The organism is Micromonospora sp. WMMD964, assembly GCF_029581455.1.
Lineage (GTDB): Bacteria > Actinomycetota > Actinomycetes > Mycobacteriales > Micromonosporaceae > Micromonospora.
Genome location: NZ_CP120860.1, coordinates 3,767,336 through 3,825,006, shown reverse-complemented (window position 1 = coordinate 3,825,006; position 57,671 = coordinate 3,767,336). Strand labels below are relative to the sequence as shown.

The following is a 57,671-nucleotide window of genomic DNA, read 5'->3' as shown; positions in this document are numbered from 1 at the left end:
GAACGTACCGAGCGGCGTTGAAGCCCCGACCCTGGTCGGTCACTTCACAGGTGAGCCGGCCGTCCAGCAGCAGACGCATCGAACCGCTGCCGCCCCCATGCCGAATCACGTTGATCAACAATTCGTTGACCGCCGTCACCCAGTCCTCGATCTCGTCCTGGTCGAGGCCGCACCGACGACTGACTGCCTCGATCTCGATGCGGACCCGAGCGAGGTCGGTGAGGTCGAACGACGTCGAGAAGAGGGGCCTCCCGGCGGTCGGCGCATGCTGGTCGCGAGGCGGGATCGCCACTGCTTCCCCTCTCTGTGCGGACGTGAAGGCCGGTGACCGTGCCGGTGGCGGGTCAGAGTCTGCTCCCCGAGAAGGGTTCACCGCACGACGGAGGCATCAATGTGACATGGGAAGGTACCCCACGTCGCGCGCGACACCGCCATCCCGGTGCGGGCGCGGCGTCGGCGGGGTGTCTGCGTCTAGGCTGCCTGAGTGACCGGTGCCGAGATGATGACGAATGAGGAGCGGCTTCGTCGTATCGAGGCGATCACCGACGCGGCGTTGTCGGGGCTGGACATCGCCGAGTTGCTCGACGAGCTTCTCGAACGGGTCCGGGACCTGCTCACCGTCGATACCGCCACCATCCTGCTGCTGGAAGGCCACACCGGCGAGCTCGTCGCGACGGCGGCGAAGGGTTTGGAGGAGGAGGTGCGCCGGGGTTTCCGCGTCCGGGTCGGGCGCGGTTTCGCCGGCCGCGTGGCGGCGACACGTGCACCGGTCACGATCTACGACGTCACCCCCGACGACGTGGTCAATCCCATCCTGCTCGCCAAGGGTGTACGCGCCCTGCTGGGCGTGCCCATGCTCTCCAACGGAAACCTCGTCGGCGTGTTGCACGTCGGCTCGTTGACCCTGCGGCGGTTCGGCCCCGACGACGTACGGCTGTTGCAGCTCGTCGCCGACCGCGCCAGCTCCGCGGGTCAGGCCCGAGCACGGGTCCTCGACCGGCAGGCGGCGCTGGCCCTGCAACGGAGCCTCCTGCCCGCCCGGCTGCCCGACATCCCTGGTCTGGACCTGGCCGCCCGGTACGTACCCGGCCACGACCTGGGCATCGGCGGCGACTGGTACGACGTGTTCACACTGCCCTCGGGCTGGCTGGGCGCCGTCATCGGCGACGTCTCCGGCCACGGGTTGCCATCCGCCGTCGTCATGGGACGCATCCGCAGCGCGCTCCGCGCCTACGCACTCGACGCCGACGATCCCGCCGAGGCGCTGACCTCACTCGACCGCAAGATCCACCATTTCGAGGCCGGCACCCTGACCACCGCCGTCTACGCCCTCATCGCACCGGACCGCACGACGGTCCACCTCTCCTGCGCGGGGCATCTGCCCCCGCTGCTGGCTGCCCCCGACCAGCCCGCCCGAGCCGTCGACCTGACGGTGGACCGGCCACTCGGTGTGGGCCGCCCGGTGACCAATCGCCACACCACGGTTCTCGACCTGCCGCCCGGCGCGGTGCTCGTCTTCTACACCGACGGACTCATCGAACGCCGCAGCGAGCTGATCGACACCGGCATCGAACGCCTCGCCAGCGCCGTACGGCCCGAGCCGGCCGAGGCGTTGTGCGATCGCATCATGGCCTCCACCGCGGAGGAGCACCCCAACGACGACATCGCCGTGCTGGTCATCCGCCGCCGACCACCAACCGACGAAGCCCTTCCGGCAGGGTCGAGCCAGTGAGTGCGGGCAGCACGAACCTGGGTACGCCGAATCACCCCCGATGGGTCCGAGTCGTGCGGCGGCGCGGTAGCACCAAAGCCGCCCGGCCTCACTCTCGCTAGCCGGCGGTCGCCTCGCGCTGGATCTGCTCGAATTGAGCGGCCATCGCGGCGGCCAGGGCCTGCGCGGCGGACAGCGGACGAACCATGACCGTGAAGTCGTCGACCAGGCCGCTCTCATCCAGGTGCAGGAAGTCGCAACCCTCGATGTCGACGTCACCGATCCGCGCCTGGAAAACCAGCGCGTGATCGCGACCGTCCTCGCCGCTCAGCTCACGGATGTACCGGAAGTCCTCGAACACCCGCAGCACACCCCGCAGGATCGCCGTGGTGATCGCCTTGCCCGGGTAGGGCTTGAACGCCACCGGGCTGCGAAACACCACGTCGTCGGCCAGGGTCGCCTCAAGGGCGTCGAGGTCGCGTGCCTCAACCGCCGAGCGAAAGTCGATCATCGCCTAAGCCTACGGTCTTCCCCCCAGTCGGCCTGCTGTCCCGCGGGCGCGTATCACCGGCCGACCCGGGTGCCTGACAGTGGGCTGCAACCGCCGATCGGCAGAACCGCCCCGGCTGGGCTCGGGTACGCCGACCCGTAGGCGTGCCCGCACACAGGCATCCGTTCAGGGAGCCGGAGGAGGCCGTTTGCCGATGTTCGCCGCCTACCATCAGGCCGAATGGCACCCTGGGCACGTGGGCCCGGTGAACAGACTCTGATGCGTACCGCGTTGATCGTGGTAGCCGCGCTGGTGACGGCCGCGGTAGTGGACCTGATCTCTGGCATCGTGGTCCGCCACCTGGCGCGCGGCCGTCACCAGTGGCTGCTGGCGCCGCTGCGGAAAGCCTGCCGCCGCCCGGCGGCAGCCGTTCTGCTGACCGGGGCGCTGTACTACGCCCTGCCCTTGGGACCGGCCGATTGGCAGCGTCATCTGCGGCACGTCGTCCTGGTGGCCCTGGTCGTGTCCGGGGCATGGTTGGTGATCAAGGCACTGCACGTCGCGGAGGCGATAGCGTTCAGCCGACTACCGGCGGACGCCGTCACCAGCCGGCGGATCCGGCGGGCCCGCACCCAGATCCGCCCCGTGCGGCGGCTCACCGTCGCCGTGGTCACGATCGTCGCGATCGGCCTGATAATGATCACCTTCCGGCCGGTACGCCTTTTCGGCGTCTCGGTTCTGACGTCGGCAGGGGTGGTCGGCGCGTTGATCGGCTTGTCCGCCCGTACCGCGCTCGGCAACGCGTTCGCCGGTGTCCAGGTCGCCTTCGCCGACGGTCTGCACGTCGGCGACGTGCTGGTGGTCGACGGCGAATGGGGCCGAGTCGAGGAGGTGAAGCTGACCAATGTGGTGATCCGACTCTGGGACGAGCGGATGCTCATCCTGCCGACCACATACTTCACTGAGCGGCCGTTTCAGAACTGGACCCGCAACGAGTCCCGGGTCGTCGGCAAAGTCCAGATCCATGTCGACCACACCGCCGATCTGGACGACCTGCGTCGGGAGGCGCGCCGAATGGTCGAGTCCTCGCCGCTCTGGGATCGCGACCAGTGGGTGCTCCAGATGGTCGACTCCACGCCGCAGACGGTGGTCATCCAGGTGCAGGCATCGGCCGCCGACGGCGCCAGCGCCTGGGACCTGCGCTGTGACCTCCGCGAGGAGCTTGTCGCCTACCTGCGTGACCATCATCCGCAGTGGTTGCCCCGTGCCCGCGGCCAGTATCAGCCCTGACCGGGCGGGTCCGACGGACCGATTCCGTCGGTGAATCAAGGGAGGTCCCGCCCACCTACCTTCCGCGGTGGGGCTGCGCGTCTCTCTCGTCCCGCCAGCCACCGGGCTCAGGGTGGTAGCCGTAGGCTGCGGCCCGCACGGTCTCCTCGTTCTCCAACCCGGAGCCGATCGCGCCGCCGACGGTGGCCAGCGAGCTGGTGATCCAGGCAAGCGTCAGGTAGTCGGTAAGGCCAATCGGCCGCTGCAAGGTCTGCTCCAGCACGGATGTGTCGATCAGCAGTGCTCCGACGAGCGCGGTCCCGGTGAACAACACCAGGTAGGAGACCGTCGTGGCCAGGGCGAGGGTGAGGATCGTGCCCAGGTTGAACAGCCGGGCCAGTTCGGCCGGTGTCTCGTGGTCCGGCTTCTCCCACAGGTCGTGCGCGACGATCAGCCAGGCCACCAACGCGCTCAGCCCGAGCACCATGATCACAACGAGTCGGAGCCCTCCGAGGGCATCGCCGATCTGCCAGATGGTGTCCGTGGTGAGCGCGAACGCGGCCGTGCCGAACGCGCCGACCAGCAGCTTGGACAGGCCCAGAAGAGCGCGCCCCGGGCGGTTGGCTCGTACCATGCCGGCCAGTAGCCGCACCCGCCCGACCAGCCCCGAGGCGACATAGCCCAGTTCGCCGTCCGTCTCACCGATCACCCGGTCGATGGCGGAAACCCTGCCCGCGATGTCCGCAGGTGCCCGACCGGCCCGCGAGACCCGCTGGTCGGAGGCATCGGCGAGTAGTCGGCTCACCAGGTCCGGAACGGCCGCACGCGCTGCTCGCAGCTGATACGGGCCCAGCGCGGGCAAGGACACCATCGCGACTCGGCGCCGAGCGGAGGTCTGCGCGACCAGCGGCACCCGACCGGCGTGCAGCGGCAGGTCGGTCAGACAGATGGCGACGTCCCATCGGTCATCGGTGCGCCGCTGAGCAGCATCGTCGAGGAGGGCCTCGACGCCGCCGTCGCGGCGTGGCGCCACGTCGCCCCAGCCTTCCCGGACGGTCCACCGCACGTCCGCGTCCACCCGGTCGGCTAGTCGATCGGCCAACTCCGCAGTGAGTCGAGCGGCCACCCGGGCCGGGTGGTCCGGTGGGGTCGCCACGAGCCCGACGACGATCTCCGGACGGTGCTGTTCGCTGTGGGTCATCGATGCTCCTGGCCAGTTGCGTGACTCGCCGCCCTCCACCGTCACCAGCCGGCTCCAGCGTTCACATCCTCGCAGACCGTTTCGGCCCTCACGGCCGTTTGGGCACCTCGGACCCAGCTCACCGCAGTCGTACCAACTCCCTGCACAACCCTCATCGGATCGAATCCACATGATCCACAGACAGCCCTCCGGCGTTGACTCCGTGCCAGGAAAGCGCAACGCTGCGGAAGCGCTCCCATCGTCGAGCTTCTATCCGAAAGGAATGCTCGTGCGTCCCACCACCGCTCTCCTCCCGGTCGTGCTCGCCACGGCCCTCGGCGGTCTGGCCCTGCCGGAGCCCGCCCTGGCCGTAGCCGGTCCGGCGCTGTCCGTGGACACCACCGCCGCCCGGCACCAGATCAGCCCGTACATCTACGGCATGAACTTCGCCGATGATGCTCTGGCCCGCGACCTGCGCCTGCCGGTGCACCGCTACGGGGGCAACGCCACCACCCGTTACAACTTCCGTGCCGACACCACCAACCGCGCGTCGGACTGGTACTTCGAGAACATTCCCAACGACAACCCGAACCCGGACGATCTCCCGGAAGGCTCGGAGAGCGACCGGTTCGTGCAGGGAAACAAGGCCACCGGCGCGGCAACGGTCATGACGATGCCGATGCTCGGTTGGATCGCAAAGGACCGGTCGCGGGCGTGTGGCTTCAGCGTCGCCAAGTACGGCCCGCAGGAGTCCACCGACCAGTGGGCACCGGACTGCGGCAACGGCAAGAAGCCGGACGGGTCACTGGTCACCGGCAACGATCCGACGGACACCAGCATCGCGGTCGGCCCGGAGTACGCCACCGACTTCGTCAACCACCTGAAGGGGCGCTTCGGCGCCGCCGCCGACGGCGGAGTCCAGTTCTACAACCTGGACAACGAGCCGGACCTGTGGCATGCCACCCACCGCGACGTCCGCCCGACCGGGCTGGGCTACGACGAGCTACGCGACCGCACCTACGAGTACGCCGCCGCGATCAAGGCCGCCGACCCGGGCGCGAAGACACTCGGTCCCGTCGGCTGGGGCCTGAACTCGATCATCTTTTCGGGCCTCGACCAGGACACCTGCTCGCGTACCGGCTGCTGGTCGAACCCGCCGGACAAGGCCGCGCACGGCGGCCAGGACCTCGGCCCGTGGTACCTGGACCGGATGCGCGAGTACGAGCAGCAGCACGGCACCCGCATCCTCGACTACTTCGACGTCCACCTCTACCCGCAGCAGTCCGGTGTGCTCGGCGAGGCGGCCGGCGACGCCGACACCCAGGCGCTGCGGCTGCGCTCGACCCGCCAGCTCTGGGACCCGACCTACGTGGACGAGAGCTGGATCAACCAGCCGGTCCGCTACATCCCGCGCCTGCGCGAGCTGGTCGACCAGCACTACCCGGGCACGAAGATCGCGATGACCGAGTACAACTGGGGCGGCTTCGGGTCGCTCAACGGGGCGCTCGCCCAGGCGGACGTCCTCGGCATCTTCGGCCGTGAGGGGCTCGACCTGGCCGCCCTCTGGACCGCGCCGACGGCCGACCAGCCGGTGGCCAACGCCTTCCGCGTCTACCGCAACTACGACGGCAAGGGGGGCGCGTTCGGCGATACCTCCGTCCAGGCGACCAGCGCCGACCAGGGCAGGCTGGCCGTGTACGCCGCTGAGCGCAGCGCCGACAAGGCGCTCACAGTGGTCGTGGTCAACAAGACCGGCGACGACCTGACCAGCCCGGTCGCCCTCACCGGCACCTCCGCCAGCACGGCCCAGGTCTACCGTTACAGCGCTGCGGACCTCTCCGGGGTCGTCCGGGAGGCCGACCAGCCGGTGACCACGAGCGGCCTCACGACCACCTTCCCGGCCAACTCGATCACCCATCTGGTGCTGCCGCGCGACACCGCGCCCGGCGACACCCAGGCACCGACCGTCCCGGGCAAGCCGACCGCCGGCACGATCACCGGCGACAGCGTCGCGCTGGCCTGGACACCGTCCACCGACGACACCGCCGTCACCGGCTACGACGTGCACCGGGTCGACACCACCGGCACCGTGAAGGTGGGCACCGCCACCGGTACCACGTACACCGTGACCGGGTTGACGCCGGACACCCCGTACACCTTCGTGGTGACCGCCCGCGACGCGGCGGGCAACGTCTCGGCGGCCTCGCCCGGCCTGACCGTGCGGACCGTGCCCGCCGCCCCGGCCCTCGGCTGCACGGTCGGCTACACGGCGAACAGTTGGCCCGGCGGCTTCACCGCGACCGTGACGATCAAGAACACCGGCACCACCGCGATCGACGGCTGGAAGCTCGCCTTCGACTTCCCCACCACCGGCCAGAAGGTCGGCCAGGGCTGGTCGGCCACCTGGAGACAAAACGGAACGACGGTCACCGCCGACAGCATGAGTTGGAACGGCAGACTCGCCCCCGGCGCGTCCACCGGCATCGGCTTCAACGGCACGTGGAGCGGCACCAATCCGGCACCCGCCGCCTTCACCGTCAACGGCCGACGCTGCGGGTGACCTGACATCGGCGGAACAGGTCGACGGGGGCCGGGGAGCAGTGGTGGCCCGGCCCCCGTCGACCTCGGGGTCAGTCCTCCGGCGCGATCAACCGGTCGTCCGTGGCGTCGCGGACCGTGATCGCCTCCACCGGACACGAGTCGGCGGCGTCGAGGATGACCTCGGCCGGGGCGACGACGTCGGCCAGCGGCGCGGACACTCCGTCGGCCAGGCGGAAATGCTCGGGCGCGGTACCGGCGCAGATGCTCGTGCCGATGCAGCGGCCCGCGTCCACCCCGATCCGCCAGGCGGCACTCACCAGGCCACCGGCATGCCGAGCAGGCCCCGCACCAGCATGCCCCGCTTCCACCGCAGCTCGGCTTCCGGCACGGCGAGCCGCAATCCGGGTAGGCGGGTCACGATGGTGGCGACGGCGACCTGCAACTCCATGCGGGCCAGCTGCGCGCCGACGCAGTGGTGTACGCCGTGCCCGAAGCCCAGGTGCGGGTTCTGCTCGCGGTCGAAATCCAGCCGATCCGGGTCGGCGAAGACCGTGCCGTCCCGATTCGCCGACGACAGTGAGCCGAGAACCGGCTCACCGGCGCGGACCAGCACCCCGCCGACCTCGACGTCCTCCTTGGCGTACCGGGCGAAGGAGGAGCCGACACCGAGCGGAACGTACCGCAGCAGTTCCTCGACCGCGGCGGGCACCAGCGACGGGTCGGCCCGCAGCCGGGCGAGCTGGTCCGGGTTGTGCAGCAGGACGTAGACGAAGTTGGGGATCTGGGTGACGGTGGTCTCGTGGCCCGCCGCGAGCAGCCCCCCGGCCAGCTCCACCAGCTCGGTCTCGCTGAGCCGATCCTGATTCTCGTCGCGGGCCCGCACCAGTGCGCCGAGCAGGTCGTCGATCTCCGGCTCGCGGCGGCGCTCGGCGACCAGGCCGCCCATGTAGCTCCAGAGGTTGTTCAGGTACTCCTGGATCGTCTCCATGGGCAGGGAGGTGGTCGAGACGATCGCCTCGGACCAGATGTGGAAACGGTCGCGGTCGGCGTACGGGACCCCGAGCAGCTCGCAGATCACCTGGATCGGCAGCGGCGTGGCGACGTGCTCCACCAGGTCGGCCGGAGGACCGAGCCGGACCATGTCGTCGACCAGCGCGTCGGCGATCTCCTGGGTTCGGGGGCGCAGTGCCTCCACCCGACGTGCCGTGAACGCCTTCGCCACCAGCCGACGCAGCCGGGTGTGATCGGGCGGGTCCATGGTCAGCATGCCGCTGGCCTGCTGGCGTGCGGTGAGCCTGGGCTCGTCGCGCTGGACGGCCGGGGCGCGGCCGAACCGCACGTCGCCGAGGACGGTACGGACGTCCTCGTAGCGGGTGGCGAGCCACGCCTCCTCGCCGTAGGGGAGCTTCACCCGGGTCATCGGCTCGTGCTCGCGCAGTTCGCCGTAGGTCGGATCGACGACGAGGCGGTCGGGCACACTGAACGGGTACGGCCGCGCGGGCGGAACGGCTCGGCTCTCGGTGGTCTGCGCGATCTCCGTCATCCGGATTCCCTTCGTCGAGACGGCGTGATCCTCAGGCCGGCAGCACGGTCGTGGCGGCGCCGGATTGTCAGCGTCCGAGCGCTCGCGGACAGCACGCATTGACGCTCAGTGATGCGTCGACATCGGATCGTAGCGAGAGATGTCGATGATCGCCATGGAGGTCGGTCGTCGCCGCCGCCGAGCATCGCCACAGACCTGCGCTCCAGCCACCATGCGATCGTCGCCCGTCGATTCCGCATCCGCTTCGTCCGCCGGACCTGACCGATCAGGCATGGCCGGACGGGGCCTGCCCCTCGGCCGCCGACGGCCCTATCGTCGGTCCATGGCCGAGGGCACGCGGGTTCTGGAGGGCAAGGCAGCCGTGGTCACCGGCGGCTCGCGGGGCATCGGCCGGGCGGTGGTGCAGCGGCTGGCCCGCGACGGCGCGACCGTCGTCTTCGGCTGGCGCAGCAACGCCGAGGCCGCCGCCGAGGTGGAGACATCGGTCGCGGCCGCCGGTGGCGTCGCCCACGGGGTACGCGCCGACCTCGCCGAGCCGGGCGGGGTGACCGCTTTCCTCGCGCAGGCCGAGACCCACCTGGCCGGCCTGGACCTGCTGGTCAACAACGCCGCGGCCCAGCACACGCCGGCACTCCTGGTCGACCTGCCCGAGGAGGAGTACGACAGGTTGATGGCGGTCAACGCCCGCGCGGTGTTCCTGGCGCTGCGGCACGCCGCCCGGCACATGCGCGACGGCGGTCGCGTCGTCAACCTGTCCACGATCAACACGGTCATGCCGGGTCCGGGCATCGCCGCCTACGCGGCCAGCAAGGGCGCGGTGGAGCAACTGTCCGCCGTGGCCTCCCGGGAGCTGGCGGCGCGGGGCATCACCGTCAACACCGTGTCGCCGGGTGCCACCGACACCGACCTGCTACACGCGACGAACAGCGCGCAGAGCGTGGAGATCGCCGCGCGGGTCACCCCGCTGGGTCGGCTCGGTCAGCCGGCCGACGTGGCCGACGTGGTCGCGTTCCTCTGCGGCCCGGACGCCCGCTGGGTCACCGGGCAGAACATCCACGCCGCCGGTGGGTTGGGCTGAACGGCCCTCAGGGTGCCTGCAGGAACGGCAGCACCAACCCCAGCAGCAGGTCGGGCCGCGCCAGCAGCCCGGCGTGCGAGGTGCCGGGCAGCACCGCGAGCTGCGACGGCGGCAGGCCGACCAGATCACCGGGTACGCCGCCGCCGCGCAGCCGGAACATCCGTACCGCGTGTTCGGGTGTCACCAGGTCGGCGTCGCCGACCACCACGAGCGTGGGCGCGGCCAGGGCGCGGACCTCGTCGGAGGTCAGGTCGGTCATGCCGGTCTCCAGTGCGGTGGTCCGCTCGACCAGCGCCGCGAACCCCGACGGGTCGGGGGCGACGGCGGCGTACGCCCGCTCGAACGGTGACCCCGCCAGCATGGCCGGCGTGAGCCGGGCGACGCCGTCGAGCACGCCCGGGTGGAAGCCGTCGCGGTCGAAGGCATGACCCACGAAGACCAGCCTGCGGACCAGGTCGGGTCGGCGCGCCGCGAGGTGCAGCGCGACGCCGGCGCCGAGGTCGTAGCCGAGCACGTCGAGCGGCCCCGTCCCCAGGTGGTCGAGGACGGCAGCGGTGTCGTCGGCCATCGACTCCAGCGTCAGCGGGCGGTCCGCGGCGCGGGTGCGGCCGTGCCCCTGCTGTTCCACGGCGAGCACCCGGCGGCTCTTCGCCAGCTCGGGCAGCACGGTGGCGAAGGACGTCTCGATGGTGGCCAGCGCGCCGTGCAGCAGCAGGAGCGGGTCACCCTCGCCGTGCTCCTCGTAGTAGACGTCGAGGCCCCCGGCCGGCGCATAACCCATGCCTCCATGGTGCACACAGCCGATCACGGGCGGTAGCTGCCCAACTGGCTACACCGAACGCAGTCGCCGAAGGATCCCATGGACCACGGCAAATGTCCGTGTCGATACTTCTGGGCATGACCGACAGCATCCCGACCACCGCGGCCCCGCCGGCCGACGTGGCCGCCACGATACGGGCGTTCCTGGCCGAGGTGGTCGGCGATGCCCCGGAGCCGGACGAGGACATCTTCGCCCGCGGCACCGTCACGTCCCTGTTCGCGCTCCAGCTCATCGCCTTCGTGGAGAACACCTTCGGCATCGAGGTCGAGCCTGAGGACCTGGACTTCGCGAACTTCCGGACCGTCGACGCGGTCACCGCCTTCGTCGACGGCAAGCGTGCCGCCACGAGTCGCGGCTGAGCGGGGACGCCATGGACACCGACGCCGCCGTCGTGGCCGAGGCCACCGACTTCGCCGACACGGTACGGTCCGATGCCGCCCGCTGGGACCGGGAGGGCGCGCTGCCCGCCTCCGTGGTGGCGGCGGCGGGCACGGCCGGACTGCTCGCCCGGGACCTGCCCCACCGTTACGGCGGCGCGGGCGCGTCGCCGGCCGCGCTGGGCGAGGCTACCGCCCGGATCGGTGCGGTGTGCTCCTCGCTGCGGGCGCTGCTCACCGTGCAGGGCATGGTCTCCGCCGCACTCGCCCGCTGGGGCTCGGCCGACCAGCGGGAGCGGTGGTTGCCGGCATTGGCCGCCGGTGCGCGGGTAGCCGGCTTCGCCGCCACCGAGGAGGGCGCCGGCACCGAACTGTCCGCCCTGGCCACCAGCATCGAGCCGGTCGGCGACGCGGTGCGGGTCACCGGGCACAAACGGTGGGTGACGTTCGGTGCCACCGCCGACCTGCTGCTCGTGATCGGACGCCTCGGTGGGGCACCGGCCGCGGTGCTGGTCGAGGGCGACCGGCCGGGCCTGCGCCGGGACCCCGTGCACGGCCAGCTCGGCCTCCGGGCGGCCCAGGTGGCCCACCTCGACCTGGACGGTGTCCGGGTCCCCCGCTCGCACCTCGTCGCACCCGCCGGGTTCGGGTTGTCCCACGTCGCCGGCACCGCGCTCGACCACGGCCGCTACACCGTGGCGTGGGGCTGCGTCGGGATGGCGCGGGCCTGCCAACGGGCCGCCACCGGGCACGCCGTGGACCGCACCCAGGGAGAGGTGCGCCTCGCCGACCATCAACTGGTCCGCGCCGTACTCGGCCGGGGACACGTCGCGGTCACCGCCGCCGAACAGCTCTGCAAGCACGCGGCGCAGCTGCGCGCCGCCCGCGACCCGGACGCCGTGGCCGCCACCGTCCTGGCGAAGTACGCCGCCTCCCGCGCCGCCGCACAGGTCAGCCGGGACGCCGTACAGGTGCACGGCGCGGCCGGTTGCGACCCGGACAGCCTGGTGGGCCGGTTCCTCCGCGACGCCACCGTCATGCGGATCATCGAGGGCTCCGACGAGGTCAGCGAGCTGCACCTCGCCGACCACGCCATCCGCGCCCACCGGCGCCGCAGCACCGCGGCGCCGACCCCACCGGCACCCGTGGCGGTGCTGTCGTGACGGCCCCGGTCTGGCTCGGCCCGGTCAGCGTCCACCACCCGCCGGAGGCGGTGGCGGTGGCGGAGCTGCCCGAGGTGGCGGCGCTGCCGCCCGCGCGCCGGGACCACGTACTGTCCCTCGGCATCGACGAGGTCCGCTGCCTGCGCGACCACCGCGGCCGGGCGGGACCGGGGGCCGAGGTGGACCTGGCCGCCGCCGCGGCACACCAGGCGCTGGTCCGCGCCGACCTGGCGGCCGACGACCTGGACGCGCTGATCCTCGTACAGGGCCGCGCGCCGCAGTACCTGCTGGCGTCCGAGGCGACCCGGTTGCAGGCCCGCATCGGGGCGACCCGGGCGGCCACGCTCAGCGTCGGCGACCTGGGCTGCGTGTCGGTGTCCGCCGCGATCGACGTGGGCGCGGCGCTGCTGCGGGGGCGGCCGGCCTGGCGGCATGTGCTGGTGGCCATGGGCGCCGTCGCCGCCACCGCGGAGCGCTACCGGCCGCCGATGACCGTCCTCGGTGACGCCGGCGCGGCCGTGCTGCTCGGCCGGGAGACGGGTCGGTGGGGCTGGATCGACCACCGGCTGCGCAGCGACGGCACCTACGCCGACCTGTTCCACATCGACTACCGGGACGTCCCGTCCAGCCGGTGGCGGGAGACCTGCTCCGACGAGCTGACCTACTCGTTCCGGCTGGCGATGGAGAGCCGCAACCGGCTGCGCGACCTCAACCGGGAGGTCCTCGCGACCCGGGACCTCACCCCGGACCGCCTGGACGCGGTGCTCATGCAGAACCTCTCCCGCGGGGCGTTCGCGTTCTGGCAGGGGGCCCTGGACGTCAAGATCGGCGACGCCTGCCCGGCCAACCTGGCCCGCTACGGCCACCTCGGCCCGATCGACGTGCTCGCCAACCTGGACGACACCGCCGCCGACGTACCACCGGGAGGCCATGTCCTGGTGATGAACAGCAGCCCGGTCGCGGCCTGGAGCAGCGCCCTGCTGGTGCGCGGGACGGGCCAGCGATGAACCAGACGGTGAAGTGCCTGGTGTGGGACCTCGACGACACGCTGTGGGGCGGCGTCGTCCTGGAGGGCGACGCACCGGCGCCGTTCCCGGCGGCGGTACGCACCCTGCACACCCTCGACGAGCGGGGCATCCTGCACGCCGTCGCCAGCCGGGGCCACCACGACACCGCCGCCGCCCACCTCGACGCGGTGGGACTGGCCGACATGTTCTGCGCCGTCGAGGTCGGCTGGGGCGACAAGTCGGCGGCGGTACGGCGGATCGCCGGAACCCTCGGCATCGGCCCGGACACCCTCGCGTTCGTCGACAACGACCCGGTGGAGCGGGCCGAGGTGGCCCACGCCCTGCCGCAGGTGCGCTGCTACGACGCGGTGCAGGTCGGCGAGTTGCCCACCCGCGCCGAGTTCCAGCCGCCGTTCGTCACCGACGAGTCGCGGCGGCGCCGGGGGATGTACCAGGCCGAGCACCGTCGCGCCGCCGCCGAGAAGGACTGGGACCAGCCGGACACCGACTTCCTGGCGAGCCTCGACCTGGTGCTGACCCTCCGCAGCGCCGGCGAGGACGACCTGGCCCGCGCCCACGAGCTGACCGTCCGCACCCACCAGCTCAACAGCACCGGCATCACGTACGGGATGGCCGAGCTGCGGGCGCTGTGCCACGACGACGGATACCAGGTGACCGTCGCCGAACTCTCCGACCGCTTCGGCTCCTACGGCACGATCGGGTTGGCGGTCACCCGGCTCACCGACACCGAGTCGGTGCTGGAGCTGCTGCTGATGTCCTGTCGGGTGGTCTCCCGTGGCATCGGGGCGGTGCTGCTCGACCACCTGGTGCGTACCGCGCTCGCCGCCGGCCGCCGCCCGGTCGCCGAGCTGGTGCCCACGCCGGTCAACCGGATCATGCTGGTGACGCTGCGCTTCGGCGGCTTCGAGATCGTCCGGCGGGACGCGGACCGGATGCTGCTCGCCGCCGACCCGGCCCGGCTGCCCCCGGCCCGACCCGGTCACGTGCACGTCGACGACCGGACGGGCGTGCCCCGATGACGCCGCTGGTGGTGGAGATCCTCGCCCACGCGAGCGAGACCCCGGAGACGCCGGCGGTGGTCGTGGGGAACGAGGTGCTGAGCTACGGCGCGCTCGCGGACGCCGTCGATCACCTGTCGATGCGCCTGGTCGCCGCGGGGGTGCTGCCCGGCACCGTGGCGGCCGTCCACCTCGAACAGTCGACCGCCACCGTGGTCGCCATGCTGGCCGCCGCACGGGTGGGCGCCGCGTGGTCGGTGGTGGAACCGGGGCAGCCGGCGGGGCGGTTGGCGGCGGTGGTGCGCGACACCGACTGCCGGGTGCTGGTGCACGCCGGCAGCCGCCCCGCCTGCGCGGACACCCTGGCCCACCTCGACGTCCGTGACCTGGTGGCCGCGCCGGCGGTGCCGCTGCCGCCGACGTTGCCGCTGGACCTGCCGGCGTACGTCATCCACACCTCCGGCTCGACCGGCCGGCCGAAGGGTGTGGTCGTCGGGCACGCCCACCTGGACGCGGCGATCCGCTGCCGCGGTGTGCTCTACGGCGCGGACCCGCCGACGTTCCTGTCCGCCCTGCGCCTGTCCTTCGACGGAAGCCTGGGCGCCACTCTGTGGACGCTGCGCCGGGGCGGCACGGTGGTGCTGCCCGACGAGGAGCGCATGGCCGACCCCGGTGCCGTCGCCGCGCTCGCCGCCACCCACGCCACGACCCACCTCATCTGTGTGCCGTCCTACTACCGGCTGCTCCTCGACCACGCCGCGCTGCTGCCGCCCACACTGCGGCACGTGAGCGTCGGCGGGGAACGGTGCGACGCCGCCCTCGTGCGTCGGCACCGCCGGCTGCTGCCGGAGACCGAACTGGTCAACGAGTACGGGCCGACCGAGGCGATCATCTCGTGCACCTTCCAACGGGTGGCACCGACGCACCGCCACGGCGAGGTGCCGATCGGCGGCCCGCTGCCCGGGGCGACGGTGCACGTCCTCGACGCCGCGCTGCGCGAGCAGCCGCCCGGCCGGGTCGGCGAGCTGTACGTCGGCGGCCCGTTCCTGGCGCAGGGCTACGCCGGGCAGCCGTCGCGCACCGCCGAGCGGTTCGTCGCCGACCCGTTCGCCGCCGCGCCGGGCGCCCGGCTTTACCGCACCGGGGACCTGGCCGCGTGCCGCGCCGACGGCGCCCTGGAGTTCCGGGGACGAGCCGACGAGCAGGTCAAGGTACGCGGGCACCGGGTCGAGCCGGCCGAGGTGGCCGAGGTGGTGAGTGCCCACCCCGCGGTACGCCGGGCCGCCGTGCTGCTCGACCCGCTGGTGTCGGAGCCGGTGCTCGTCGCGTACCTGGTCTGCGACGGCCCGCCCCCGTCGCCGGTGGTGCTGCGGGCGCTGTGCCGTGAGTCGCTGCCGTCCGCCGCCGTGCCGGCGCGGTTCGTGGTGGTGCCCGCGATGCCGCTGACCGTCAACGGCAAGCTCGACCGGGACGCCCTGGCGCGGCTCGGCGCCGCACGCGAGGAGGACCGGGTGGACGCGCCGACCGACCACGACTGGACCGGGCTGCAACGCGCGGTGGCCGACATCTGGGCCGAGGTGCTGGGGCACCGGGGCTGTGGCCTGGACGACAACTTCTTCGACGCCGGCGGCACCTCACTGAAGGTGGTCGACCTGCACAAGCGCCTGGACCGCCGGTGGTCCCGGGCGATCCGGGTGGGTGAGCTGTTCGACGTCAAGACGATCGCGGCGCAGGCCGCGGTGATCGCCGAACGGGCGGACCCGTCTACCGCCGACCGCAGCGGACCGGCACCCGCCACCGCGCTCAGCTTCGAAGTGTGACCCGGAAGGGAGAACGATGGGTCAGCCGGGAGAGGACATCGCCGTCATCGGCGTCGCCGTGCGGTTTCCGCAGGCCGACGACCTCGACGCGTTCCGCGCCAACCTGCGCGCCGGTCGGGACAGCGTACGGCCGATGCCCGCGCTGCGGATGCGGACCACCAACGTCGATCCCGACGTCCGGCACGCCGAGCTGGGCTACCTGGACCGGATCGACCTCTTCGACCACCGATTCTTCGGCCTGTCCCGCCGGGAGGCGGAGCTGATCGACCCGCAGCACCGGATCGCCCTGCACCTGACGCAGGGCGCGGTGGAGGACGCCGGCCTGGCCCCGTCGAGCCTGCGGGACAGCAGGACGGCCGTGGTGTTCAGCTCGCCGAGCGCCGACTACGGCGCGCTGGTCGGCGAGACCGGCACGCTGGCCATGCTCGGCACCGTGCCCTGCGCGCTGCCGTCCCGGGTCGCCCACCTGTTCGGCCTGGTCGGCCCGACCTACGGGGTGGACACCGGATGCAACGGCTCGCTCGTCGCCGTGCACCACGCCTGCCGCGAGCTGCGGGCCGGCGACGCGGACCTCGCGCTGGCCGGTGGGGTCGCGGTGCGCTCCCTGCACCCACCCGCCGACGACAGCGGCGCGTTCCAGGCCATCATCTCCCCGCAGGCCCGATGCCGGGCCTTCGACGCCGCCGCCGACGGCACCGCGGCCGGCGAGGGCGGCGCTGTCCTGCTGCTCAGCACGCTGTCCCGGGCACGAGCCGAGGGCCTGCCGGTGCACGCCGTCATCCGGGGCACGGCGATCGGCCACAACGGACACCGGTCCGCCACGATCAGTACGCCGAGCGCCCTCGCCCACGCCGACGTCATCGGCCGGGCCTGGCGGGCGGCCGGTCTGGACCTCTCCGCGGCGGGTTACCTGGAGGCGCACGGTTCCGGTACCCGGCTCGGCGACGCCGTGGAGATCGAAGGGCTCGGCCTGGCCGGTCGCCGGGCCGGTACCCGGCGCGCAGCGGCGCTGCCCATCGGTTCGGTGAAGACCGCCATCGGTCACCTCGACCACGCGGCCGGTGTCGCCGGCCTGGTGCGGGCGATCCTGAGCGTGCGCCACGGCGAGCTGTACCCGTCGCTGCACTACCGCTCCCCCGCCGACGGCGTCGACCCGGAGGCGGCGGGCGTGCGGGTGGTGACCGCGCTGGAACAGTGGCCGGGCAGCGGTGAGCAGCCGCGCCGGGCCGGGGTCAGCTCCTTCAGCCTGGGTGGCATCGTCGCGCACTGCGTGGTCGAGCAGGCACCCGAGCCACCCACCGACGATGACGGCGCGGCGCGGCTGCTGCCGATCTCCGCCCGTACCCCCGACGACCTGGTGCGGACCTGCACCCGGGTCGCGGTCGCCCTGCGGCCCGGGTCGGCCCGCCTCGCCGACGTGGCCGCCACCCTGGGCGCGGGCCGTGACCACCACCCGGTACGACTCGCGGTGGTGGCCACCGACACCCGGACGGCCGCGACCGCCCTGGCCGCCGAGGCGACCTGGCGCCGCAGCGCCGACCCGGAGGGCGCGGGAGCGCAGAGCGCGACGGACGCGGGCAGCACACCACGGGTGGTGCTGCTGTTCTCCGGGGACGCCGAGGTGCCGGCCGACGCCACGGTCGCCCCGCTGCCGACGTCCCTGCCGCTGCGCGGATCCCGCGCCGACACGGTGGCCTGGCAGCTCGATGCCCACCGCAGGATGGTGGCCGCCGGAGTGCCGGTGCACGGCATGCTCAGCTCCGGCGCGGCCCGTTACGCCGTGCGTTGGCTGCGCGACGAGCTGACGCCCGAGGACACCGTCGAGCTGACCGACCGCGAGTCCTTCCCCGTCGCCGACCCGCAGCGGCTGCGGCACGCCGTCGCCGAGGTGCTCCACGACGGCCCGGTCGTCGTCGTGGAGCTCGGTCTCCGAGGCGAACTCGGCGACGCGCTCACCGACCCGGCGGCCCCCGGCGGACCGCGCGACGTGCTGCGGTTGCCGCCCGGCCCGGACGGGCTGCTGCGCCTGCTCGGCGCGCTCTACTCCGTCGGGGTCGACCTCGACTGGGCCGCGCTGGCCGACGTGCCGGCCGGTCCACCGGCACGCCGGATCCACCTGCCCGGCACCCCGCTGCGCGGGGAACGCTGCTGGCCGCTGCCGCTGGGTGAGATCATCAGCCTCGGCCCGACCGCGGCGTCCGAGCCGGACCTCGACCACGCGCGCTCCGAGGCCGACGAGCCGACCGGGACCGCCGGTCCTCCGTCGACAGTCGCAGCCCCGGCCGAGGCGGCGGTCGTCCCGGCGGCTGCCGAGCCGCCACCGATCCCGGATCCGGTCATTCCGGTCCCGGCGGACACCGCCGAGCCGGACGCCGGGCGGTCGGCGACCGCCGGGCGTGCGGCCACCGCCGAGCACGGCACCACCGTCGCGGCGCACCACACCGGCACCACCAGCACCGCAGCCGAGCCGGCCTCCGCCCAGCCGGTCTCCCCTGCCGAGCCCGCCACCACCGGCGAACCCACCGGGCCACCGGTCGGGCCGTGGCTGCGGGAGGCACTGCGAGCGCTGCTGCACGCCGACGACGTACCGGCGGACGCCGACTACTTCGCGCTCGGCGGCAACTCGGTGATCGCCCTGCAACTGATCGACCGGGTCGCCGAGACCTACGACGTCAGCCTCGGCCTCATCGACATCTACGACCACCCCCGGGTACACGACCTCGCCAGCGTGATCGCCGAACGCGCCGGCACGGTCGACCCCGAACCCGCCGACCCCGGACCGGACACACCCGGCCCGCAAGGGCCCGACCCCGCCGAGCCCGAGGTCGCCGGGCCCGAGGCCGCAGTGCCCGGGGCCACCGCCCCCGCCGCCCGGTCGACGACACGCGGGTTGCCACCGATCGTGCCCGGCGACGACCTGGTGGTCTCGTTCGGTCAGGAACGGATGTGGTTCCACCACCAGCTGGACCCGGGCACGACCCTCTACAACCTGCCCGCACCGGCCCGCGTACGCGGCCCACTCGACGCCGAGGCGCTGCGCCTGGCCTGGGAGGATCTCGCGGCACGCCACGAGGTGCTGCGCTCCAACTTCGTCACCGACGACGGCCGACCGCGCCTGGTGATCCGTCCCGCCCTGGGCGACTTCTTCACCGTGGTCGACGTCTCCGACGCAGCCGACCCGGAGGCGGCGGCCCGGGAGATCCTGCACACCGAGCAGCGACACGTCTTCGACATCGCCGCCGACCCGCTGGTCCGGGTCGTGCTGGTCCGGCTCGCCCCCGACGACCACCTGAGCATCACGCTCATGCACCACGCGGTGAACGACGGCTGGGCCCCGGCAGTGCTCTCCGCCGAACTGGCCGGCCACCTGGCCGCCCGTACCCGGGGCGAACGGCAGGAGCTGCCCGCACTGCCCATCCAGTTCCGCGACTACGCCCGGTGGCAGCGCGAGCTGCTGACCGGCCCGGCACTGGACGCGGAGCTGGACTACTGGCGGCGGAAGCTGCAGGACCCGCCGGTGCTCGACCTGCCCACCGATCACCCCCGGCCGGCCCGCCGCGACCACTCGGGCGACCACCACAGCTTCATCGTGCCGGAGCAGGTCACCGAGGCGCTGCGGGAACTGGGCCGGGCGGAGACCGCGACGCTGTTCACCGTCGTGCTCTCCGGCCTGTACGTGCTGCTCGGCCACTACAGCGGCCAGGACGACGTGGTGGTGGGCACCCCGACGATCGGTCGTACCCGCCCGGAGCTGTGGCAGTTGATCGGCTTCTTCAACAACACCATCGCGCTACGGGCCGACCTGTCCGGTGAGCCGACCTTCCGCGACCTGGTCCGCCAGGTGCGCGGGACGGTGCTGACCGGTCTGGAGCACCAGGAGGTGCCCTTCGACCGGGTGGTCAAGGCGGTCGCGGGGCCGCGCGACCCGTCGCGCAGCCCGCTGTTCGACGTGATGTACGTCCACCAGACCCTGCCGCCGACGGTCTCGCGGGACATCGGGCGGGGCAACGTGCTCGGCGGCGGCGACCGGGAGGACCCGTTCCCCGGCCTGCCGCCCGGCACCGCCAAGTTCGACCTCAGCCTGGTGCTCGGCGAGCACGCCGAGATGCGGGACCTGGTGGGCATCCTGGAGTACAGCACCCAACTCTTCGCACACTCCACAGTGGTGGGGATGGCCGAGCTGTTCCTGGCACTGCTGCGGACGCTCGCGGCCGCCCCGGACCGGCCGGTGCGGGAGGTGGCCGCCGCCGTCGCGGCAGCCCGGCCCGGATCACCTGCGCCGGTCGTCGAAGAGCCCGGCTCCGGTGCCGACGTCGCGTACTGGCGGCAGTTGCTCGACCACGCGCCGGTCGTGGAGCTGCCGACCGACCGGCCACGCCCGACCGGCGGGGACACCGCCACCGCCGCCCACCGGTTCGGCGTGCCCGCCGACGTGGTGGCGGCGGCCGGGGGCGACCCGGTGACCGCGCTGCTGGGCGCGTACCTCGCCGTGGTCGCGGCGCGGGCCGGCACCGACGACGTGGTGGTGGGCGCGGCGCTGGACGCGGGGCAGGGGTCACGGCCCGCCGCGATCCGCGTGGACCTCTCCGACGAACCCGCCTGGGGCGACCTGCTGGCCCGGGTCGACGCGACGCTCGCCGGGGCGCGCCGGCACCTCGGCGTGCCGGTCGACGTGCTGGCGCGGGCACTGGACCTGCCGCCGCTGCCGGGCCGCCACCCGCTGTTCGACCTGTGGTTCGGGCCGGTGGACGCCCCGACCGTGGCGCACCCGTACGACCTGGCACTGACCGTGCGGCCGGACGGCGACGCCGTGGCCGCGAGCCTGACCTACCGCACCGCGCTCTTCGACCCGGACACCGTGGCGGCGCTGGCCGACGAACTGGTCGGCGTGTTGCGGGCGGCGGCGGCCGAGCCGGACCGGGCGGCGCTCGACCTGTGGTTGCCGGCGGTGGCCGGATGACCGGGAAGGAAACGGAGATGACGATCGGTGTGGTCGGGGCCGGCACCATGGGTGTCGGCGTGGCCCAGTGCGCCGCCCAGGCGGGGCACGACGTGGTGGTGGTCGAGCCCGACCCCGCAGCCCGAGAGCGGGGGCCGCAACGGCTGCGTGAGGGCGTACGCCTGCTGCGGTTGACCCGGCCGACGGCGCCGGTCGGGCCGACCGGGACGGTGTGGTGGGCCGCCTCGATCGACGCCCTCGCCGCCGCCGACTTCGTGGTGGAGTGCGCCGTCGAGCGGGTCGACGTGAAACGGGTGGTCCTGTCCACCCTGGATGCGATCTGCCCGGCCCGGGCGGTGCTGGCGTCCTGCACGTCCGCGATACCGGTCGCCCGGCTGGCGGCGTTCACCCGCCGCGCCGACCGGGTGCTCGCCATGCACTTCATGAATCCGGCGCCCCTGAAGGACGCCGTGGAGGTGGTCCGCGGCGCGGACACCAGCCCGGAGACGCTCGACCGCGCCCGGGCGCTCCTCGACGGCATGGGCAAGCGCGCGATCGTGGTCAACGACGGGCCGGGCTTCGTCACCAACCGGGTGCTGATGCTGACCGTCAACGAGGCCGCGACCGTCGTCGAACAGGGCACGGCCGACGCCGCGACCGTCGACGACGTCTTCACCAGCTGCTTCGGCCATCCGCTGGGCCCGCTCGCCACCGCCGACCTGATCGGCCTGGACACCGTCCTCGACTCGCTGGTGGTGCTGCGCGAGCACACCGGCGACGACCGGTTCACACCGAGCGCGCTGCTGACCGAGCTGGTCGACGCCGGACACCTCGGGCGCAAGGCCGGCCGCGGCTTCCACCACTACGCCCACACCCGCGTCCTCTAGAGGGAGATGACCGTGGCCGACCACACCGGCGCCGTCGCCGCACTCGTCACACCGGACGGCGTGCTCGACCCGGCGCTGTTCGGCACGGCGGTGCGCCGCGCCCTGGACGAACTGCATACCGCCACCGGGCTGCCCGCGCCGGACGACGTGGAGCTGGTCGACCTGGGCGGCGAGCCCGACCCGGAGCGTGCCGCCGAGGGCTGGGTCGGCGACGGCACCGGCGCCCGGACCGCCGACCGCCGGTCCGCTCAGGCGCTGCTGCACCTGGGCGCGGGCCGCTGCGGCTGGTACCAGCGCTACCCCGGCGGCGACCTGGACCGGCACGGCGTGGAGCTGGTCACCACCAGGGCCGCCGAGATCTACTCCGGGCTGCTGGGCGGCGGCACCGTCGGCGAACCGCTGCGCGCGACGCCAACGCCGGGCCCGGAGGCGCCGGGGGCCGACGCGGCACGACGGCACTGGGCGGACGAGCTGCGGGACGCGCCCTCGCCGGCCGGCCTGTCGACGACCCACGACGGCCGCCGCGTCGGCCGGGTGACGGCCGAGGCCCCACTGGACGCGGGCGAAACGGCGGCGGTACGCGCCGCGTCCCGCGCCGCCGGCGTCGCCTGGCCCGTCTGGCTGGCCGCGGCCGTCACCTGCTACCTGCACCGGCGTGGCGCCGGAACCGACGTGTTGACCGGGGTACGGGTGGCGGGCCGCACCGAACGGGGCGACCTGCGCGACCCCGGCCCACTCGCCCGGGTGCTGCCGTTGCGGGTGCCGGTCCGACCCGAGCACACCGTGGCCGCCGTGGTACGCCGGGTGGCCGACGCGACCCGTCGGGCCCGCCGCCACCAGCGGCACCCGGTCACCGACGTCGGGCCGTACGGTGTGCTGGTCGAGGCCGTGCCCGCGGCGGCGCCGGCCCGGTTCGGTCCGGTCCCCGCGACCGTGCGGCACCTCGGCACGGGGCAGCCGGCGCAACTGGTCGTCCGCGTCGTGGAGGACCCGGTCGACCACGGCCTGTGCCTGGTGCTCGACGGCGACGCCGCCCACTTCGACGCGACCGACCTGACCGCCCACCTGGCCGGCCTGCGCCGGGCGCTGACCGCCGCCCCCGGGCAGCCGGTGGCCGCCGTCGACCTGGTCGGCGACCCGGTCCGCCGCGCCGTCGCCGAGTGGAACGACACCGCGACCACCGTCACTCCGGCGACCATCCCCGGGCTCTTCGAGACCACGGCCGACCGCGCCCCCGAGGCCCTCGCCGTCGTCGCCGGCCCGACCCGGTTGACCTACCGGGATCTCGACGAGCGGGCCAACCGGCTGGCACACCACCTGCTCGCCGAGGGCGCGGGGCCGGGACGCCTGGTCGCGCTGGCGCTGCCCCGCACGGCGGACACCGTGGTCGCGCTGCTCGCGATCACCAAGACCGGCGCGGCGTACCTGCCGGTCGACCCGGCGTACCCGGCCGCCCGGATCGCCGGCATGCTCGCCGACGCCCGACCGGCGCTGCTGCTGACCGACGGCGACCTGGCCGACCGGCACCCCGACCACCGGGCCGTCCGGCTCGACGACCCGGCGGTACGCGCCGACGTGGACGGACGTCCGACCCGGCGGCCCGTCGACGCCGACCGGTCCGGTCCGCTGCTGCCGGCGCACCCCGCGTACGTCATCTACACCTCCGGCTCGACCGGACGGCCGAAGGGTGTGGTGGTCGCCCACCGGTCGGTCGCCAACCTGCTCGGCTGGGCCCGCCGGGACATCGGCGACCGGGCGCTGCGCCGGGTGCTCGCGTCCACCTCGCTCAGCTTCGACGTGTCCGTCTTCGAGGTGGTGGTGCCGCTGCTGGCCGGGCACACGGTGGAACTCGTCGCCGATCCGCTGGCCCTGATCGCCGAGCCGTCCGCAGGGTGGCAGGTCAGCCTCGTCAGCACCGTGCCGTCGGTGCTGGGCCACCTGGTCGCCCACGGTGGGCTGGACCTGTCCCCGGACACGCTGCTGCTCGCCGGGGAGGCGCTGCCCGTGCAGGTGGCCCGCGCGGTCCGGGAACGATTCCCGGACGCCCGCCTCGGCAACGTCTACGGCCCGACCGAGGCGACCGTCTACGCGACCGCCTGGTACGGCAGTGGCCCGGTCGACGCTCCGCCGCCGATCGGGCGGCCCCTGCCGAACACCCGCGCGTACGTCCTGGACAGTGTGTTGCAGCCGGTGCCGCCCGGCACCGCCGGTGAGCTGTACCTGGCCGGCCACGGGATCGCCGACGGCTACCTCGGCAACCCCGCGCAGACCGCCGAACGCTTCCCGGCCGACCCGTTCGGCCCGCCCGGCAGCCGGCTCTACCGCACCGGTGACCTGGCTCGATGGGACTCCGACGGCGTCCTGCACTATCTGGGGCGCACCGACCACCAGGTGAAGGTGCGCGGCTTCCGGATCGAGCTCGGCGACGTGGAGGCCACGCTGACCGGCCACCCGTCGGTGACCGCCGCCGCCGTGGTCGCCCGGGAGGACCGCCCCGGCGACCGCAAGCTCGTCGCGTACGTCACCGGGGCGGTCGACGGCGCGGCGGTTCGGGCGTGGGCCGCCGCGCGGATGCCCGACCACATGGTGCCCAGCGCCGTCGTCGTCCTCGACCGGCTGCCCACGACGCCGAACGGCAAGCTGGACCGGTCCGCCCTGCCCGCGCCCGACTTCGCCGCCGCCGCCAACCCGACGGTCGGCGCGGCGACCGTGCTGGCCGGCGTCTTCGCCGACGTGCTCGGCCTGCCGTCGGTCGACCACCGGGCGAGCCTCTTCGACATCGGCGGCGACAGCATCATCGCCATCCAGCTGGTCAGCCGCGCCCGCCGCGCCGGGCTGTCGTTCACCCCCCAGGACGTCTTCGAGCACCCCACGGTGGAGGGTCTCGCGAAGATCTGCGGGCGGGTCGACGACGGGCCGGCGGAGGTCGCCGACGACGGCGTGGGCCGGGTGCCGCTGACGCCGATCATGGAGTGGTTCCGCCAGCGGGGCGGTCCCGGCGACGGGTTCAGCCAGTCGGTCGGGCTCCAGGTGCCGGCCGACCTGGGCCACGACCGGCTGGTGTCCGCGGTGCGCACCGTGCTGGACCACCACGACGTGCTGCGGCTGACCCTGACCCGCCGCGGTGGCAGCGGCGTCCGGGCCGCCCGCTGGACGCTGGACGTACGGCCCCGCGGGGCGGTCGACGCCGCGTCCTGCGTACGCCGGGTGGACGTGGCGGGCCTGGACGAGCGGGGGCTGGCGGAGGCGGTGGGACGCGAGGCCGAGGCGGCCCGCCGAGAACTCGCTCCCACCGACGGGGTGATGCTGCGGCTGGTGTGGCTGGACGCCGGCCCACGCCACCCCGGACGGCTGCTGGTCGTCGCGCATCACCTGGTCGTGGACGGGGTCGCCTGGCGGGTGCTGGTGCCCGACCTGGTGTCCGCCTGGAGCGCGGCGCGGGACGGGACGCCGGTGGCGTTGCCGCCGGTGGGCACCTCGTACCGGCGCTGGGCGCAGTTGCTCACCGAGGAGGCCCGCCGCCCCGAGCGGGAGGACGAGGTCGACGTCTGGCTCGACCAGCTCGCCGGAGCGGACCCCACGTTGGGCGCCGACCGGCTCGACCCGATCCGCGACGTGACAGGGACCAGCCGGATGTTCGCCATGCGACTGCCCGCGGAGCAGACCGAGTTGCTGCTCACGCGGGCGCCGGCGCTGTTCCACTGCGGACCGGACGAAGTGCTGATGACCGGCCTGGCACTGGCCGTGGCGGCGTGGCGGCGCGCACGCGGCCGGGGCGACGCCTCGGACGTGCTGCTGGACATCGAGGGGCACGGTCGGGAGCCCGTCGTGCCCGGCGTCGACCTGTCCCGCACGGTCGGCTGGTTCACCAGCATCTACCCGGTACGCCTCGACCCGGGCGCCCCGGACTGGGACGAGGTCCGCTGCGGTGGACCGGCCGTGGGCGCCGCCATCCGTCGGGTCCGCCAGCTCACCCGGTCGCTGCCGGACAAGGGCGTCGGCTTCGGTCTGCTGCGCTACCTCAACCCGCACACCTCGACCGTGCTCGCCGAGGCCGGTCGCCCGCAGATCGGCTTCAACTACCTCGGCCGGTTCGCGGCGGTCGGCGGTGAGGGCGCGGACACCGGGTGGGGCGCGGCGAGGGAGTTCGACGGTCTGGGTGGCGCGTCCGACCCGGACGCGCCGCTGCCGCACGAGCTGGAGATCGGCATGGTCGCGCAGGAGGGCCCGACCGGTACCCAGCTCACCGCCTCGCTGATGTTCGCGGGCGAGTTGTTCGACGAGGACGAGATCGCCGACCTGGCCACCCGGTGGGCGGAGGCGTTGGTGGGGCTCGCCGCGCACACCGCCCTGCCCGGTTCCGGCGACACCACTCCCCGGGACCTGGACCTGAGCCTGACGCCGCTCACCCCGGAGGAGTTGGACCTGGTCGTCGCGGCGGTGCCGGACCCGGTCGACCTGCTGCCCGTCGCGCCCCTGCAGGAGGGGATGCTCTTCCACGCCCGCTTCGACGAGGACGCCCTGGACGTCTACTCGGTGCAGCTGATCCTCGACGTCGAGGGCCCGCTCGACGTGGCCCGGCTCGGCCGCGCCGCCGACGACCTGCTGCGCCGGCATCCCAATCTGCGGGCCGGTTTCCTGCACGACGGGCTGAGCCGGCCGGTGCAGGTGATCCCGCGCGGCGGCCACCCACCGGTCGACGAGACGGACCTGCGCGACCTCGACCCGGCCGCCCGGGAGGACGAGTCGCAGCGGCTGCTCGCCGCCGACCGCGCCCGGCGCTTCGACCTGGCCCGACCACCGCTGGTCCGGATCTCGGTGCACCGGCTCACCGACGGGCGACACCGGATCTCCCTGCTCTGCCACCACATCGTCGCCGACGGCTGGTCGACGCCTCTGCTGATCCGGGACCTGCTCGGCTTCTACGCGGGCGGTGACGCGGCTCGGGACCTGCCGCCGCTGACGCCGTACCGGGAGTACGTGACGTGGCTGGTGAGCCGGGACACCGACGCCGCGGCGACGGCCTGGCGCGAGGCGTACACCGGTTTCGAGACGCCGAGCCTGCTCGCGCCCGGCAGCGACGGGCGGGAACCGCTGCCGGCCCGGGAGGTCGCCGTCGACCTGCCGGACGCGCTCTCCGACGGCCTGGCGCTCGCCGCCCGTCACTGCGGGGTCACCCTCAACACCGTCGTGCAGGCGGCCTGGGGGTTGGCGCTGGCCGCGACCACCGGCAGCGCGGACGTCGCGTTCGGCGCCACCGTGTCGGTACGCCCCCCGGAGCTGGACGACATCGAGGCGATGGTGGGCCTGTCGATGAACGTGGTGCCGGTACGGGTCCGCTGCCCCGCCGGATGGTCGTTGCGCGAGGTGGTGACGCGGCTGCGCGCCGACCAGACGGCCCTCATGCCGCACCAGCACCTCGGGCTGCGCGCGATCCACCGGGCGGCCGGGCACAACGCCCTCTTCGACACCGTGTTCGCGTTCGAGAACTATCCGATGGACACCGGCGGCTTCCAGCCCGACGGCAGCGACCTGCGGGTGGTCGGCCTGGCCAGTCACGACGGCAGCCACTACCCGGTGACACTGCGGGTGTACGCCCGGGGCGGGCGGGTCCAGCTCCGGCTGGACCACCGGCCGGACGTGGTCGACGACGAACGCGCCGGGCACCTGCTGGCCGCGCTGCACCGGGTGTTCGAGGCGCTGGTGTCGGACGTGGACACACTGGTCGGGCGGCTCCGGCTGGTCACGCCGGCCGCTGACGACGCGCTGGCCGGATGGAACGACACCGCGACGCCGCTCCCCCCGACCGGCCCGGACGAGCTGGTGGCGGCGGTCGCGGCGGGCACCCCGGACGCGGTGGCGGTGCTCGACGGGGACACCACGCTGACCTACCGCGAGCTGGATTCGCGCGCCGACCGGCTGGCCGGTGCGCTGGTCGCGGCGGGCGTCGTACCCGGCGACCGGGTGGCGGTCGCGCTGCCCCGGGGCGCCGCGCTGGTGGTGAGCCTGCTCGCCACCCTCCGGGCCGGGGCCGCGTACCTGCCGGTCGACGTCGGCTACCCACCCGCCCGGCTGGCGGCCATCCTGGCCGACGCCCGCCCCACCTGCCTCGTCGCGGCCGACGACACGGCGCTGCCCGACTTCCCCGGCCCCCGGCTGCGTCCCGACGCGCCGGGCGGCGTCGCCTCGCCCCGCGTCCCGGCTGCGGCCGACCGGCCGGCGTACGTCATGTACACCTCCGGCACCACCGGGGTGCCCCGGGGGGTGGTGGTGCCGGGCGGCGCCATCGTCGCCCTGGCGCTGGACCGGCGCTTCGACGCCGCCGCCCACCGGCGCGTCCTGCTGCACTCGCCGGTGACCTTCGACGCCGCCACCTACGAGCTGTGGGTGCCGCTGCTCCGCGGCGGCACGGTGGTGGTCGCGCCACCCGGCGACCTGGACGTCGCGGCCATCGGCCGGCTCGTCGTGCGGCACCGGGTGACCGCGCTGTGGCTGACCGCGGGCCTGTTCCGGCTCGTCGCCGGGGAGGCACCGGAGGTGCTGACCGGGGTGGCGGAGGTGTGGACCGGCGGTGAGGTGGTGCCGACCGACGCGGTGGCCCGGGTGCGGGCGGCCGTGCCCGGCATCACGGTGGTCGACGGGTACGGCCCGACCGAGAACACCACCTTCGCCACCGCCTGGCCGGTGCGCCCCGGTGAACCGGTCGACGGTCCGCTGCCCATCGGGCGGCCGATGGACAACACCCGGGCGTACGTCCTGGATCCGGCGTTGCGGCCGACGGGCCCGGACGTGCCGGGTGAGCTGTACCTGGCCGGCGCCGGGCTGGCGCACGGCTACCTCGACGACGCCGCGCTGACCGCGTCCCGGTTCCCCGCCGACCCGTTCGGCCCGCCCGGCGGTCGGCTCTACCGCACCGGCGACCTGGCCCGCTGGGACGTCGACGGGGTGCTGCACTTCCTGGGCCGCGCCGACGACCAGGTGAAGGTGCGTGGCTTCCGGATCGAGCCGGGGGACGTGGAGGCCGCGCTGCGCGAGCATCCGGCGGTGGCGCAGGCCGTCGTCGTCGCCCGCGAGGACCACCCCGGGGTACGCCGGCTGGTCGCCTACGTCACCGGCGACGACGCCGACGGCACGGCGATCCGCGAGTGGGCGGCGACCCGTCTGCCCGACCACCTGCTGCCGGCGGCCGTCGTCGTGGTGCGGCGGTTCCCGCTGACCGCCAACGGCAAGCTGGACCGGGCGTTGCTGCCCGCGCCGGGCCCGGCGGTCGGCGGGCGGGGCGGCGCGCCGCGCACCGACGCCGAACGCGTCGTCGCCGGGCTCTTCGCCGAGGTGCTGCGGCTGGACGAGGTGGGCGTCGAGGACCGCTTCTTCGACCTCGGCGGAGACAGCATCTCCGCGCTGCAACTGGCCAGCCGGGCCCGCCGGGCGGGACTGGCGCTGACGCCGCGGCAGGTCTTCGCGCACAAGTCGGTCGCGGCCATCGCGGCGGTCGCCCAGGCGGTGACCGCACCGGCCGTCGAGACCCGCGACGACGCGATCGGCCCGATGCCGCTCACACCGATCATGCGGTGGTGCCACGAGCGGCCCGGCCCGGTCGACGGCTTCAGCCAGTCGATCACCCTGGCCGTGCCCGCCGGTGTCACCCGCGCCGATCTCGTGGCGGCCGTGCAGGCGGTGCTCGACCACCACGACGCGCTGCGGATGCGGGTCGACGCGTCCGGCGGATGCGAGATCCTGCCGGTCGGGTCGGTGGATGCCGGCACCGTCGTCGGCCAGGTCCGGGTCGCCGACCTCGACGCCACCGAGGCGTACGCGGTCCTCGACGCGGCCCGGGAGGACGCCCGCCGGGCGTTGGTGCCCGCCGACGGACGGATGTTCCGGGTGGTACACGCGGATGCCGGCGGCGAACGGGCCGGTCGGCTGTTCCTGCTCGCCCACCACTTCGTCGTGGACGGCGTCTCCTGGCGGGTGCTCGGCGCCGACCTGGAGGCCGCCTGGCGGGCCGCCCGCGACGGGACACCGGCCGGTGCGGCGCTCGCGCCGGTCGGCACGTCCCTGCGCCGGTGGGCGGGGCTGCTCGCCGAGGAGGCGCAACGCCCGGAGCGGGAGAACGAGGTGGACCTCTGGCTGGAACAGCTGAGCGGTCACCAGCCGCTGCTGGGCAGCCGGCCGCTCGACCCGGCGGTGGACGTCGCCGCGACCGCCGCCGCCGTGCCGGTCGAGCTGCCGCCGGAGGAGAGCGCGGCGTTGCTGGTGCGGCTGCCCGCGTTGTTCCACTGCACGCCGGACGTGGTGTTGGCCACCGCGCTGGTGATCGCGACGGCTCACCGGCGTCGGGTCCGGGGCAGCGCCGACGGCGGCTCGGCTCTGGTGATCGACAGCGAGCTGCACGGCCGCGAACCGCTCGTCGACGGGCTCGACCTGACCCGCACCGCCGGCTGGTTCACCAGCATGTTCCCGGTACGCCTCGACCCGGGCGCGGTCGACTGGCAGCAGGTGGTGGCCGGCGGACCGGCCCTGGAGTCGGCGCTCAAGCGGGTCAAGGAGCAACTGCGGTCGGTGCCGGACCACGGCATCGGGTACGGCCTGTTGCGCTACCTCAACCCGCACACCCGGCCGCTGCTGGCGGCTGCCGGGCACCCGGAGGTCGGCTTCAACTATCTGGGCCGGTTCCCCGGCGGCGCCGACGACCCGAGCGCCGGCCCGGACGGGTGGAGTCCGGCTCCCGAGACGGGCGCGTTGGACGGCGGCGCCGACCCGCGTACTCCGCTCGACCACGTCCTGGAGGTCACCGCCTGGTCGGTGGACGGCCCCGGGGGCCCGGCGCTGTCGGCGAGCCTGCTGTACGGAAGCCAGGTCGTGGACGCGGCCGAGGTCGAGGAGTTGGCCCGGGCGTGGCGGCAGGCGTTGGGTGGCCTGGCGGCGCTGGCCGGGGTCAGCGCCGGCGGACGCACGCCCAGCGACTTCCCCCTGGTGCGCCTCACCCAGCACCAGGTGGACGCGATCACCGCCGAGGTCCCCGGTGCCGGCGAGGTGCTGCCGCTGGCCCCGTTGCAGGAGGGTCTGCTCTTCCACGCGGTCTCCGCCGACGAGGCCCGCGGGGTCTACGTCGTGCAGCTCACCCTGTACCTGGACGGCCCTCTGGACGCGGCGGCGCTGCGTCGGGCCGGTGACGGGTTGCTGCGCCGGCATCCGCACCTCGGTGCGGCGTTCCTGCACGAGGGGCTGCCGGTGCCGGTGCAGGTGATCGGCGAGGCGACCCGGATGCCGTGGCGCGAGATCGACCTGAGCCGGCTCGCCCCGGCGGAGCAGGAGGGCCGGCTGGCGGATCTGGTCGACGCGTACCGGGCGGCCCGCTTCCAGCCCACCCAGCCGCCGATGGCGCGGCTGCTGCTGGTCCGGCTGGCCGCCGAGCGGCACGCCCTGGTGGTCGGTGCGCACCACATCCTCCTGGACGGCTGGTCGACGCCGCTGCTCATCACCGACCTGTTGGCGCTGTACCACGCGGAGCTGCGCGAGACGGCGTTGCCACCGGCTCCCCCGTACCGCGACTATCTGGCCTGGGTCGCCCGCCAGGACCGGAGAGCGGCCCGCGCCGCCTGGCAGCACGTCCTCGACGGCCTGCCCGGGCCGACCCTGCTGGCGGAACCGGCGCCGGACCGGGAGGCGGTGCTTCCGGAGCACGTGACCTCGGAGCTGTCGGAACCGCTCAGCACGGCCCTGCGCTCGCGCGCCCGGGCCGACGGGCTCACCGTCAACACCTTCGTCCAGGCGGCCTGGGCACTCACCCTCGCCGACACGACCGGCCGCGACGACGTGGTGTTCGGCATGACCGTGGCGGGGCGGCCACCCGAGCTGCCGGGCGTGGAGAAGATGGTGGGGTTGTTCATCAACACGCTCCCGGTCCGGGTCCGGCTGCGCACCGAGGAGGACCTCGCCGGTCTGTTGGCCCGGATCCAGGACGAGCAGTCCCAGCTGAGCGGTTTCCAGTACCTCAGTCTCGGTGAGATCCAGCGCGCCGCCGGGGTGGGCGAGCTGTTCGACAGCGCTGTCGTGTTCGAGAACTTCCCGCTGGACCCGGAGGCGCTCACCGAGGCCACCGGCGGCCTGCGCATGAGCGGCGCCACCGGCCACGACACCCCGCACTTCACGTTCGGGTTGGCCGTGCTGCCGTACGAGCGGATCGCGTTCCGGGTCACCCACCGGCCCGACCTGCTGCCCCGGGCCGACGTGGAGCGCCTGGTGGAAGCCATGGTGCGGGCCCTGCAGATGCTCGTCGACCATCCCGAGTGGCGGGTCGCCGCCGTACGGGCCGAACCCCTGCTGAGGAGCTGACGATGACGAACCCGTTCGAGGACGACGAGGGCACCTTCCTGTCCCTGGTCAACGAGGAGGGCCAGTACTCGCTGTGGCCGGCGTTCGTGGACGTGCCGGCCGGGTGGAGCGTGACGCTCGGGCCGGCGGGAAGGGCGGAGTGTCTGCGGCACATCGAGACCCACTGGACGGACATGCGTCCCCGCAGCCTGGTACGGGCCCTCACCGCTCCGGACGTCCGACTGGAAGACTAGACGCCGTCGTGTCCTCGGGAAGTGATGGCGGATCGGGACCGGCCCGTGACAGCATGCCGGGCATGGCTCTCGGACTCGACGTACGCCGTCTGGCGGCCATCGACATGTGGGGTTCCGCCGGGGTCCGGTGGCGACGATGGGTCATCCTCGCCGAGTTCCTGCTGGGCGTCGGCGGTGGTGGCGCGCTCGGCCTCCTCGCGGTGTCCTCCGGCGGCGGCCTGCGCGCGGTGGTGGGGTGGTGGCTGATCGGTCTGGCCGTCAACTACGTACCGCTGTCGGTGCACGCGCTCACGCTGATCCGTCCCGGCGCGCTGGAGGCGGAGATCCGGGGCGTGGACGTCCCGGGCGAGCTTCAGCACTACACGACGGCGCAATTGTGGGTCGCGGTGCCGTTGCTGGTGGCGGTGTTAGCCGTCGTTCAGTGGCCACGAATCCGTCGATAATGGTCTATCGCCGTTCAGCCCATCCCACTTTCGGTTGACCATTGTGGCCGGTTGGCTTCGACCCCGACCGACATGCGCTGATGCTCTGATCAGGGGACATAGACAGTTGCTGCTGCCATATTGATCTCGTGTGGCACTCGCGACACTTTGTCACGGGCCCTACACTTCGTTTGTCACATGGCTGAACCGGGGGGAGAGCTGATCGAGGTGGAACGATTTGGAGACCCGTTCACAGAAGATCGAGACGGCTTCAGCGTCCTCGTCTTCGCCGACAACGAGATGGCCCGCCGCGGCCTGAGCGACATGCTCATCTCACTCGACTCGGTGACCGAGGTGAATACCTTCGTCGCCGCCTATCCCGACCACGTGCCGTGTGGCCGGCCGTACGACATCCTGGTGCTGGCGTGCGAGGACCTCGCCGCGACGGGTCCCTACCAGGTCGCCGACGCGGCGTTCAGCCAGGGCGCGAAGATCCTGCTGCTGCTGGGGCGCCGCTGCGAGAGCCTCGACGCGGTCACCCGCTTTCCGAGCAACGGCTTCCTGATCCAGGACGACGTCACCGAGGACGCGCTGGCCCAGGCGCTGAGGCGGATCGACAGTGGAGAGATCCCGATGCCGGCGATGCTGGCCAACCGGCTGCTGGAGCGCGCCCGCGGCACCACGCCGCAGGTCCGCGCCGACTGCACCAAGCTGACGCCGCGGGAGCGCGAGACGCTGATCCTGCTCGCGGAAGGGCTGAGCAACAAGCAGATCGCCCGTCGCATGCTGATCTCGCAGCACGGCGTCAAACGACTGGTGGCCAACATCCTGGCCAAGCTCAACTGCTCCAACCGCACCCTCGCCGCTGCGGTCGCCATCAAGCAGGGTCTGCTCGAAGAGGTCTGAGGCGCCGCAAGCGGCGGGGCCGGCCGGGTCTGCCCGGACCGGCCCCGCTCGCGTTCAGACCGACGAGGCGCTGACCACCGGAGTGAGGTGGCCGCTCTCCCGGGGCAGCACGCCCTCGCTGATCAGCTGCCACACCGTCTTGGCCGCGTCCTGCTGGGTCAGCGCGCCGGAGACGAGGTAGTCGTGCAGGCTGACCACCATCTTGAAGATGAGCAGCCCGTGCACGTCCGGCCGCAGATCGCCGCGCAGACCGCCGGTGTCGATGCCGGTGGAGATCGTCTCGATGAACGGCTGCGGCAGGTTGGTCATCAACGTACGGAGGCGGGAGACCGCCGCCGACGAGAGATCCGCCTGCTCCAACGTCACCCAGCTCAACCGGTGCCGCTGGCTCGCGAAGTAGCCGAGCAACGCCTCGATGCAGCCGCGCAGGCGCGCGACGGGATCCTCCTCGCGTGAGTGGACCGCCAGCAGGGCCGCCCTACAGTCGTCGACCTCCCGCTCGACGTGGGCGAGCAACGCGTGCTCCACGTCCGGGAAGTACTTGTAGACCGTCGCCCGGCCGATCCCGGCCCGTTGGGCCAACGCGGCCATCGACGCCTTCGCGACGCCCTCCTCGGCCACCAGCTCGATCGCCGCGTCGATGATCCGTTCGCGGTATCGAGCCTTGTGGGTCTCGAGGGTGTCACGCCAGTCCTCCGCCACGGCTTCCTCCAAACCGTCCCGACTCGGCCGCACCACCGAGACACAATGTATTGACACCAGACGAACTGTCTCGGAGACTCCTGAGTATATCGGCCCGAGGAGACCAGTATGGACCCAAGAACGGCTGTCTCACCTCCACCAGGTGGAGGAGTAATTGCTCCCGCAATCATCGCGACCGGCCTACGCAGGCGATTCGGTGCGCACTGGGCGGTCGACGGCGTCGACCTGTGCGTGCCAATGGGTGAGATCTACGGATTCCTGGGTCCCAACGGAGCCGGCAAGTCCACCACCGTCCGCATGCTCTGCGCGCTGCTCACCCCGTCCGGCGGTTCCGCCACGGTCGCCGGACACGACGTCGCGAGCGACCCGGTCGGCGTGCACCTGGCCATCGGCGCCGCCCTACAGGCGACCGCCATCGACGACCGGCAGACCGGCCTCGAACACCTGGAGCTGCAGGGCCGCCTGTACGGCCTGCGCGGCTCCACCATCGACCGCCGGATCAGCGAGTTGCAGGACCTGATCGAGCTGGGCGACGCGATCAAGCGTCCGGCCGGCTCCTACTCCGGTGGCATGAAGCGTCGCCTCGACCTCGCGCTGGCCCTGATCCACAACCCCAGCGTGCTCTTCCTCGACGAGCCGACCACCGGTCTCGACCCGGTCAGCCGGTTCGCCCTCTGGGACGAGGTACGCCGACTCAACTCCGAGAGCGGCACCACGGTCTTCCTCACCACGCAGTACCTGGAGGAGGCCGACGAGCTGGCCGAACGGGTCGGCATCATCTCCGACGGTCGGCTGGTCGCCGAGGACACGCCGGACGCGCTCAAGCGACGCATCGGTGCGGACATGGTGGTGGCCCGGGTCGACGGCGACGCCGAGTCGGCCGCCACGGCACTGCGCGCACTGCCGGAGGTCGAGGGCGTCGACGTCATCGGCCCCGAGATCACCGCGCGGGTGGGCGACGGGCCGACCGCCGTCACACCGGTCGCCGTCGCGCTCGCCAACGCCGGCGTGCCGGTGCAGACCCTGACGCTGCGCCGGCCCACCCTCGACGACGTCTTCCTCTCGGTCACCGGTCAGCGGTTGGCCGGCGACCAGGCCGACGCCGAGCTCGCCACCACCGGAGGGGGACCCCGATGACCACCATGCCCGACGCCCTGCCCGCGGTCCGGGCGGAGCTGCCCACGCCCAGGCCGAACCTCGCCCGGCGCGCCGGCTTCGTCCGCGACGTGATCCACATCGCCGGCCGTTCGCTGCGGCAGGCCCGCCGCGAACCGGAGACGCTGTTCCCGCCGATCTTCGTGCCGGTGTTCTTCTTCGCGATCTTCATCGGCTCGTTGGAGAGCATCTTCGGTCAGGCCGGGATCGACGAGTTCCGGGCCTTCCAGCTCCCGGTGTCGATCGTCATCGCGGTGACCGGGGTGACCCGCGCGCCGTCGGTCGTCACCGACATCATGAACGGCTACTTCGACCGGCTGCTGCTCTCCCCCGTCAACCGCCTCGCGCTGCTGCTCGGCATGATGGTCGCCGATCTCGCCATCGTGGCCGCGCTCACCGTCCCGGTGCTGATCATGGGCACGATCGTCGGCGTCGAGTTCACCACCGGCGTGCTGGGCATGCTCGCGTTCGTCGGGGTGGCACTGGCCTGGTCCCTGGCGTACGTCGGAATCCTGTACGCGGTGGCGCTGCGCACCGCCAACCCGACCGTGACCGCCCAGACCTTCCTGCTGTTCTTCCCGTTCGTCTTCCTCTCCACGACCATCGTCCCCCGCGAGGAGATGACCGGGTGGATGGACGCGGTGGCCGGGGTCAACCCACTGACCTACGTCTACGGCGCGCTGCGGTCCCTGATCACCGAGGGGTGGTCGGCGACCCCGCTGCTGCACGGGTTCATCGCCATCGTGGCGGTGGGCATCCTGGCGCACACGCTCGCGTACCTCGCGCTGCGCGGAAGGGTTTCGCGCTCCCGCCGCTGATCCGACAGCGCGCACGACCCACCGGCCCGTGGCTTCCCACCAGCCACGGGCCGGTGTCTGTGCGGGTCATCGCCGGGAAAGACCGGTGGACGTAGCCACCTGACTACCCCGGTCCTAGCCGAGATGACACCCCGCCCGGGCATTTCGCAGCTGTTGCGGTCTGACCAACATTTCCACAGACCCCGGTCGCTAAACGCCAGCGCACAGAAGGTGGGATTTCATGCGCACGCACGCCTCCGAGTCCACGCACACCGTCGTCGACCTCCTCCGCGCCCGCGCCCGGGAGCAGCCGGACCGGCGTGCCTACCTCTTCCTCGACCGCGACGGCCTGGAACGGGAGAGTCTGACGTTCGCGGCCCTGGACCGGCGCGCCAAGGCGATCGCCACCCGGGTACGCCGGCACGCGGCACCCGGCGACCGGGTGCTGATCCTGCACCCGCCGTCGCTGGAGTACATCGCCTGTTTCTTCGGCTGTCTCTACGCCGGGGTCGTCGCCGTGACGGCCTACCCGCCGAACTTCACCCGTCGCCTGGAGCGCATCCGCGGCCTGGTCCGCGACTCCTCCCCCGCTCTGGCCCTGACCACCGACCGGATCAGCGCCGCCGCCAGTGCCCGTTTCACCCAGGCGGAGGAGTTGGTCGGCTTCGACTGGCTGGACACCGCCACCGTCGCCGACGACGACGCCGACTGGTGCCCGCCGCGCATCGACGGCGACTCGCTGGCGTTCCTGCAGTACACCTCCGGCACCACCGGGGACCCGCGCGGCGTGATGGTGAGCCACGGCAACCTGCTGCGCAACGCCGCCACCCTGCACGACGCCGTCGGCTACCACCCGGACGACCGGATGGTCAGCTGGCTGCCGCCGTACCACGACATGGGTTTGATCGCCGGCGTGCTGCAACCCGTCCACGGCGGGTTCGAGGCGGTCCTGCTGGCACCCGCGACGTTCGCGCTCGACCCGTTCCAGTGGTTGCAGGCCATCTCCCGCTACGGCGGGACCACGTCGTACGCCCCCGACTTCGCCTACAACCTCTGTACCGACCGGATCGACGAGGAACGGCGGGCCGGGTTGGACCTGTCCACCTGGACGAGCGCGGTGCTCGGCGCCGAGCCGACCCGGGTCGACACGCTACGGCGCTTCGCCGCCATGTTCGCCGACTGCGGCTTCCGTCCCGAGGCGTTCCGCTCCGGGTACGGGCTGGCCGAGTCGACGCTCGCGGTGACCATCACCCGGGCCGCGCCGGCCGAGTTCGACGTGAGCGCCGGCGCGCTGGAGCGCGGGGAGATCACCCCGGCGACGGAGGAAACCGACCGCCGCCGGCTGGTGAGCGTCGGACCCGGCATCGACCCGGAGCAGTCCGTGGTCGTGGTCGACGCGGCGGACCGCCGATTGCTGACGGCCGGCGAGGTCGGCGAGATCTGGGTGCGCGGACCGAGCGTCGCCCAGGGCTACTGGCGGCGGCCCGAGCAGACCCGCGAGACGTTCCAGGCGCGGGTCACCACCGGCGAAGGGCCGTTCCTGCGCACCGGCGACCTCGGTTTCGTCCACGACGGCGAGCTCTACGTCACCGGCCGGATCAAGGACATGATCATCGTGCGGGGGCGCAACCTCTACCCCCAGGACGTCGAGCGGTGCGCGGTGGCCGGCCACCCGGCGTTGCGCTCCGGCCTGGCGGCCGCAGCCGGTCTGGACACCTCCGCCGGAGAGCAGTTGCTCGTCGTCGCCGAGGTGCGCCGCGACGCCACCGAACCGGACGTGGACGGCATCGTCGCGGCGATCCGGCAGGCGGTGACCGCCGAGTTCGAGGTGGCCGTGCACGCCGTGGTGCTGGTCCGCGCCGGCACGCTGCCGCGGACCTCCAGCGGCAAGGTGCAGCGGCACGCGGCGAAACAGGGGTACGCCGAGGGCGACCTGACCGAACTCGCCCGATGGGTCTCCGACGAGCAGACCTCGACGCCGACCCGACCGACGACGACCGACGGCGCGTCCGCGCCGGTCGGGACCGACGGGCTCGACGGCGGGACGTGCCGGGCCGGAACCGGGGCGGTCCCGGCCGGTTCGGGCAGCCGCACCGGCGACGCGACCCCGGTTCGGGACCTGCTCGACGCGCTGCCCGAGGCGATGCGGGAAGCGGTGGTCTGCGCCGAGATCTGCCGACGGATCGCCGCCACCCCAGGCGTCGACGCCGCCGCCATCACCCCGGACATCCCGCTCACCCTGTTGGGCCTCGACTCGCTGCGGGCCCTCCAGGTGCAGAGCGCCCTCGAACGCGACCTGGCCGTGCGGTTGCCGCTGGAGGAGTTCGCCGACGCCACAGTGGACCAACTGGCCCGCCTGGTGACCGCGCGACTCGCCGCCCCACGGGCCGACGACCCGGCCGAGGTCACGACGCTGCCGGCGCTGGTCGCCGACCCGGCCCGCCGGGGCGAGCCGTTCCCGCTGACCGACCTGCAACACGCCTACCTGGTCGGTCGCAGCGGCGCCGCGCGCCTCGGCGGCGTCTCCACCTACTGGTACACCGAGCTGGACTCCGCGTCGCTGAACGTGCCGCGTCTGGTGCGGGCACTCGGCGCGCTGGTCGAGCGGCACGAGATGCTGCGCGCGGTCATCGGCTCCGACGGCACGCAGCGGATCCTGACGGCGCCCGGAGCCGTGCCGGTGCGGGAGATCGACCTGTGCGACGCCTCGCTGGACGAGGCCGACGAGGCCCTCGCCGCGGTACGCGAGGAGATGTCGCACCAGGTGCTGCCCCTGGACACCGGACCGATGCTGGACGTCCGGATCAGCCGGCTCCCGCTCGGGCACACCAGGGTGCACATCGGCTTCGACCTGCTGGTGGGCGACGTCCGCAGCGTGCAGGTCCTCTTCGACGAGTGGCGTCGGCTCTACCTCGACCCGGGCGCCACCCTGCCCGAGATCGGGGTGTCGTTCCGCGACTACCTGCTCGCCGTGCGGGCGATGGAGACCGGCCCGGAGTACGCCCGGTCCCGGGCCTACTGGTTGGACCGACTGGACACCCTCCCCGGCGGGCCCGACCTACCACTCGCGCCGAGCGCCGGGGAGCTGCGCCGGTCCCGTTTCCACCGTCACGAGCACCGGATCGACGCCGGGACCTGGTCGCGGATCAAGCGGGACGCGGCGGCGCACGGCGTCACCCCGTCGGCCGTGCTGCTCGCCGCGTACTCGTCGGCCCTCGGCCGGTGGAGCGGTACCTCACGGTTCTGCGTGGCCACCACCCTGTTCAACCGGCTGCCGCTGCACCCCGACGTGGACGCGGTGGTCGGTGACTTCACGTCGATCACCCTGTTGGAGATCGACCTGGGCGGCGGACCGAGCCTCGCCGAGCTGGCCATTCGGATCCAGCGCCAGCTGTGGCGCGACCTGGAGCACCGGCACTTCAGCGGCGTCCAGGTGCTGCGCGAGCAGGCCCGCCGGCGGGGGGCCGCCCTGCCGGTGCCGGTCGTGTTCACCAGCGGCCGGGACACCGGCGAGATCCACACCCGGTGGCTCGGCGACACCGCCTTCTCGGTGTCACAGACCCCGCAGATCTGGATCGACCACCAGGTGCGGGAGGAGGACGGCGCGGCCCTGGTGAGCTGGGACACCGTGGACGAGCTGTTCCCCGACGGGTTGGTGGAGCAGATGTTCGGCGGGTTCGTCGACGTGTTGCGGCGGCTGGGGTCGGGCACCGGGTGGACCGGTCCGGCCGAGGTGTCCCCCGCCGGGTTGGCCGAGTTGGTGGCCGGGGTGAACGGGACGCAGGCCCCGATACCGTCCGGGCTGTTGTGGACCCGTCTGGTCGAGCACGCGAAGGCCGACCCGGACGGGCTGGCCGTGGTGGCCTCCGGCCGACGGCTGACCTTCGGAGAGCTGTTCACCCGGGCGTCGTACGTCGCGCACCGGCTCGTCGCCGCCGGTGTGACCCGGGGTGACCGGGTCGCCGTCGTCATCGACAAGTCGGTCGAACAGGTGATCGCGGTGCTGGGCGTCGGGTTGGCGGGCGCCGCGTACGTGCCGGTGGACCCGTCGGTGCCGACTCAGCGCCAGAGGTACGTGGTCGAGCACGCGGACTGCTCGGCGGTGCTGGTCCGCGCTGGTGCCGACACCGACGGCTGCGGCTCGGGTCTGCCGATCCTGGTGGTGGACGCCGACGACGAGGCCGCGGTGGCGGACGACCCGCCGACCGTGGCCGCGCAGGTCCAACCCGACGAACTGGCGTACATCATCTACACCTCCGGCTCCACCGGCCGACCCAAAGGCGTCGCCATCAGCCACCAAGCCGCCGTCAACACCTGCGTCGACGTCAACCACCGCTACACAATCACCGCCCACGACGCCGTCCTCGGACTCTCCGCCCTCAGCTTCGACCTCTCCGTCTGGGACATCTTCGGCGCCCTCGCCACCGGCGCCACCCTCGTCCTGCCCGAACCGACCGCCAACCGCGACCCCGCCCGCTGGCACCACCTCATCACCGAACACCACATCACCATCTGGAACTCCGTACCCGCCCTCATGGCCATGCTCGTCGAACACCTCGAAGCCCACAACGAAACGGCCCCCACCCTGCGCCGCGTCCTCCTCTCCGGCGACTGGATCCCCACCGACCTCCCCACCCGAATCCACACCACCGCACCCAACACCCAGGTCACCTCACTCGGCGGAGCCACCGAAGCCGCCATCTGGTCGATCCTGCACGACATCGACCACATCGACCCCACCTGGGACTCCATCCCCTACGGCAAACCCATGACCAACCAAACCATCCACGTCCTCAACGACCGCCACCAGGAATGCCCCACCTACGTCACCGGCCACCTCCACATCGGCGGCACCGGCCTCGCCGACGGCTACCACAACGACCCCGACAAAACCACCACCGCCTTCATCACCCACCCCACCACCGGCCAACGCCTCTACCACACCGGCGACCTCGGCCGCCGACACCCCGACGGCACCATCGAATTCGCCGGCCGCAACGACCACCAAGTCAAAATCGGCGGCTACCGCATCGAACTCGGCGACATCGAACACGCCCTCGCCAGCCACCCGGCGGTACGCACGGCCATCGCGACCACCACGGGAGACCGGCACCACCGTCGGCTCGCCGCGTACGTCCTGCCACACCCCGGAAACCACGACGGGAACCTCGGGGCCGCCGTCCGGGAGCACGCGAGCAGCCTGTTGCCGTCGTACATGCTGCCCAGCGGCATCACCGTCCTGGACGCCCTGCCGCTCACCCCGAACGGCAAGGTCGACCGCGCCAGCCTGCCCGAACCCGGGGTCGTGGTGACCGACCACACGCCACCGCGGACCCCGGTGGAGCGGGCGGTGGCCACGCAGCTCGGTCAGGTCCTGGGCGTCCCGCAGGTGTGCGTGCGGTCCAACTTCTTCGAGCTCGGCCTCGACTCCGTGCTGATCCTGCGACTGCACCGTGAGCTGCGGACCGCCCTCGGGCGCGACTTCCCGCTCACGTTGCTCTTCGAACACACAAGCGTGCGGCGCCTGGCGGGGGTCCTCACCGGCACCGACGACCGCGACGCGGACCTGGACGCGGCCTTCGCCCGTGGCCAACGCAACCGTCGAGCCCGGCGACGCGTCGCCCGGTCCGGACAGGAAGAGGAGACAAGGGCATGAGCACCGACACCGTCGACATCGCCGTGGTCGGCCTGGCCGGCCGATTCCCGGGGGCCCCCGACGTCACCCGGTTCTGGCACAACCTACGCGCCGGCACCGAGTCGATCCGCCACTTCACCGACGAGGAACTACTCGCCGCCGGCGTCGCCCCGGAACTGGTGGCCGACCCACGCTTCGTCAAGGCATGGGGGTCGCTGGAGGACGCCGAACTCTTCGACGCCCGGTTCTTCGGCTACGGCGCCCGGGAGGCGGCGCTGCTCGACCCGCAGCACCGCATCTTCCTGGAGTGCGCGTGGGAGGCGCTCGAGGACGCCGGGCACACCCCGGCGTCGTACCCCGGCTCGATCGGCGTGTACGCGGGCGCCAGCCTGTCGTCGTACCTGCTGGCCCACCTGCTGCCCGGTCGCGGCCTGGACGCCTCCGCCGACGGCCTGGAGCTGCTCGTGGCCAACGACAAGGACTACCTGGCCAGCCGGGTGAGCTACAAGCTCGACCTGGACGGCCCGGCGGTCTGCGTGCAGAGCGCCTGCTCCACCTCGCTGCTCGCCGTTCACCAGGCCTGTCAGGCGCTGCTGGCCGACGAATGCGACCTGGCGCTGGCCGGCGGCGTGACGGTGCGGTTCCCGCAGACCCGCGGCTACCTCTACCAGGAGGGCATGATCCTCTCGCCGGACGGGCACTGCCGCCCGTTCGACGCGCAGGCCCGGGGCACGGTCAGCGGCAGCGGCGCCGGAGTGGTGGTGCTGCGCCGCCTCGACGACGCGCTCGCCGACGGCGACCGGATCGACGCGGTCATCCGCGCCACCGCGGCGAACAACGACGGCGCCGCCAAGGTCGGCTACACCGCGCCGAGCATCCAGGGCCAGGCACGGGTGGTGTCGGCGGCGATCGGGCTGGCCGGTGTGCACCCGGAGAGCATCAAGGCGATCGAGGCGCACGGCACCGGCACCGCGCTCGGCGACCCGATCGAGATCGCCGCGCTGACCAAGGTCTTCCAGCGGCACACCGACCGGCGCGGCTACTGCGCGGTCAGCTCGGTGAAGAGCAACATCGGGCACCTGGACAGCGCCGCCGGCATCGCCTCGCTGATCAAGGCGGTGCTCCAGCTCAAGCACGGCGAGCTGGTGCCGAACGTCAACTACACAGCACCCAACCCGGAGATCGACTTCGCGGCGACGCCGTTCCGGGTCAACGAGGAACTCCAGCCGTGGAAGGCCAACGGCGATCCGCGGCGCATCGGCGTGAGCTCCTTCGGGTTCGGTGGCACCAACGTGCACGCCATCCTGGAGGAACCGCCGGCCCGGGAGCTGTCCGGCACCCGCCGCGACCGTCAGCTGATCGTGGTGTCCGCCCGCAGTGCCGCCGCGTTGGACACGGCGACCGACCGGCTGGCCACCGCCTTCGCCGACGCCGACGCGCCCGACGACGCGCCGGAGCTGCTCGACATCGCCGACGCGGCCTGGACGTTGCAGACCGGGCGTGCCCACTTCCCGCACCGGCGGGCCGTCGTGGTCGACGACGTCCGTACCGCCGCCGGCGCGCTGGGCGGCGGGGAGGGTCCGCGGACCCTCTCCGGTCGGGCGCCCACCGAGGAACCCGAGGTGGCCTGGCTCTTCCCCGGGCAGGGCAGCCAGTACCCGGGCATGGGCGCCGGGCTGTACCGCACCGAGCCGGTGTTCCGCGCCGAGGTGGACCGCTGCGCCGAGGTGCTGACCTCGGCGCTCGGCTTCGACCTGCGCGACCTGCTGGTGGCCGCGGACCCGACCGACCGGGCCGCCCGGGCCCGGCTGGCCGACACGGCGGTCGCCCAGCCGGCGCTGTTCACCGTCGAGTACGCGATGGCCCGCCTGCTCACCTCGTGGGGGGTACGCCGCGACGCGGCGATCGGGCACAGCGTCGGCGAGTTCACCGCCGCCACCCTGGCCGGGGTGTTCGAGCCGGAGGAGGCGGTCCGGCTGGTCGCCGAGCGGGGACGGCTCATGGGCGCCCAGCCGACCGGTGCGATGCTGTCGGTGGCGCTGCCCGCCGACGAGCTGGCAGGTCGGCTGCCGGTGGGCCTCGACATCGCGGCCTACAACGCGCCCGAGGTCTGCGTGGTCGCGGGCACCGCCGAGGACGTACAGGCGTTCGCCGCGATGCTGGAGGCCGACGGTGTCGGGCACCGGATGCTGCACACCTCGCACGCCTTCCACTCCCGGATGATGGACGCGGTGGTCGGCCCGTTCGCCGCCGCCGTGGCCGCCGCGGCGCCCTCGGCGCCCACCACGCCGATCCTCTCCGGACGCACCGGCACCTGGCTGACCGGGGCGGACGCCGCCAGCCCGGAGTACTGGAGTGCCCAGCTCCGCGAGCCGGTCCGCTTCGCCGACGGGATGGTCCGCCTGCGCGAACAGGGCACCGGTGTCCTCGTGGAGGTCGGCCCCGGCACCACCCTGTGCACTCTCGCCCGGTTGGCGCCCGAGGCGCGCGGCGTGGTCGCGGTGCCCACCATGCGCGCCCCGGACGCCGACGGCTCCGACGAGGCGACGGCCCTGGAGGCCGTCGGTCGGCTCTGGCTGGGCGGCGTGGAGATCGACTGGGGCGGCGTGCAGGACGGCGCCCGCCGCCGCCGGGTGGCTCTGCCGACCTACCCCTTCGAGCGCCGGCGCTACTTCGTGGAGGCACCCACCACCACCACCGGCGGCACCGCGCCGGGCGTCGTGGTCGAGGACGCTGACGACATCGACTTCGGCGAGGCCGACACCCGCCCGTCGCTGACCACCGTCTACCTGGCCCCACGGACCGACGTCGAACGGCGCATCGCGGTCATCTGGCAGGACCTGCTCGGCGTGGCACCGATCGGCGTCGACGACATCTTCATCGAGCTGGGCGGTCACTCGCTGCTCGCCACCAAGGTGGTCAGCCGGATCCAGCAGGACCTGGGCGTCGAGGTGCCGCTGCGCCGCCTGGTCACGGCGTCCACGGTGGCCGCGCTCGCCGAGGTGGTCGCGGAGTTGCTGCCCACGGCCGCGCCGACCACCGCCGAGCCGGTACCGGTGGCCGACGACGAGATGCCGGTGGCCGTGCCGGACTGGGAGCACCTGCACGAGCCGTTCGGGCTCAGCGAGATCCAGCAGGCCCAGTGGATCGGCCGGATGGGCAACTTCAGCATGGGCAACGTCGGCGCGCACATGTACTGGGAGGTGGACCGGGACGACCTCGACGTCGAACGGCTCAACCAGGCGTGGAACCGGGTGCTGGCCCGGCACGCGATGCTGCGGGCCGTGTTCACCCGCGACGGTCACCAGCGGGTGCTGCCCGAGGTCACCCGGTACGACTTCCCCGTCGTCGACCTACGCGACGAGACGCCGGAGGTGGTCGAGGGCCGGCTCGCCGAGATGCGCGAGGCGATGTCGCACGAGATGCGGCCCGAGGACGCGTGGCCGCTGTTCGAGATCCGGGTGGTGCACCTGCCCGGTGGGCGTACGCGGCTGTTCCTCAGCTTCGAGCTGATGATGGCCGACATGGGCAGTGTCCGGATCCTGCTCGCGGACTGGCGCGCCTACTACGAGCGTCCGGCCGAGGAGCTGCCCGAGCTGGGCATCTCCTTCCGCGACTACCGGCTGGCCGCGGAGAAGCTCAAGGAGACCTCGCTCTACCGCCGGTCGATGGACTACTGGCGTGAGCGGGTGGCCACTCTGCCCTCGCCGCCGGAGCTGCCGCTGGCCACCTCGCCGGAGTTGGTACGGGAGCCGAAGTTCGTGCCCCGCAGCGCGTTGATCCCGGCGGTGGAGTGGAACGCCATCAAGCGGGAGGCCGCCACGCACGGCGTCACTCCGTCGGCGGTGCTGCTGGCCGCGTACGCCTGCGTGCTGGGCGGCTGGACCCGCTCGGGCCGGTTCACGCTGAACGTGACCACCAACATCCGGCTGCCCGTGCACCCCGACGTGGAGCACCTGGTCGGCGGGTTCGCGTCCTTCACGCTGCTGCCGGTCGACCTGGTCGAGGACGACTCCATCCTCGGGGTGGCCCGCCGGTTGCAGGAGCAGAACTGGGAGGACCTGGAGTACCGCTACGTCAACGGCGTCGACATCCTCCGCGAGTTGGCCCGTCAACGGGGCGGCACCGACGCCGCCATGATGCCGGCGGTGTTCACCAGCACCCTGGTCAACGAGAGCGAGGCCAACGAGTCGTCCATGGTGGACTGGCTCGGGCAGCTGGAGCACCAGGTGATCCAGACTCCGCAGGTGTGGATCGACGCCGCGGCGCTGGAGGTGGAGGCCGGTCTCGTGGTCGGCTGGCCCAGCGTGGACGAGCTGTTCCCCGACGGGTTGGTGGAGCAGATGTTCGGCGGGTTCGTCGACGTGTTGCGGCGGCTGGGGTCGGGCACCGGGTGGACCGGTCCGGCCGAGGTGTCCCCCGCCGGGTTGGCCGAGTTGGTGGCCGGGGTGAACGCGACGCAGGCCCCGATACCGTCCGGGCTGTTGTGGACCCGTCTGGTCGAGCACGCGAAGGCCGACCCGGACGGGCTGGCCGTGGTGGCCTCCGGCCGACGGCTGACCTTCGGAGAGCTGTTCACCCGGGCGTCGTTCGTCGCGCACCGGCTCGTCGCCGCCGGTGTGACCCGGGGCGACCAGGTCGCCGTCGTCATCGACAAGTCGGTCGAGCAGATCGTCGCCGTCCTCGCGGTCGGCCTCGCCGGAGCAGCCTACGTACCGGTGGATCCCTCGACCCCACCCGACCGGCAGGAGTTCGTGCTCTCGCACGCCGAGTGCGCCGCCGTCCTGCTGCGCGTCGGGGCTACCGAACACCCGGACGCCGGCCTACCGGTGGTGGTGGTGGACGCCGACGACGAGGCCGCGGTGGCGGACGACCCGCCGACCGTGGCCGCGCAGGTCCAACCCGACGAACTGGCGTACATCATCTACACCTCCGGCTCCACCGGCCGACCCAAAGGCGTCGCCATCAGCCACCAAGCCGCCGTCAACACCTGCGTCGACGTCAACCACCGCTACACAATCACCGCCCACGACGCCGTCCTCGGACTCTCCGCCCTCAGCTTCGACCTCTCCGTCTGGGACATCTTCGGCGCCCTCGCCACCGGCGCCACCCTCGTCCTGCCCGAACCGACCGCCAACCGCGACCCCGCCCGCTGGCACCACCTCATCACCGAACACCACATCACCATCTGGAACTCCGTACCCGCCCTCATGGCCATGCTCGTCGAACACCTCGAAGCCCACAACGAAACGGCCCCCACCCTGCGCCGCGTCCTCCTCTCCGGCGACTGGATCCCCACCGACCTCCCCACCCGAATCCACACCACCGCACCCAACACCCAGGTCACCTCACTCGGCGGAGCCACCGAAGCCGCCATCTGGTCGATCCTGCACGACATCGACCACATCGACCCCACCTGGGACTCCATCCCCTACGGCAAACCCATGACCAACCAAACCATCCACGTCCTCAACGACCGCCACCAGGAATGCCCCACCTACGTCACCGGCCACCTCCACATCGGCGGCACCGGCCTCGCCGACGGCTACCACAACGACCCCGACAAAACCACCACCGCCTTCATCACCCACCCCACCACCGGCCAACGCCTCTACCACACCGGCGACCTCGGCCGCCGACACCCCGACGGCACCATCGAATTCGCCGGCCGCAACGACCACCAAGTCAAAATCGGCGGCTACCGCATCGAACTCGGCGACATCGAACACGCCCTCGCCAGCCACCCCGGCGTGGATGCCGCCGTGGCGATCGCCACCGGCGACCGCCACCACCGTCGGCTGGCCGCGTACGTCGTCGCCGGGCCGGAGCACGTCGACGATCCGGACCTCGCCGACGGCGTGCGCGCGCATGCCGCGACCCTGCTGCCGCCGTACATGATCCCCAGCACCATCACCCTCCTGGACGCCCTGCCGCTCACCCCGAACGGCAAGGTCGACCGCAACAACCTGCCCGAACCCGGGGTGGTCGCGGTCGAGCGGGAGCGGGGCGAGCTGACGCCGCTGGCGGTACGGCTGTGCCAGATCGCGGCGCACGCCATCGGCGTCGACGAGGTCGACCCGTGGGCGAACTTCTTCCAACTCGGCGGTGACTCGATCATCGGCGTCCGGATCATCACCCAGGTCAACGACCAGGGCATCGACCTGCGGCTCCAGGATCTCTTCGAGGCGCAGTCCATCGTGGACCTGGCCGAGCGGCTGGAGGCGCGCGGCGCCGTGGCGGCGGCTCCGGGCGGTGGGGTCGCGGCGACCCGCGTGACGCCGTTCCAGCGGCGCCTGCTCGCGGTGGCCGCGCCCGGCCTACCGGCCGGGGCCCACCGGGTCGACCTCCACGTCGAGGCGGATCTGTGCCTCGACGCGGCCCGCGAGGCGGTCCGCCAGATCGTCGCCCGGCACCCGGCACTGCGTACCCGCTTCGCGGTGACCGGCGACGACGGCTGGTGCCAGGCGGCCGTGCCGGCCGCCGAGGTCTCCGCCCACCTGCCGGTCATCGAGCTGGGCACGTTGCCGGCCGAGGTACGGGCCGAGGCGGTCGCCCAGATGGTCGACGAGATGCGCGAGGAACTCGACGTCGAGCGCGGCATGGTCTTCGCAGCCGCGGTGTTCGACCTCGGCGCCGACGGCCGGGTGCTCACCCTGCTCGCCTCGGAACTGGTCGTCGACGCGACCTCGTGGGAGGTCGTGGTCTCCGAGTTCCTGAGCATCACCCAGCAGTTGCGCAACGGTGACAGCGTCGTGCTGGCGCCGCCCACCGACCCGTTCACCAGGTGGGCCGAGCAGTCCCCGCAGGAGGCCGGGTTCGTGGCCGTCGAGCCGGCCGTGGTGCCGGGGGTGACGCCGCACCAGGCCGTCAGCCGGCTCACCGCCGACGAGACCGAGCGGCTCACCGACGCGGTCCGGCGCGGCTACCGGCTGAGCCTGACCGAGACCGCCCTGGCGGCCCTCACAGTGGCCGCCCGGCGCACCGGCTTGGACGGTCCGCTGCTGGTGGTGGGTGACCGGCGCGACGACGGCACTGTCGACACCTCCCGGACGGTGGGCGCGATCCTGTCCATCGCCGAGGTTCCCGGCACGCTGAACACCGACGACCTGGCCGTGCTGCTGCCGGCGGTCAAGCAGTGGAGCCGCTCCACCGCCGACGAAGCGTACGGGCCGGGCCGGCTCGCCCTGCACGTGCTGGAACGCTTCGGCGAGCGGTCCCGGTTGGCCCGACTGCTGCCACCGGGCAATCCGGCGCCCTGGCCCCGCTGGGAGCGGGACAGCCTCGGCGCGGCCGTACGCCTCACCGTCGTCGACTACGCCGGTGCCCTGCACATCCACTGGAGCAGCGCCGACCCGACGGTCGACCTGCCAAGCCTGGCGGACGCTTTCGAAACCGGCCTGCGCGACATCGCCGCGCACAGCCGCGACCTCGGGTCGGGCCAGGTGTCGGCGGGCGACTTCCCGCTGGCCGACCTCGGCACCGACGACCTGGCCGCGGTGCTCGACGACATGGAGGAGGAGCTGTGACGACCACCGACACGATCGCCCGCCCGGTCACCGCGTTGTCCGAGCGGCACACCGCCTGGCGGGACGCGGTCCGCGACTTCGCCGAGACCGAGGTACGCCCGCTGGTCGGCGAGATGGACGCCGCGTCGGCCCTCGACCCGACGCTGCTGAAGAAGCTGGTACCGGCCGGCCTGATGGGCATCGAGATCCCCCGCACGTACGGCGGCGCCGGTCAGGACCTGCTCGCGGTGCTCATCGCGATCGAGGAACTGGCCGCCGTCGACCCGGCCGTCGCCGTCTTCGTCGACGTGCAGAACGCGCTGGTGGCCAGCGCGGTGCTGCGCCACGGCACCGGTGACCAGAAGCGCCGGTACCTGCCCCGGCTGGCGACCGGCCTCGCGGGCGCGTACGCGATCTCCGAGGAGCAGGCCGGTAGCGACGCCTTCGCGCTCACCACCCGGGCCGAGCCCCGCGGTCAGGGGTACCTCCTGCACGGGCGCAAGTGCTGGACGACGAGCGCTGCCGAGGCCGGCCTGTTCCTGGTGTTCGCGCGGGTCGACGGCGCGGCCGGTGGGCTGACCGCGTTCCTGGTGGACCGCGACTCGCCGGGGTTGACCGTCGGCCCGCCCAGATCCAAGCTCGGCATCCGGGCCAGCTCCACCTGCGACGTACGACTCGACGGGGTGCCGGTGGGTCGGGAGAACGTGCTGGGCCGGGTGGGCGCCGCCGACCTGCTGGCGATGGAGACGCTCAACGTCGGCAAGCTGGGCATCGCGGCGCAGCTCGTCGGTCTGGCCCGTGGTGCCCTGCACGAGGCGCTCGGCTACGCGCAGCGGCGCGAGCAGTTCGGCGAGCCGATCGTGGCGTACCAGGGGGTGCTGTTCCCCCTCGCCCGGCTCGCCGCGGAGCTGGAGGCGGCCCGGGTCCTGCTCTACGACGCGGTGCGGGTGCTGCACCACGGCACACCCACCGACCGACTGCGGGTCAGCGCGATGGCCAAGTACCTGGCGTCGGAGGTGGCCGAGCGCGCCGCCTCGCAGGCGGTGGAGACGTTGGGCGGCAACGGGTTCACCACCGCCCACCCGGTGGAGAAGCTGTACCGGGACGCCAAGGTCGGCAAGATCTACGAGGGCACGTCCAACATCCAGTTCCGGACCATCGGCGCGATCCTGGTCGGCGCGGGAGGTGAGCGGCCGTGGTGACCCCGCTGGCGCTCTACTGTCTCCCGTACGCCGGGGGCTCGGCGCGGGTGTTCGCCGACTGGGCCGACAGCCTGCCGCCCGGCGTCACGGTGGACGCGCTCGAACTGCCCGGACGCGGCCTGCGTTTCCACGAGGATCCGGTGGACCGGTTGGAGCCTCTGGTCGCCGAACTGCTGGGCGCGGTGCTGTCCCGGCCCGGGCAGCGCTTCGCGGTGCTCGGTTACAGCTACGGATCGCTGCTCGCCTTCGAACTGTGTCGGCGGCTGGAGCACTACTACGGAATGGTCGCCGAGCACCTGTTCGTGGCGGCGATGCGGGCTCCCGGCGTACCCCGGGTCGAACCGCCCGTGTCGGCGCTGCCCGACGACCTCTTCCGCGACCACATCCGTTCCCTCGGCGGTACCCCGCCGGAGGTGCTGGAGCACGACGCGCTGATGGAGATCCTGCTGCCGGTGCTGCGGGCCGACTTCACCGTGGTGGACGACTACTCGTACCACGGGTTGCCGGTGAGTTGCCCGGTCACGGCGTTCGGCGGGTTCGACGACGTCGGTGTCCACCCCGACGCGCTCACCGCCTGGACGGGCTGCACCACCGGCCCGTTCGCCCTTGAGATGTTCCCCGGCGGCCACTTCTTCCTGCGTACCGCGCGGGACGAGCTGCTGTCGCGCCTGTCCGGCACGCTAGCCGCGATCGCCGGCCCGACACCGCTACGGAGGCGGGCATGAGCCGTACCAACCTGGACGACGTCTACGAGCTGACCCCGATGCAGCAGGGCATGCTCTTCCACCACCTGTACGCGCCGGACGAGGGTTTCTACGTCGAGCAGACCGTGCTCACCCTCACCGGCAGCCCGGACCGGGAGGCGTTCTGGCGGGCCTGGCAGCTGGTGGTGGACCGCCACCCGGCGCTGCGGACCGCGTTTCGCTGGGACGGCATCGCCAAGCCGGTGCAGGCGGTGCACGCCCGGGTGGCGTTGCCCCGGGAGACCCACGACTGGCGGGCCCTGCCGGCCGCCGAGCAGCATCGTCTGCTCGAGGAGTTGCTGCGCGACGAGCGTCGGCGCGGTTTCGACCTGGAGACCCCGCCGATCATGCGGGTCGGGCTGTGCCTGCTGGCCGACGACCGCTTCCAGATCGCGCTGCGCCTGTCGCACCTGGTGGTGGACGGCTGGTCGGTCGGCCTGATGATGTCCGACTTCACCGCGGCCTACAAGGCGTACGTACGTGGCCGGGAGCCGGTGCTGCTGGCACCGGGCCGCTTCCGCGACTACGTGGCCTGGTGGAAGCGCCAGGACCCGGAGGCGGTGGGGCCGTTCTGGCGCCGCTACCTGGCCGGCTACCAGCCTGCGCCGCTGCGCCTGGACGGGGGCGCGGCTCCGGCCGACGGGCCCGCCTTCGACTGGGTCGATCTCTCCCTCGGCGACCTCGCCGGTGAGCTGCGCGGGTACTCGCAGCGGCACCGGCTCTCCCTGCACACGCTCGTGCAGGGGGCGTGGACGCTGGTGCTGGGGCGGGCCATCGGCAGCGCCGACGTGGCCGTCGGCACCACCTTCGCCCACCGACCCGGTGACCTGCCCGGCGCGGAGTCGATGGTCGGCTGCCTGGTCGGCACCGTGCCGGTACGCAGCACGCTCGGCCCGGAACGCCCGGTCGTGCCGTGGCTGCGGGCCATCCAGGACGACATCATCGCGGTTCGGGACAACGCCGCCACCGGGTTGGCCGACATCCAGCGGTGGAGCAGCGCACCGCCCGGCACCGACCTCTTCGACAGCATCGTCGGCTTCCAGAACATGCCGTTGCCGCCGTTCACGCTCGGTGAGGAGGGGTTGGGTCTGGAGGGCTTCCAGCTGCACACCCGCCCGCACACCCCGTTGGTGCTGATGGTGCTTCCGGGCGACGACCTGCCGCTGCACCTCATCCACGACCGTCGGCGCGTCGACCCGGCTCGGGCCCGGGCACTCGTCGCGGGCGTGCACGACGTGCTCGCGGCGATCATGCGCGACGAACCGGCGCGCCTGGGCGACATCCCGGAGGTCGCCGCCCCGGCGCAGCCGTCGACCGAGCAGGCGGCGAACCCGAGCCCCGCACCGGGCGCCCCCGCGCCGGCTGCCGGGACGGAGACCGAGGCGGCGCTGAGTGCGCTCTTCGCCGACCTGCTCCAACTGGAGCACGTCGGCCGCGACGACAACCTCGTCGAACTGGGCCTGCACTCGCTGCTCGGAACCCGCGCGGCCAACCGGATCCACGACGAGTGGCGCACACTGCTGCCGTTGCAGGCGTTGTTCGCCGGGCCGACAGTGGCCCGCCTGGCGGCCCTGATCGAGGCCGGCGGCGTCGCCGACGACCGCGCCCGGGACCCCCGTGGCCACGTCGACGTGCTCCGCGAGGCGGTGCTCGACGAGGACATCACCCTCCGGGGGCCGGTGCGGTGGACGGCCGAACCGCGACGGGTGCTGCTCACCGGCGGCACCGGCTACCTGGGCAGCGCCCTGCTGGAACGGCTGCTGCGCGACACGCAGGCGACGGTGGTGTGCCTGGTCCGCTCGCTGGACCCGGCCGACGGTCGCCGCCGCGTGCGGGAGGCGCTGGCCGCCGCAGGCCGCTGGAACGACGCGTTCGACGCCCGGATCGAGGTGCTGCCCGGGAACCTGTCACAGCCGCGCCTGGGTCTCGCCCCGGACACCTTCGCGGCGCTGGCCGACGACCTCGACACGATCTACCACCTGGGCGCGGTGGTCAACATCCTGCCGCCGTACCGGCGGGTCCGGCCGACCAACGTCGGCGGTACCCGCGAGGTGCTGCGGCTGGCCACGTCGGGCAGCGCCGGAACCATCCCGGTGCACTACGTGTCGCCGGCGGAGGTCACCGACCTCGCCGACGCCGAGCGGGCCGGTCGGGAGGTCTTCGTGGACACTCCCCCGCCGCACCTCTACAACGGCTACATCCAGTCGCAGTGGGTGGCCGACCGGATCGTCGGGGAGGCGGCGGCACGCGGCGTACCGGTGGTGGTCACCCGGGCGGCCCGGCTGATCGGGAGCCCGGTGACCGGGCGGTGGAAGGTCGGCGACGTGGTCAGCGACATCGTGCGCGGCTGCGTCGCCCTGGGCCTCGTCCCCGACAGCGGCATCGCGCTGCCGGTGTCCACGGTCGAGCACGTGGCGGCCGGCGTGGCGGCGCTCTCCCTTCGCCGGGACGCCCTCGGCCAGGCGTTCCACCTGACCGCGGCGTCGCCGTTCACCTTCGACGAGCTGGCCGGGGCGCTGTCCGACCGGGGCTACCGGACCGCCGGGGTGTCGCTGGAGCAGTGGTACGCCGAACTGGTCCGGCTGTCCCGCCGCGACCCGGACGGCCGGTGGGACCTGGTGCTGTCGGTGCTCGGCCCCTGGGTACGCGCCAACGCCGCCGGGTGGCACGAACCGTTGTACGACACCAGTCGGGCGCGCGCCGTCCTCGGCGACGACGTGCCCGCCCCCGAGGTGGGTCGGGCGTTCATCGGGCGGTGCCTGGACTACTTCGCCGCCATCGGCCACGTGCCCGCCCCCTCGGCGAGCGTGGACGCCGAGCCGGTGCGGGGGTGAGCGCCATGACCGACTCCGGCTGCCTCGCCGTCGCCCACGCCTGTCCGGAGCGTCCCGCCCTCGTCACCGACGCCGAGACCGTGACCCACGGCCGGCTCGAGGGCTGGACGCGACAGCTCACCGAAACGTTGCGCGCCCGGGGCGTCGGCCCCGGCACCCCCGTCGGCATCGCCGTCGACGACGACGTCCCGGGGGCGGTGGCCGCGCTGCTCGCCACGCTGCGCGTCGGCGCCGCCTACACCCCCCGGGACGGCGGCACCGCGCCGGCCGTCGTGCTCGCCGCCGACCCGGGTGCCCGCCCGGCGGGCACCGCGGTGGTCCTGCCGTTCGGGACCGCGCCGACCGCTCCGCCCGTGCTCGACGGGCTGCGCGTCGTGTTCGGCGGCACCGCCGAGGACGATGTGCTGCTCGGCGACGACGGCGCGCTGAGCGGGCGGGCGCTCAGCGCGTACCTGCGGTGGGCGCTGCCCGCGTACCCCGCCGCAGCCGGCGTCGCCGTGCTCCCGGCGCTGCCGGGCACCGCCGGGGAACTGGCCGCCCTGCTGGTGCCGCTGCTGGCCGGCGGCTGTGTGCAGCTGGGCGAGCTGGAGGACGCCGCCTGGTCCGGCTGGCGACCCACCTTCGCCAAGCTCACCCCGGCTGACCTGGCGACGCTGACCGCGCTGCCGGACGAGGCGTCCCCCACCGGGGAGCTGGTGCTCACCGGGCCGCGGCTGCCGTGCGACGAGGTCGCGCGGTGGCGTCAGCGGCACCCGGGCACGGCGCTGACCTGGGAGTACGTCCCCGTCGAGGGCGGTCTCGGCTGCGCGGCGCTGCGCCTGCCGGCCGGCGCCCCGCTGCCGGACGGGCCGCCGGTGGGCCTGCCACTGCCCGGCACCACCCTGCGCCTGCTCGACCCCGACCTGCACCCCACCCCCGCCGGGGACGTCGGCGAACTCTACGTCGGCGGCGAATCCGTTCCCGCCCTCGATCCTGCGGGCGGCCAGCCGACCGGCGTGGTGGTGGACCCGTTCGGCACCCGACTGCGGCGCACCGGGGATCTGGGCCGACGTCGGCCGGAGGGCTGCGTCGACCTGGTGGGCCGCGCGGCCGTTCGGTCCGCCCCGCCGGTGGACACCGGTGACGCCGCGGTGGTCCGGGACTGGGAGTCGATCTACGACCAGCTCTACGCGGAGGGCGGCGACGGGCTCGGGGCCGACTTCTCCGGCTGGAACAGCAGCTACACCGGCCGGCCCATCCCGTTGGCCGAGATGCGCGAGTGGCAGCAGGCCACAGTGGATCGTATTCGCGCCCTGCGCCCCGAGCGGGTGCTCGAGATCGGTGCGGGCAGCGGGTTGCTGCTGGGTCGGCTGGCAGCGGAGTGCGAGGCGTACTGGGCCACCGACCTGTCCGGCGCGGTGGTGCGGCGCCTGGCCGAGCAGACCGCCGCCCGCCCGGATCTCCGCGATCGGGTGGTGCTGCGTCATCAGGCCGCGCACGACGTCAGCGGGTTGCCCGCCGCGTCCTTCGACCTGGTGGTGCTCAACTCGGTGGTGCAGTACTTCCCGACCCTCGACTACCTCGACGCCGTCCTGGCCCGCGTCGTCGGGCTGCTGCGCCCCGGTGGCGCGGTGTTCGTCGGCGACGTCCGCAACGCCCGCCTGGCCTTCACCATGCAGGCCGCGGTGAGGCTGCTGCGCGCCGCTCCCGGCGACGACCCGGCGCAGATCCGCGCCGACGTCACCCGCGCGGTGGCGCTGGACAAGGAGCTGCTGGTGGATCCGGACTTCTTCGCCGAGGCGGCGACGCGGCTGGACGGGGTGGCGTGCGTCGACGTCCGGGTCAAGCGGGGCCGTTTCCACAACGAGTTGACCCGGCACCGGTACGACGTGGTGCTGCACACCGCCGCGCCGGTCCGCTCCGGCACTCCCCCGGTGCCCTGCGACCTCGCCGGGTTACCGGCGGCGCTGGCCGACGGCGTGCCGGCCGTCCGGGTCACCGGTCTGGTCAACGCCCGCCTCGCCGGAGAGGTGTCCGCGGCGTTCGCCCTCGCCACCGGCATGCCCGTCGCGGCCTGCCAGCGTCGGCTGGACGGCGACCGGGACGCCGTCGACCCGGAGGGCCTGGCGGCGCTCGGCGAGGACGCCGGTTACGAGGTGACGATCGGCTGGTCCGACGGCGCCACCGACGGCAGCGTGGATCTGCTGTTCACCCGGTCCCCCGCAGCACTGGTGGGCGCGGTCGGGGGGGCACCGATGCGACGCCGGGCCGTGCCGTGCTGACGCTGGCGCGGCGCTTCGCCGAGCAGGTCGCCCGTGACCCGGACGCGGTAGCCGTGACCGACGGGGACCGGGAACTGCGCTACGGGGAGCTGGCGGCCGCCGCGCGGGAGCTGCGCCGCCACCTCGCCGACGCCGGGGTGCCCGAGGGCACCCTGGTGGGGCTGCGGATGCCCCGCTGCGCCGAGGTGGTCGTGGCGATCCTCGGCATCCTGGAGCACGGCTGCGGGTACGTGCCGATCGACCCGGCGTATCCCGCGTCCCGGCAGGAGTACATCGTCGCCGACGCCGGGATCGACGCGTTGGTGCAGGTCGACCCGGACACCGGGCGGCCGACGGTGGTCCGCACCGGCGGCGGCCCGCCGCGCGCGGTGCCGCCCGGCACGGCGTACGTCATCTACACCTCCGGCTCCACCGGGACGCCGAAGGGGGTGGTGGTCGGCGACACGCACGTGGGTGCGCTGATGGACGCCTGCGCGCAGCGATTCACGTTGTCCGCCGCCGACGTGTGGACGATGTTCCACTCGCACAGCTTCGACTTCAGTGTCTGGGAGCTGTGGGGTGCGCTGCTGCACGGCGGTCGGGTGGTGATCGTGCCGCCGTGGGTGGCGGCCGACCCGCGCGCGTTCGGCGAGCTGCTCGCCGACGAGGGGGTCACCGTGCTCAGCCAGGTGCCCACCGCGTTCGGGCACCTCGTCGCGGAGCTGGAGGTCCACCCGGAGCCGTTGCCCGAGCTGCGCTACGTCGTCTTCGGCGGCGAGGCCCTGCACACCGGCGCGGTGCGGGCCTGGCGGGAGCTGGCCGTGGCCCCGGCGGCCGTGCTGGTCAACATGTACGGCATCACCGAGACCACGGTGCACGTCACGTTCGCGGCGCTGGACGACGAGGCGGCCACGCTGCCCGGCGCCACGCCGATCGGCCGACCGCTGCCGCACCTGCGGGTCCGCCTGGTCGACGAGCAACTGCGCCCGGTGCCGGTCGGTGCGGCGGGCGAGATGCTGGTGACCGGCGCGTCGGTGTCGCACGGGTACCTGGGGCGCGCGGAGCTGACCGCGCAACGCTTCGTCACACTGGACGGGCAGCGGTACTACCGCAGT

31 protein-coding genes (2 of these 31 running past the window's edge) are annotated in these 57,671 nt (G+C 73.3%); 24 read left to right on the top strand and 7 right to left on the bottom strand.

All coding sequences use genetic code 11. The features are described 5' to 3' along the window. A protein-coding gene (locus O7616_RS17515) for an ATP-binding protein (RefSeq protein ID WP_282302977.1) crosses the window boundary here: on the bottom strand, nucleotides 1-292 show its 5' portion. Its footprint begins 143 nt before the window's first position; 292 of the gene's 435 nt are visible here — the first part of the coding sequence; the start codon lies at nucleotides 290-292; its stop codon lies off the left edge, out of view. A 192-nt stretch (nucleotides 293-484) separates the two neighbouring features. On the opposite strand from O7616_RS17515, the gene O7616_RS17510 reads away from it, so the two are divergent. Continuing rightward, nucleotides 485-1,732, top strand: a complete 1,248-nt coding sequence (locus O7616_RS17510; protein ID WP_282302976.1) for a GAF domain-containing SpoIIE family protein phosphatase — start codon at nucleotides 485-487, stop codon at nucleotides 1,730-1,732. A gap of 97 nt (nucleotides 1,733-1,829) precedes the next feature. On the opposite strand, the gene O7616_RS17505 is transcribed toward O7616_RS17510, so the two are convergent. Then, nucleotides 1,830-2,222, bottom strand: coding sequence for a nuclear transport factor 2 family protein (locus O7616_RS17505; RefSeq protein ID WP_282302975.1), 393 nt, complete (start codon nucleotides 2,220-2,222; stop codon nucleotides 1,830-1,832). A 219-nt stretch (nucleotides 2,223-2,441) separates the two neighbouring features. Here O7616_RS17505 and O7616_RS17500 point away from each other — a divergent pair, with 219 nt between their 5' ends. Next, on the top strand, nucleotides 2,442-3,491 hold the full coding sequence (locus O7616_RS17500; protein WP_282302974.1) for a mechanosensitive ion channel domain-containing protein: 1,050 nt from the start codon (nucleotides 2,442-2,444) through the stop codon (nucleotides 3,489-3,491). A gap of 55 nt (nucleotides 3,492-3,546) precedes the next feature. Here O7616_RS17500 and O7616_RS17495 read toward each other — a convergent pair whose 3' ends face one another. Continuing rightward, nucleotides 3,547-4,671, bottom strand: a complete 1,125-nt coding sequence (locus O7616_RS17495) for a hypothetical protein (protein WP_282302973.1) — start codon at nucleotides 4,669-4,671, stop codon at nucleotides 3,547-3,549. A gap of 268 nt (nucleotides 4,672-4,939) precedes the next feature. On the opposite strand from O7616_RS17495, the gene O7616_RS17490 reads away from it, so the two are divergent. Beyond that, nucleotides 4,940-7,210, top strand: a complete 2,271-nt coding sequence (locus O7616_RS17490) for a glycoside hydrolase family 44 protein (RefSeq protein ID WP_282302972.1) — start codon at nucleotides 4,940-4,942, stop codon at nucleotides 7,208-7,210. A gap of 70 nt (nucleotides 7,211-7,280) precedes the next feature. On the opposite strand, the gene O7616_RS17485 is transcribed toward O7616_RS17490, so the two are convergent. Together O7616_RS17485 and O7616_RS17480 are read right to left on the bottom strand one after the other, a co-directional pair. Then, a complete protein-coding gene (locus O7616_RS17485) occupies nucleotides 7,281-7,508 on the bottom strand; it encodes a ferredoxin (RefSeq protein WP_282302971.1) in 228 nt (75 codons plus the stop codon). After that, nucleotides 7,505-8,734: a cytochrome P450 gene (locus O7616_RS17480; protein ID WP_282302970.1), complete on the bottom strand. Its 1,230-nt coding sequence runs from the start codon at nucleotides 8,732-8,734 to the stop codon at nucleotides 7,505-7,507. The genes O7616_RS17485 and O7616_RS17480 overlap by 4 nt, the downstream gene beginning before the upstream one ends. Nucleotides 8,735-9,056: 322 nt before the next feature. Here O7616_RS17480 and O7616_RS17475 point away from each other — a divergent pair, with 322 nt between their 5' ends. Then, entirely contained in the window at nucleotides 9,057-9,812 is a 756-nt protein-coding gene (locus O7616_RS17475) for an SDR family oxidoreductase (RefSeq protein ID WP_282302969.1), read from the top strand. A gap of 7 nt (nucleotides 9,813-9,819) precedes the next feature. Here the strand turns inward: O7616_RS17475 and O7616_RS17470 are convergent, their stop codons facing one another. After that, nucleotides 9,820-10,593, bottom strand: a complete 774-nt coding sequence (locus tag O7616_RS17470; protein WP_282260416.1) for an alpha/beta fold hydrolase — start codon at nucleotides 10,591-10,593, stop codon at nucleotides 9,820-9,822. 116 nt (nucleotides 10,594-10,709) lie between these two features. Here O7616_RS17470 and O7616_RS17465 point away from each other — a divergent pair, with 116 nt between their 5' ends. The 11 genes from O7616_RS17465 (at nucleotide 10,710) to O7616_RS17415 (ending at nucleotide 33,743) form a co-directional block, all read left to right on the top strand. Further along, nucleotides 10,710-10,991, top strand: a complete 282-nt coding sequence (locus O7616_RS17465) for an acyl carrier protein (RefSeq protein WP_282302968.1) — start codon at nucleotides 10,710-10,712, stop codon at nucleotides 10,989-10,991. An 11-nt stretch (nucleotides 10,992-11,002) separates the two neighbouring features. After that, nucleotides 11,003-12,172: an acyl-CoA dehydrogenase family protein gene (locus tag O7616_RS17460; protein ID WP_282302967.1), complete on the top strand. Its 1,170-nt coding sequence runs from the start codon at nucleotides 11,003-11,005 to the stop codon at nucleotides 12,170-12,172. Next, a complete protein-coding gene (locus O7616_RS17455; protein ID WP_282302966.1) occupies nucleotides 12,169-13,179 on the top strand; it encodes a hypothetical protein in 1,011 nt (336 codons plus the stop codon). The genes O7616_RS17460 and O7616_RS17455 overlap by 4 nt, the downstream gene beginning before the upstream one ends. Then, on the top strand, nucleotides 13,176-14,219 hold the full coding sequence (locus O7616_RS17450) for an HAD-IIIC family phosphatase (protein WP_282302965.1): 1,044 nt from the start codon (nucleotides 13,176-13,178) through the stop codon (nucleotides 14,217-14,219). The genes O7616_RS17455 and O7616_RS17450 overlap by 4 nt, the downstream gene beginning before the upstream one ends. Continuing rightward, nucleotides 14,216-16,018, top strand: a complete 1,803-nt coding sequence (locus O7616_RS17445; protein WP_282302964.1) for a non-ribosomal peptide synthetase — start codon at nucleotides 14,216-14,218, stop codon at nucleotides 16,016-16,018. The genes O7616_RS17450 and O7616_RS17445 overlap by 4 nt, the downstream gene beginning before the upstream one ends. A gap of 16 nt (nucleotides 16,019-16,034) precedes the next feature. Continuing rightward, nucleotides 16,035-20,978, top strand: a complete 4,944-nt coding sequence (locus O7616_RS17440; RefSeq protein WP_282302963.1) for a condensation domain-containing protein — start codon at nucleotides 16,035-16,037, stop codon at nucleotides 20,976-20,978. Between the two features lie 17 nt (nucleotides 20,979-20,995). Beyond that, a complete protein-coding gene (locus tag O7616_RS17435; protein ID WP_282302962.1) occupies nucleotides 20,996-21,844 on the top strand; it encodes a 3-hydroxyacyl-CoA dehydrogenase family protein in 849 nt (282 codons plus the stop codon). A gap of 12 nt (nucleotides 21,845-21,856) precedes the next feature. Next, entirely contained in the window at nucleotides 21,857-32,182 is a 10,326-nt protein-coding gene (locus O7616_RS17430) for a non-ribosomal peptide synthetase (RefSeq protein ID WP_282302961.1), read from the top strand. Nucleotides 32,183-32,184: 2 nt separating this feature from the next. Further along, nucleotides 32,185-32,415: an MbtH family protein gene (locus O7616_RS17425; protein ID WP_282302960.1), complete on the top strand. Its 231-nt coding sequence runs from the start codon at nucleotides 32,185-32,187 to the stop codon at nucleotides 32,413-32,415. Nucleotides 32,416-32,477: 62 nt separating this feature from the next. Next, nucleotides 32,478-32,858: a hypothetical protein gene (locus O7616_RS17420; protein WP_282302959.1), complete on the top strand. Its 381-nt coding sequence runs from the start codon at nucleotides 32,478-32,480 to the stop codon at nucleotides 32,856-32,858. A gap of 177 nt (nucleotides 32,859-33,035) precedes the next feature. Further along, a complete protein-coding gene (locus O7616_RS17415; RefSeq protein WP_282260431.1) occupies nucleotides 33,036-33,743 on the top strand; it encodes a response regulator transcription factor in 708 nt (235 codons plus the stop codon). Between the two features lie 54 nt (nucleotides 33,744-33,797). On the opposite strand, the gene O7616_RS17410 is transcribed toward O7616_RS17415, so the two are convergent. Beyond that, nucleotides 33,798-34,445: a TetR/AcrR family transcriptional regulator gene (locus O7616_RS17410; protein ID WP_282302958.1), complete on the bottom strand. Its 648-nt coding sequence runs from the start codon at nucleotides 34,443-34,445 to the stop codon at nucleotides 33,798-33,800. Nucleotides 34,446-34,553: 108 nt separating this feature from the next. Between O7616_RS17410 and O7616_RS17405 the strand changes: the two genes are divergently transcribed. The 9 genes from O7616_RS17405 to O7616_RS17365 form a co-directional block, all read left to right on the top strand. Next, entirely contained in the window at nucleotides 34,554-35,582 is a 1,029-nt protein-coding gene (locus tag O7616_RS17405) for an ATP-binding cassette domain-containing protein (protein ID WP_348773820.1), read from the top strand. Then, the gene (locus O7616_RS17400; protein ID WP_282260433.1) at nucleotides 35,579-36,418 is read left to right on the top strand and encodes an ABC transporter permease; all 840 of its coding nucleotides are present in this window, start codon (nucleotides 35,579-35,581) and stop codon (nucleotides 36,416-36,418) included. Before O7616_RS17405 ends, O7616_RS17400 begins: the two co-directional genes overlap by 4 nt. A 220-nt stretch (nucleotides 36,419-36,638) precedes the next feature. Next, nucleotides 36,639-42,053: a non-ribosomal peptide synthetase gene (locus O7616_RS17395; RefSeq protein ID WP_282302957.1), complete on the top strand. Its 5,415-nt coding sequence runs from the start codon at nucleotides 36,639-36,641 to the stop codon at nucleotides 42,051-42,053. Continuing rightward, nucleotides 42,050-49,558, top strand: coding sequence for a non-ribosomal peptide synthetase/type I polyketide synthase (locus tag O7616_RS17390; protein ID WP_282302956.1), 7,509 nt, complete (start codon nucleotides 42,050-42,052; stop codon nucleotides 49,556-49,558). The genes O7616_RS17395 and O7616_RS17390 overlap by 4 nt, the downstream gene beginning before the upstream one ends. Then, complete coding sequence (locus O7616_RS17385) at nucleotides 49,555-50,739, top strand: acyl-CoA dehydrogenase family protein (protein ID WP_282302955.1); 1,185 nt, start codon at nucleotides 49,555-49,557, stop codon at nucleotides 50,737-50,739. The genes O7616_RS17390 and O7616_RS17385 overlap by 4 nt, the downstream gene beginning before the upstream one ends. Next, a complete protein-coding gene (locus O7616_RS17380; RefSeq protein ID WP_282302954.1) occupies nucleotides 50,733-51,464 on the top strand; it encodes an alpha/beta fold hydrolase in 732 nt (243 codons plus the stop codon). Before O7616_RS17385 ends, O7616_RS17380 begins: the two co-directional genes overlap by 7 nt. Next, nucleotides 51,461-54,316 carry a thioester reductase domain-containing protein gene (locus O7616_RS17375; protein WP_282302953.1) on the top strand — a complete coding sequence of 952 codons (2,856 nt, stop codon included), beginning with the start codon at nucleotides 51,461-51,463 and terminating at the stop codon, nucleotides 54,314-54,316. Before O7616_RS17380 ends, O7616_RS17375 begins: the two co-directional genes overlap by 4 nt. A 5-nt stretch (nucleotides 54,317-54,321) precedes the next feature. After that, nucleotides 54,322-56,577: an AMP-binding protein gene (locus O7616_RS17370; protein WP_282302952.1), complete on the top strand. Its 2,256-nt coding sequence runs from the start codon at nucleotides 54,322-54,324 to the stop codon at nucleotides 56,575-56,577. Beyond that, on the top strand, nucleotides 56,571-57,671 hold the 5' portion of the coding sequence (locus O7616_RS17365; RefSeq protein WP_282302951.1) for an amino acid adenylation domain-containing protein. 354 nt of this gene lie beyond the right edge of the window; 1,101 of the gene's 1,455 nt are visible here — the first part of the coding sequence; its start codon is at nucleotides 56,571-56,573; the stop codon falls past the right edge of the window. Before O7616_RS17370 ends, O7616_RS17365 begins: the two co-directional genes overlap by 7 nt.

Coding starts and splice junctions, on each gene's coding strand:
- O7616_RS17505 (WP_282302975.1), bottom strand. CDS start 2,222: ATGATCGACTTTCGCTCGGCGGTTGAGGCACGCGACCTCGACGCCCTT.
- O7616_RS17500 (WP_282302974.1), top strand. CDS start 2,442: ATGGCACCCTGGGCACGTGGGCCCGGTGAACAGACTCTGATGCGTACC.
- O7616_RS17495 (WP_282302973.1), bottom strand. CDS start 4,671: ATGACCCACAGCGAACAGCACCGTCCGGAGATCGTCGTCGGGCTCGTG.
- O7616_RS17480 (WP_282302970.1), bottom strand. CDS start 8,734: ATGACGGAGATCGCGCAGACCACCGAGAGCCGAGCCGTTCCGCCCGCG.
- O7616_RS17475 (WP_282302969.1), top strand. CDS start 9,057: ATGGCCGAGGGCACGCGGGTTCTGGAGGGCAAGGCAGCCGTGGTCACC.
- O7616_RS17470 (WP_282260416.1), bottom strand. CDS start 10,593: ATGGGTTATGCGCCGGCCGGGGGCCTCGACGTCTACTACGAGGAGCAC.
- O7616_RS17465 (WP_282302968.1), top strand. CDS start 10,710: ATGACCGACAGCATCCCGACCACCGCGGCCCCGCCGGCCGACGTGGCC.
- O7616_RS17460 (WP_282302967.1), top strand. CDS start 11,003: ATGGACACCGACGCCGCCGTCGTGGCCGAGGCCACCGACTTCGCCGAC.
- O7616_RS17450 (WP_282302965.1), top strand. CDS start 13,176: ATGAACCAGACGGTGAAGTGCCTGGTGTGGGACCTCGACGACACGCTG.
- O7616_RS17445 (WP_282302964.1), top strand. CDS start 14,216: ATGACGCCGCTGGTGGTGGAGATCCTCGCCCACGCGAGCGAGACCCCG.
- O7616_RS17440 (WP_282302963.1), top strand. CDS start 16,035: ATGGGTCAGCCGGGAGAGGACATCGCCGTCATCGGCGTCGCCGTGCGG.
- O7616_RS17435 (WP_282302962.1), top strand. CDS start 20,996: ATGACGATCGGTGTGGTCGGGGCCGGCACCATGGGTGTCGGCGTGGCC.
- O7616_RS17425 (WP_282302960.1), top strand. CDS start 32,185: ATGACGAACCCGTTCGAGGACGACGAGGGCACCTTCCTGTCCCTGGTC.
- O7616_RS17420 (WP_282302959.1), top strand. CDS start 32,478: ATGGCTCTCGGACTCGACGTACGCCGTCTGGCGGCCATCGACATGTGG.
- O7616_RS17415 (WP_282260431.1), top strand. CDS start 33,036: ATGGCTGAACCGGGGGGAGAGCTGATCGAGGTGGAACGATTTGGAGAC.
- O7616_RS17405 (WP_348773820.1), top strand. CDS start 34,554: ATGGACCCAAGAACGGCTGTCTCACCTCCACCAGGTGGAGGAGTAATT.
- O7616_RS17400 (WP_282260433.1), top strand. CDS start 35,579: ATGACCACCATGCCCGACGCCCTGCCCGCGGTCCGGGCGGAGCTGCCC.
- O7616_RS17395 (WP_282302957.1), top strand. CDS start 36,639: ATGCGCACGCACGCCTCCGAGTCCACGCACACCGTCGTCGACCTCCTC.
- O7616_RS17390 (WP_282302956.1), top strand. CDS start 42,050: ATGAGCACCGACACCGTCGACATCGCCGTGGTCGGCCTGGCCGGCCGA.
- O7616_RS17375 (WP_282302953.1), top strand. CDS start 51,461: ATGAGCCGTACCAACCTGGACGACGTCTACGAGCTGACCCCGATGCAG.
- O7616_RS17370 (WP_282302952.1), top strand. CDS start 54,322: ATGACCGACTCCGGCTGCCTCGCCGTCGCCCACGCCTGTCCGGAGCGT.